Here is a 56,325-nt window from a genome sequence, read left to right as displayed (position 1 = left end):
TAAAGGGATGTCAAGATTCTTCCTTTCAGCTATCCTGAAAAGGAAATACCCCTGGAGCAACCATTTGACGAGCCCGAATGCGGCTATGAATATCAGTAAAATTATACCGATTGCAACAAGACCTGCAAACACACCAAAAATTTCGATATAAACCACTCCTTTAGATCAATTGTAACACGAATAAAGTGGATAAAAAATTTACAGGTACCGGAAAATGGGTCGCTCTTTCAGGATTATAAATGTTTTTGTATAAATATACTTGAAAAGGAATTATTATAATGATATTATGTATATCATTACGATTCAAATCAAATGACAGAGGTGCTTAATATATGAGTGAAAAAGTGGTATTGGCTTATTCAGGCGGATTGGATACAAGTGTTACGATCAAGTGGTTCATCGATAAAGGATTCGAAGTGGTTGCATTATGCCTGGACGTCGGCGAAGGGAAGGACCTGGATCACATCAAGCAGAAGGCATTCGATATGGGTGCATCCGAATGCTATGTGCTCGATACTAAAGAAGAGTTTGCAAATGAATTCGTCAGTTATGCAATTTACGGTAATTCCATGTATGAGGGTAAATATCCATTGGTGTCGGCCCTCAGCAGACCTTTGATTTCAAAGAAGCTGGTTGAAGTGGCACATGATGCGGATGCAGACTATGTGGCGCACGGCTGTACCGGCAAAGGGAATGATCAGGTACGTTTTGAAGTGGCAATCAAATCGCTGGATCCTACGATCAAAGTGCTCGCGCCTGTAAGGGAGTGGACATGGAGCCGTGAAGAGGAAATTGCATATGCAAAAGAAAACGATGTGCCGATCCCGGTGGATCTGGACTCCCCGTATTCAATCGATCAGAACTTATGGGGCAGAAGCAACGAGTGCGGTGTGCTTGAAAATCCCTGGAATCAGCCGCCGGAAGATGCATATGACTTAACCGTCCATCCTACAGCTGCGAAAGATGAAGCGGAAGAAATTTTACTGACGTTTGAAGCAGGTCTTCCGACCAAAATAAATGGTGTGAGCTATCAGCTGGATGACCTCATCCTCAAGCTGAATGATATTGCCGGTGCACACGGCATCGGGCGCATCGACCATGTTGAAAACAGGCTGGTGGGCATCAAATCGAGAGAGATTTATGAAACACCCGGCGCTGAAGTCATCCTTACTGCAAAACATGACCTTGAAACGATCACCCTCACAAAAGATATCGCACATTTCAGACCGGTCATCGAGCAGAAATATACAGAACAGGTCTATAATGGCCTATGGTTCTCGCCGCTCAGCGATTCCCTCAGAAAGACATTGAAGGATATGGCCAAAGATGTGAACGGGGAAGTCCGTCTCGAGCTGTATAAAGGCAACGTGATCATCACAGGCCGTCAGTCCGACAACAGCCTGTACAACGAAAAGCTTGCGACCTACACATCAGAAGATGCGTTCGACCAGGGCGCTTCCGTCGGCTTCATCGAAATCTTCGGCCTGCCGACAAAAGTCAAAGCGATGCTTGATAATGGAGTAAAGATCAATGACTAAGAAGGCCTGGGGCGGCAGATTTTCAGGTGAGGCACTGGACTGGGTGGAAGAATTCAACGCATCGATCCACTTTGATAAAGTGCTTCTCGACCTGGATATAAAGGGCAGCATCGCCCATGCTGACATGCTTGCCGAATGCGGCATCATCACTCAGGAAGACAGGAAAATCATTGTCGACGGCCTCCACAAAGTGAAAGAGGAAGCTGATAAGGGCAACATCGATTGGGATGTCACGCATGAAGACATCCACATGAATATCGAACATGCATTGACGGAAATCGTCGGTCCTGTGGGCGGCAAGCTTCATACCGGACGCAGCAGAAATGACCAGATTGCGACGGATATGCACCTGTATGTTAAAGCACAGGTCGAGGAGATCATCCAATCCATTGAAGCGCTGCAAAAAACAATCATCAAGATCGCCGAAGAGAACCTCCATGTGATCATGCCAGGCTATACGCACCTGCAGAGGGCCCAGCCGATTCTGTTTTCCCATCATATGATGGCTTACTTCTGGATGTTCAACAGGGACAGGGCGCGCATGCAGGATGCACTGAAACGCATCGATGTATCACCGCTCGGCGCAGGGGCGATCAGCGGCACGACTTTCAACATCGACAGGGAAATGACGCAGGATGCACTCGGATTCAGCGACCTGTACCATAACAGTATGGATGCGGTGAGTGACAGGGATTACATCATCGAAACGTTATCCAATATAAACCTTGTGATGATCCACATGTCCAGAATTTCTGAAGAAATCATCTTTTGGATGAGCGAAGAGGCGAAGTTCGTCACTTTGAGCGATACATTCACGACAGGCAGCTCCATGATGCCGCAGAAGAAGAATCCGGATATGGCAGAACTCATCCGCGGAAAGACGGGACGTACGACAGGTGCCTTGATGTCCATGCTGATGCTGGTCAAAGGACTGCCGCTCACATACAATAAAGATATGCAGGAAGACAAAGAGGGGCTTTTTGATGCTGTAACCACAGTGCGCGGTGCCTTGAAGATCATGAATGGCATGATCGATACGATGACCGTGAATGAAGAAAGACTCGAACAGACGATAAACGAAGACTTCTCCAATGCGACCGAACTTGCAGATTACCTCGTGGAAAAAGATGTGCCTTTCAGGGAGGCGCATGAAGTCGTCGGTAAGCTTGTGCTGAAATGCATCAACAGCAACCAGTATTTGAAGGATTTGACCATTGAAGAATTCAAGGAAGCGAACAGTCTGATAGAAGCAGATATCTACGATGTATTATCACCACAGACCGTGGTCGACCGACGGGTCAGCTACGGCGGTACTGCAACCGAAGCGGTGAAGCAGCAAATCGAACTTGCAAAGACACTCATATAATATTCGAACCGGCACATGTGCCGGTTTTTTTATTTTCCGCTCCTCATGGGCCTGTCTTTTACTGCGGTGCCGGCAGGATGGCCGCCAATAAAAAAAGACCGGCTCCCGCCGGTCCATCTTAAAATATATATCAGAATCTGCGATTGTTTCTATCATTGATCTTATTGGCACTTCTATAGGCATCTATGACTGCATACAACCATACGATCGGGAAGAAAATGTACCCGATCAACACCGTCATCAGGAACCCGTTGATTGCCTGGATGATGATCAGCATGATGCCTTTGAAGAATTGTCCATTATATATTTGTCCGAGCCCGTTGATAAAGAAGCTTAAAACAGCTGCGACGCCTGCACTTTTTTGTGATGGCATAAATTATATTCCTCATTTCATCGTTAAAATTCAATTCTTGTAGATATACCCGTTATTCTTCCTCTTTAAACTTTGCGTGCCTCTCTTCGCCGCCCGGCATTTTGAAGGGCCACCAGTTACCGCGTTTGAAAGTGATGATCAGTGCAGGAACGAGCAGCGGCAGGACGACGAATGCATAGAACAGCAGGGCAAAGATGATTATACTGGTCACTTGGACCAGAATGACTATTCCTGAAGGATAAAGTGCTGCGAAAGTCCCCGACAGAATGATCACGGCAGTAATGACGACGGAGCCCATTTTTCTGATTGCGGTTTCTATCGAATCCCGGATGCTGTGCGTCACGACTTCTTCCCTGAACCTGTCGATGATGAATATCGAGTAGTCGATCCCGAGTGCCGCAAATATGATCAGGCTGAAGAACGGTACCGCCCAGTTCAACTGCTCTATGCCGAACCAGCCGAGAATCCACTGCGTCATGCTGACTGAGGCGAAGTAAGTGACGAAAATTGATCCGATCATGATGACAGGCAGGATGAACGACCTGAACAATACAGCAAGTATGACAAATAATGTGATGACAAATATTGTAACGACATAACTGTAGTCGTCTGAAGTGATCTGGTCAAGGTCCCTGTTCATGCTCGTCACGCCTGAGAAGTAACTCTCAACGCCAGTGAGCTCAAGGCGATCCAGTTCACTGTGGACTGTGAACTCCACTTCGTCCAGCACTTCCATCGCACGGTGACTGTAGGGATCCCCGTCCAGTATGACACTCAGGTTGATTGCCGTGTCATCGGCAAAACTGTACTGGTCGATTGCACTTTCGAGATCATCGGATTCCATGAACTGCTGCGGCACGTTGACACCTGTATGGTCCACGGCCTCATTTTCGGTGATTTCGGTGAGGAGGTCCTGGATTTCATTCATTCCGCCCATGATTTCATCCATACCCTCGTTGATTTCGTCAACGGCTGAAGCGATCTCACCGATACCTTCGGACAGTTCGGACATCTGGGCTGCAGCTTCTTCCTGCCGGGTGATCATTTCTTCATTTGCAGCGTCCACCTGCCCGGACATTTCTGCAAGCCCGCCCTGGATTTCTTCAAGCTGGCCGGCAGCACCTTCGGCATCGCCGGTCATCATCAGATATTCATTGACACCTGCGACCCCTTCGCTGAGTTCATCCAGCCCATCCGACAACTCGCTCATGTCCCCGCCGCCCATATCGGCGCCTTCCAGTTCCTCACTGATTTCTGTGAGATTGCCGGAGATTTCATCGAGGCCCCCGGTCGTTTCTTCCAGACCCTCAGTCAGCTCAGTCATGCCGTCTTCGGTTTCGTCAAGCTGATGGCGGACTGAAAGTTCATCTATGACATCGCCTGTCGGTCTCGTGACCGTCTGCACTTCTTTCACGCCATCGACTTTGCTCACGGTATCCGCGACGGATTCGATGCGTGTCAGTGTTTGTGCATTGACCAGGTCCTCTCCGTCGGAAAGGATGACCCGGATGGGGAAGATGACCCCTTCATCAAAACTTTCACTCACTACATTCGTGGCATGGACTGCAGAGTAGGAATCATCCAATTCACTGAGTGAGTCATAGTTCACTTCATCGTTATAGAAGAACGACAGGACGATCAATACGGCGACCACCGAGAAAATGACCCGTGTCGGATGCTTGATCGAAAATGTGCCGAACAGTTTCCAGGTTCTGCTCTCTTTCGTCTCGATGTTCTTTATACTCGGCCAGAAAATATACTTACCGAGCAGTGACATGAGTATCGGCAGCAGGGTGAATAATGACAGGAGCATGAACAGCATCCCGAGGGCCACTCCAACGGCAGAACGGTAAATTTCAAAATTTGCAAAGAACAGCACCCCGAACACGACAGCACCGGAGATGCCGCTGATGAAGACAGTTTTACCTCCTGTTTTAAAAGTGTTCAAGGTCGCTTCATACTTATCATTGATGAGCAGTTCTTCTTTGAACCTGTTGAGCAAAAGGATGCAGTAGTCTGTGCCCACTCCAAACAGTATGACGATCAGGAAGCTCTGGGTCTGCGGTGAAATCGGGAAGCCGAACCATTCGACGAACCACGCGACGAATGACTGGCCGATCAAGTATGAAACCCCGACGACGGCGAGCGGCACGAAAGGCGTGATGACGGAACGGAACATGATCAGCAGTACCGCAAGGACGATGATCACGGTGAAGACCTCCGTCGTCTGAATACCGTTCATTGCATCTTCTTCCAGTGTCCTTTGGATCAGTTCATTGGAGGTGATGGATGTATGGGCTGTTGTCGTATTCAGCTCCTCAATGTCATTCGCGACTTCGAGGATCACATTCTCATCACCTGTGTATTCCATCGGTATCATGATGACACCGGCTTCATCATTGATGTAATTTTCCTGAATGTCGCCGCTGAATTCAAAAGGATTCGTAATATTGTCGACGCCATCCACACTTTCGATTTCATTGATATAGGACTCGATATCCGACCGGTTTTCGGATACTGAGTCATCGAACTCCAGAACCAGGGACATCATTTCGATGTCCTGGTCATGATCTTCCAGGAATTGACGTGCCTGCTCACTCGGCTGATCGTCCGATAACTGGACATCGCCTTTTTCCGTGGCGAGCTGGGTCAGATCCGGAGAAAATATGAATGTCAGGATTGCGAAGGCGATCATAAAAACCGTGACCGGCCATTTAAATTTCAGGATATGTTTCATTCACTCTTCCTCCGTCGATGTATTTAAGTATGATTTCGGTTGCCTGATGCAACTCCTGCAGCTCTTCTTCATTGATATCTTTAATATCTTGATGAATGCTGTCCTTTATATTCGTCAAGAACTCAATCAATAACTTTTCGGCATTGGCATTCAAAGATACCAGCTTTGACCGCCGGTCGTTGGTCAGCTCATTTTCCTTGAAGGTGATCAGATTTTTATTGGAGAGCTTTTTCAACGTATGGGTCACCGCACTTTTAGTCGTATTGAGTGCTTCAGCCAGCTCCTTGGGTGTCGCCTGGGTATGTATGAACAAATACTTGATCACTTCCATCTGGGGTTTGGAGATATGCAGTTTCTGCACAGTATCCGTCACATCGTTGAAGATGGATGCATAACCGTATCCGTATATGTCCCGCAGGTTATTCAAAGTTTCCGGCATCTTTTCCAATCGGTTTTCCCCCTTCATGTAGTTGAGCATGCTGTACTACTTTGCTGCAGAAAGAGTTTATCATGTTTGGACATGCCGTTCAACGAATCCTACCTCTGTCAATTGCGGCAGATATCGCACATATCACTCAGGAATGGTATCCTTATAATAAATCAACACGGGGGAGTGAATTGGGTGTTCCAATACCAGTCATTATTCAGAAGGAATGCAGAAGGGCAGGCGGGAAAGGTCATCGGCTTGACGATACTTGCAGGCATCGTGATGACGGTTTCATTTTTCGCGGTCATGCTGATTGCCCTGGTGCCATTGTTTGCGATAAGTGAAGGCACGTGGGCAATATTGTATGCGTTCATTGTTTTCTTTTTATTATTCCTGTTCGGCGTCTTCGTCATCTATCCTCTGAGCATCGGCATCATCAAGTTTTTCACATCGGCATATGTGGGCGAAAGTTACGGGTTTTCCGATCTGTTCTTCGTCTTCAAAGAGGGCAGGTACGGCAAGGCTGTCAAGCTGACCATCCTTGTGATCATCGCATACCTGGTCATTAATTTCGCGATCAGCATGCTGATGCAGCTTGTACTTACGGCGATCAATCTGCCGTTTTCCGCCGCGTTCGGCGGCATGTCCTATGAGGGGCTCGAAGCATCGGCTGCGATGGTCACGGGACAAATCGGCCTCGTCATACTGATGGTCACCCTCAATCTGCTGGTGGTCTTCCTGATGTATATACCATTTATACTCCTGATGATCTATATGCTCCTATTGTATCTGGTCTATGTGGATCAGCCGCATATCCCGACATTTGATAAGTTTACAATCGCCTTCAAGGTCATGTTCCAGACCGGGCAGAGTCTCATGAAGCTGTTCTTCAGCAACGTCCTGCTGCTGATCGGTGTCACGGTGCTGCAGGTCATAGCAGTGATTTCAGCGGCATTGATCGGCAGTCTCGCCCTGGGTGCGGCTGACAGCGGTGTATTGTTTGTACTGATACTGCTCGCTGCAGGTTTCATCATCCTTGGCGTCTACATTTATGTGATGTATGTGATCGTCGGTTCGGTTGTTGCTTATTATTTTGAAGGTCGCCATGAACTGGACTTGAGGGCGCGGGAAGCCTCCCGCGCCAGTGTGGACAGGGGGAGACTTGAGGAACATCCTGATGAACTGGAACCGCTGGATGGAAGGCATCCATGATTTCGAGAAGGCGCCCGGCGATGAGCCGGGCTTTTTTGGTCGAATCAGTTGAAATTACAGGAGTGATGTTGAATTGAGCAATAGTAAAAAAGGCATATTGTTCGCTTTGGGCGCGTATGTCATCTGGGGTTTCCTGCCGATCTACTGGAAGCAGATCGAAGAGGTCTCCTCATATGAAATCATCGCCCACCGTATATTATGGTCTTTTGTCTTTATGATTCTATTTATACTGGCTGCAGGCAGGTGGCGGTTTTTCAGGGAAGACCTGAAGTTCATCTTCAGCAATAAAAAGAAGGTCGCCGCCTTGTTTCTTGCATCGGCCACGATCACCACGAACTGGCTCATATTCATCATTGCAGTCCAGACCGGGCACATACTTGATGCGAGTCTCGGTTATTACATAAACCCTCTGATAAGTGTCTTACTCGGCTTCATCATCCTGGGTGAAAAGTTTTCCAGAGTGGGGTGGGTGGCGATAATCCTCGTCTCCGTCGGAGTGTTCTATCTGGCTGTGGGGCTCGGGTCTGCACCGTGGATATCTTTTGTCCTTGCCCTCAGTTTCAGTCTGTACGGTCTGATCAAGAAGACGATCAATCTGGATGCGGTGTATGCCATGGCGGTGGAGACGTTTGTCCTGGCCCCGTTCGCGCTGGTCTACATCATATACATCGGTGTTTCGGGCACCGGGGATTTCGGCATCAATACTGCGAGCCTTTGGATGATCGGCTCTGGGATCGCCACTGTCATTCCGCTGCTGCTCTTCAGCCTCGGGGTGCAGAAAATAAGATTGTCCCTCATAGGGTTCCTCCAGTATTTTGCACCCACCCTCATGCTGATCATCGGCGTTTTCATGTATGATGAAACTTTCACCCGTGTGCACCAGATCGCGTATATATTCATCTGGGGCGGTCTGATACTTTACAGCCTCAACAGATATTTTACGATGAGGGATGAGAATAGGAGGGAGGCCCGCAGAAGGGTCGGGAATTAGCATATCATTAGTTAAAAAATATCATGCGTGGTATCATTTTATAGAGATTAGGCTTGAGGGGTTAAATACTGATGATGACTAAAAAATATACTTTAATATCACTATTGCTTTTCTCGGTTGTGACAGCTGCATGCCGGGGTGACGATGGAGAGTCGGCGGATGAACAATCCGGGAATCAGACTATGGAGAGTGAGCATGAGTCACAGGAGACCGGGGACGACCCGGGTGAAGCCGCTGAAGAAACTGCAACAGAAGAGGATGCTTCAGGGGGTGCCGATGAAGAAACGATTGACCGCATTATTGAAAAAGCAGGCGAAGTGGGCAGTTATGAAGCGATTATCGATCTGGAAGGCGCAGTTGACGGATCGCCCTACGCTTTAAATGCCGAAGCGGCTTTCCAGGACGGGGACCCGCCGGATTTACTGCTGAAATCCAATAATGAAGCAAGGACTGTTGCAAAAGACGGGGAAATATATATTTACACCGGCGAGGACTGGGTGGAGACGACAGAATCCATGAACATCGAGAGTTTATTTTTGGTCACATATGAAAGTACGGTCAACTCCCTCGAAAACCTATCCGGAAATCTGAGGCAGGAAGAAAAGGACGGAGCGTATATTTTCACCTATGAAGGCACGAACCAGGCGGTCTTTCAGGAATTTGAAGATCTGCTCGGCTTCGGCTTCGGTACAATGGACACGTCGAATGTCCACAGTGACCTGAGGGTCGCGGTCGATAAAGATGATTATCTGCTGCAGTCCATCGACTATGAAGCATCCGGAGAAGACGAGTATGGCGAATATTCATTATCCGGCGATGTCGCGTTCATGAACTTCAATGAGGTGGATGCGATTGAATTGCCTGAAGGCATTGAAAATTAACAGAAAACCGGACGGATTCATTTGAATCCGTCCGGTTTTCGGCGTTCAATGGAATGAACAGGCGGTTTTATACGATTAATTGATCGGTAAAGAATAAAGCTCAATGAAGTCCCTGTCCTTTTCAAGCTCCGGGGGCAGCGACAATGATTCACCGAGCGCTTCCGGACGTTCATCCACAGTGAACCCGGGCGTGTCGGTTGCAATCTCGATGGTGAGGTTCCCGATGGATTTTATATATATGGATTTGAAATAAAAACGATCGACGATGCCGGAGTTCCGCCATTTTTCAGCGTTCACGATATCGAGGACCTCTTCCAGCGCCGTTTCATCAGGCACGCGGAGGGCAAAGTGGTGCACACTGCCGTATCCTTCCTTCTCTATCGAAGATGACCGGCTCTCGGTGACGAAGATGGAATCGGAGCCGAACCTCACTTCCACTTCCTCTGATTCATCCGACCATCCGCCTTGAACATCTCCCCCGAGCATCTCCAAAAATAAGACCATCGGCTTCAAGTATTGGACGGTGATTTCAACAGCTTTGATCCCGGTGATGGCATATTCCTCAGGTATCCCGCCGCCGGCGAACGGTTCGGATGCAACGTATTGATCATCGACGATCAACGCAAGCCGCTGACCTTCAAGGTCGGAGAAGTTCATATAAGGTCGGCCGGCCCGATCTGTGATGCCGCCGGTATGGACGCCTTTTTCACGCAGCCTCCCTTTGAAGTATTCCAGCGCTTCCCGGGTGGGCACCCTGAAGATGGTCCTTGAAATGGAATTGGTGCCGGGCTGGAATTTTGATGACCCGCTGATTTCGAAGAAGGTGATATCGGTTCCCGGGGTCCCTTCATAGTCACCGTAAAATAAATGATACATGGCTGTGTCATCCTGATTCACGGTCTTTTTGACGAGCCTCAGCCCCAGTATTTGAGTATAAAAATCATGATTATCCAAAACTTCTTTTGTAATCGCAGAGACATGATGTATTCCTTGAACTGGCACGAATATCTCCCCTTCACGTAAAGTATGTTACATTTATTATATATTATGGCTGAAGAGAACTCTAATTTAAGAAGGTGTGGACGATGGAACATCTGTTTATAAAAGGGAAGAATGAAAGCCCCTATACGATCATCCTGCTTCACGGGACGGGGGGGCGTGAGACCGATCTGCTGGATGTTGCGGCAACGGTGGATGCCAACGCCAATGTGTTGAGTTTCCGCGGAAATGTCGACGAAAATGGTCGGACAAGGTTTTTTAAAAGGCTCAGTCCCAAAGAAGTCGATGAAGATAACCTCGCTGAGGAAGGCAGGCGGCTGTATGACAAACTGCTGGAGTGCGAAAAGGATTATGGCTTTGACCTCCGCAAATCAATTTTCATCGGTTATTCCAACGGTGCAAATATGGCGGCGCACCTGCTTTTGAATTATGATTTATATGCCCTCGGCGCCATGCTCCTCCACAGTGGCTACAGAAGTGAGCAGATCAAAAAAGTGGATTTGACGAGAACGAATGTCCTGCTGACCGCAGGGGCGAGGGACATGGTGACCACAGCAGGGGAAGCTTATCAATTGAAAAAGGCATTTGAACTGAAAGGGGCCATCGCCGAAGTGAAGCTGACCGACGGCGGACATGAAATCGTCCCGGATGAGCTGATGGAAGGGCATGTCTGGTTTCTCGGATTGAAACGGGAAGTCGAGGATGAATTTGGGAAACTGGAGGGATGAAAACAAAGGAGCGGGGATATATGGAGGTGATTGACGAGTCCGGGCAGAGGACGGCCATAAAACTTAAAATAAAGGACAGGCACTATGCCTGTCCTTTATTTTAAGTAGGTTTCTTCAAGGTATTTTGCAAGCCCGTCTTCATCACAGCTGAATGCTGTAATATCGTCGGCAGCGGTGATCACCGACTCGACACTGTTCTGCATCGCGGTATTTCTTCCGGCGACTTCGAATAAAGGCAGGTCATTCATCGAGTCGCCGATGGCATGCACGTCCTCTGTGGAAATGCCGTATTCCTTGACCAGCGTTTCAAGTCCGGTGCCCTTATCTTTGCCGCCGAGCATGATTTCGGTGTTATGCCTGCTTGTCTTGTAGAGGGCAAACCCAAGCCGCTCCTTTTCCGCATTCAAGTAGTCGAACCATGCATCTATCTTCTCAACATGCTTCGAGATGAAGAAAATCTTTAATATCTCATCCATATTCAATTCATCGACCCACTGTGAATCATTTTCCAGCGCCTTAAGAAGCAGGGTGTGTTCATAGTCCAGCAATCCTTCCGGTTTCGGTCCACCGATGTCGCGGGCACTGTAGCCATAATCAATTTTCAGCGTTTTCGAGCTGCTTTCCGCAGTATAGGACTCGTAGTAGATCTCCCGCTCACGTGCTGCCGCCAGCACTTCTTCCACGACCGCCCGGTCGAAATGATAACTGGCGATTCTTTTGTACACCTCTCCTTCAAGATTGTATATGCTCATCCCGCTTGCTGCAACGAACCCTGAAAGAGGCACGTCGTCAGGGGTGACCCTTAAGATTGCACCTTTCGTCCTGCCTGTCGCAAAAAAGACCAGAATGCCTTTTTCATGCACTTTCTTTAAAGTTTCGACCAGTCGTGGAGTGAACTCCCCGCGGTTGTTCAATATCGTACCGTCCATATCCAAAGCGATTGCCTTCATAAATATTTCTCCTAAATAATATAGTAAACAAAATTATATGTTAAATAGACTATACCAAATATGTTAAACTGTTTGTTAATTATATCAAGCGGGGTGAGTGGATGAATTGAATATTTACAGAAAGTCTTTGATGGACGGGCTGACGATCGGCCTCGGGTACCTGCCGGTTGCGATGGCTTTTGGAATCACAGCGAAACCGCTGCTCACCGGGCTTGAAACATTCCTTATGAGTTTCATGGTCTTCGGGGGAGCGAGCCAGTTCCTTGCACTCCAGATGTTGTCTGCCTCGAGCAGTGCGGCGGCCATCATCATCGCCGTATTTGTACTCAACTCCAGGCATTTCGTCATGTCTTTTAAGATCAACTACGATTTGCAGCAGGAAGCGCTGTGGAAGAAGCTGCTGATTTCAGCGTACGTCACCGACGAATCATTTGCGCTTTCCGCAGGCATTGGAGAAGATCGTAAAAATTTCAGGAATTACCTCATCATTTTCATTACAGCATACATATTCTGGGTCGCTTTTTCTGTCGTCGGTTATATGGCCGGGGAAATCATGAGTGAGGAATGGGTGGCGGCAAGCGGCATCGCTTTGTACGCCCTGTTCATAGCACTGCTCGTTCCCGCGATCCGTACGCATTATAAATATCTGCTGGTTGCCGTGCTCGGCATGATACTGCATTTTGTCTTCACGGCAATGGAGTTCATACCATCAGGAATAGCCATCATCCTCGCCATGGTGCTTGCGGCGATGTTCGGTCTTGTTCTGGAAAAAAGGGGGGATAAAGTATGATCATGCTCATCTTCGCCTTATTTCTGGCGACGATCATCACACGGATAATGCCCGCATTCCTGGTCGGGGGCCTCAATTTTCCTCAGTGGCTGATCACTCTGCTGAATTATATTCCCTATGCAGCACTCGGGGTCTTGATTTTCCCGGGGCTTCTGAGTGCCGTGGAAACTCCCGTGCAGGGCATTCTAGGCGGACTTTTTGCAATGATCCTGGCCCTCTTCAGAGTCCCGTTGTTCTTTATCGTATCCGGAGCGATCGTCTTTGTGTACTTCCTAATATAAACAGTGAGGAGTAACAGTCATGTCGGAATTCCTATTCGTTTTCAACAATGTGATGCTCCCCATCGCCATCATCGTCGTCATCGGCTATGTAGTTCAGCTGAGGTTCAATCTGGATCGTGTGACACTCGCAAAATTGATGATCAACTATATCATGCCCGTGTTCATCTTCATGAACATATTCGATGCTGACATCGACTTTGCATTGCTGATTTATGTATTACTATTTTTAATATTGTATGCTGCGCTGACTTTCGTCCTTACATATCTTGCCGGAAGGGCGATGGGGCTGGATTATGGACATAAGATACTGTTTACGAACTCCAACCTTTTCTATAACGCAGGGAATTACGGGGTGCCGGTCAATGACCTCGTCTTCAGGAGTGACCCGTACGCGATGAGCATCCAGATCATGATGGTGTTTTTCCAGAACATGTTTGCCTATTCGTACGGCGTCGTTTCACTCAGATCAGCCGAGTCGGGTAAATTGAAAGCGTTGCTGGGATATTTTAAGATGCCGATATTCTACGGATTGATATTGGGTCTGATATTCAACTTTTTCGATATCGGCATACCCGGATCCCTCTACAGCGCGTTTGATTACGTCAGGGATGCGATGATAGGGACAGTCCTGTTCATACTCGGATCCCAGATAGCGGGCATCTCTTTCAGGCGCATCCGGGTGAGCTCAATCATTGCGAGTGCGATGAGGCTCGTTGCAGGCCCCGCCCTGACGATCCTTCTTCTGCTTCTCTTCAGGCTGGATGGAGTGGTTGCCCAGGCGATCCTGATCACCACCGCGATGCCTGCAGCTGTGAACAGCTCAATCATTGCCCAGCAGTACAGTGATGATCCGGAATATGCTGCTGAAATTGTGATGTTCAGCACATTGTTCAGTGTCATCACTGTACCGGTGGTGATCTATATAGCTTTGAATATATTTTGACACTTTGTATATGATAAAATGAAAATATGAAATAGTATGTGGAGGTGAATCTTTCATGACGAATGCAGAAGAAAAGTTAAAGGCATATAACATGAATGATTTGAAGAGATTGGCTAAGACGATATCGGTTAAAAATTATTCTACTTTTAAAAAAGATGATTTGATCAAAGAGATCACAGCAACACAGAAGCAGCCGGAAACGGCACTTTATGCTTATAAATATATTGATGAAGCTTCATTCAGTACATGGAAACAGGCTGCGGAGACGAAAAAGAATGAAGCGGACTATTCGTTGGAAGAGATTTTCGGCCTGTACATCATGGGGTACGCTTTTGAAGATACGGAGAAAGAGGATCATTTCTATCTTACGGATACCGTGGTCGAACTTTACAATGAAGTGGACACGATAGAGAATATGGAAGCGCGCCTCGAAGTTCAGAGGAGACTGAACCTGATCAGGGCGGCGCTTCATCTTTATGGCATAGTAAGTTTCGAGCAGCTGATCCATTTATTCAAAAAATATTATGATGAGGATGTGACTTCGAAAGAGCTGGTCGACTTCCTCGAAGGCTCACCTTATGATATTTCAATAGATGAGGACAAGGCGCAGATCGTCATCGATGATATGAATTATGCCCAGTATGAAATGGTCAGGAAACTACAGGGTGACAGACCGTATTATGAACCCGAATTCGGTAAATTCATCAAGTTCAGCGATCCGAACTATATCGATGAATCTTCAAACCATAAGAATCTGAAGGAATGGATTAAAAAGAACGTGGATGTCCCGAAATCAAAGCATGAAAGCATCTATATCTCGCTTCTGCAACTCATCATGCGCGGCGAGAAACAGGATGAAATCATCAAATATCTGATGTCCCTGAATGTCGAATTCAGTAACGTCAACGACCAACGGGAATTTTTCGACAATGTTGCAGGCATCGTGGAAAACACGCGCCACTTCAAATACCGGGGTCATAAGGAGTCGGAACTCAAGACGAAGACGATCGTCAAAGAAGTGAAGGTCGGCCGCAACGATCCGTGCCCGTGCGGCAGCGGCAAAAAATATAAGAAATGCTGCGGCGCCTAGCAGCAGTCCACCCTGTGTAATGCAGGGTGAATCATTGAGATGAATTTTCAAAATAATATAAATAAGGGGATTTTATGAAACATCACAACTATCCGTACCAGAACAGTCGCTACAGTGTATACGCGAAAAACGGAATGGTGGCCACAACTCATCCGCTGGCGACCGAAGCGGGCACCGAGATGCTGAAACAGGGCGGCAACGCAATGGATGCCGCAGTGGCGACCGCCGCCACCCTCACGGTCGTGGAACCGACGAGCAACGGCATCGGGGGTGATGCTTTCATGATTGCCTGGATGAACGGGGAGCTCCATGGCATGAATGCGAGCGGTCATTCGTCGGAAAAATTATCGATGGCCTCACTGAAAGCACATGGCTTTGATGAAATGCCCACATACGGATGGCTGCCTGTCAACGTGCCGGGGGTTCCGGCTGCATGGGCAGACCTGATTGAGAAGTTCGGCAGACTCACATTGAAAGCGGTGCTCGCACCGGCAATCCGTGCCGCCCGGGAAGGATATGTCATCACACCTACGGTCGCCAGGTTTTGGCAGGCAGCATTTAAAAGATTCGAAAAGGAAGTGGCGGAATTCCCGGAAATCAAACACTGGTTTGAAGTCTTCGGGGAAGTGGAGGCGGGAGATGTGAAAACTTTACCGGCCCACGCGGACACTCTGGAAAAGATTGCACATACGAATGCCCGCTCTTTTTATGAAGGGGAGCTGGCTGAAAAAATAGTGAAATACGCCGAAGAAACCGGCGGACTCATCACACATGATGATCTGAAGTCATATGAAGTGGAGTATGTAAAGCCAATCAGCATCAACTACAAAGGGCATGACATCCATGAAATTCCGCCAAACGGCCAGGGTATTGCCGCATTGATGGCGCTCGGCATGCTGAAGGGTGATGGATTCTCTGAAAGGGACGGCCTGTATTACCATCATCAGATTGAAGCAATGAAGCTTGCGTTCAGTGACACCACGACATATGTTTCAGATCCGGAGCATATGGAAGTGTCTGCAGATGATCTGCTGGATGACGCATACCTGAAAGCGCGCCGTGCGGAAATCGAAGCGCATGCAGAAGAAAGGGCGCATGGTGAATTGCCGAAAGGCGGTACGGTCTACCTGGCCACTGCGGATCAAGACGGCAACATGGTGTCATATATCCAGAGCAACTATATGGGATTCGGGTCGGGCGTCGTTGTGCCGGGGACGGGCATCGCACTTCAGAACAGGGGGCACAATTTCTCGATGGATGGGGCGCACCCGAACTTCATCGGCGCACGCAAGAAATCATTCCATACGATCATCCCGGGCTTCATCACAAAAGACGGGCAGCCTGTCGGGCCGTTCGGTGTGATGGGTGGATTCATGCAGCCGCAGGGCCACCTGCAGGTCGCGATGAACCTGATTGATCATGGCATGAACCCGCAAAGTGCCCTGGATGCACCGAGGTGGCAGTTCATTTCGGGCATGCGGGTCGATGTTGAAGACCGCTTCCCGATGGATGTTGCACGTGAACTGAACAGAAGAGGTCACCAGGTGAACATCAGCCTTGAGCCGAATCATTTCGGCCGTGGGCAGGCGATCATCAGACAGGCCAACGGTTCTTATGTCGGCGGCACCGAGTCAAGAACCGATGGATCCATTTCAATCTATTAGAAGAAGTGATTATAAATGCAGTTGAAGATATTTTGGATATTTTTCAAGGTGGGGATGCTGGGCTATGGCGGCGGGCCGGCCTCCATCCCTTTAATCAAGGCAGAAGTCGTGGACATTCATAAATGGATGACGGACGAGGAATTCCAGGACATGCTGGCGATCGGCAACACTCTGCCCGGCCCGATCGCGACAAAACTGGCAGGCTATATCGGTTACATAAAAAGCGGCTGGCTGGGCCTCGTCAATGCCGTACTTGCGACGATCGTCCCGACGATATTCCTGATGATCATACTGTTGACGCTGTTTGTGGAATTCAAAGACCTGGCGTGGGTGCAGGGGATGAGCAGGGGCGTCCTGCCGGTCGTCGGCGTGATGATGGCGATGCTGACTTATGATTTCCTGAGCAAAGCCAAAGCGAAAACCACCTGGCCGTTCCTCATCCTCTTCACCATCGCGGCCCTGATATTGCTGGTGCCGCTCGATATCCATCCGGCGATCATCATTGCAGCGATCATCATCTTCAGCCTGTTCAGGAAAGAGGGGAGGAAAATATGATATACTTCCAAATATTTTTGGCATTCTTCATCCCCGGCATACTCGGCTACGGCGGCGGACCTGCCTCCATCCCGCTGGTGGAACAGGAAGTCGTGCAGAACTACGGGTGGATGGACTCGCAGGAGTTTGCCGAAGTGCTGGCGCTCGGCAACGCCCTGCCCGGACCGATCATCACCAAGATGGCCGGATACATCGGGTTCATGGTCGGCGGTGTACCCGGTGCCATCATTGCGGTGACCGCTGCCGTACTGCCGTCCCTGCTGCTGATGGTATTTCTTGCGGGGGTGTTGTACAAGCTGAAAGGCACTAAAAAATTTGAAACATTGACGCTGTTCGTCAGGCCGGTCGTGGCCATCCTGCTCGGTGTCATCGCATACGATTTCTTCAGCGGTGCTTTCATCCAGTCCGGTGCCGTCCATACAATCGTGCTGATCATTGCGAGCTTCCTGATGCTCACAAAATTCAAGGTCCACCCGGCACTGGTGATTTTATTCGGGCTGATTTACGGCGCGTTGTTGTTATAAATATAAGAGGTGATTAGATATGGCAAAATCGATACAGGATGTTTATACGCTTGCGAATGGTGTCGAAATCCCCGTGATGGGACTCGGCGTCTATAAGAACGTCGATGAAACGGAACTTGAAACAGCTGTTACAAGTGCACTTGAATTCGGATACCGTCATATTGATACCGCAAAGGTCTATAAAAATGAAAAAGGTGTCGGCAAGGCGATTAAGAAATCCGGTGTGCCAAGGGAAGATATCTTCGTCACCACAAAGGTGTGGAATACCGACCAGGGTTACGAAAAAACATTGAAGGCATTTGATGAAAGCCTAGAGGCGCTCGATATGGATTACGTCGATCTTTATCTGATCCACTGGCCAATGCCGGGGACGTATGTGGAGACATGGAAAGCACTGGAAAAGATATATGAAGAGGGAAGGGCCCGTGCAATCGGTGTGAGCAACTTCAATCCCCACCATCTTCAGGATATTTTCAATGAGTGCGATATCAAGCCGATGCTGAATCAGGTCGAGTACCATCCGCATCTTGCCCAGCCTGAATTGAAAAAGTTCTGTGAGGCGCATGACATACTGCTCGAAGCATGGTCGCCGTTGAAGCGCGGCCGCATGTTCGATGAACCGCTGATCCTCAGTTTGTCGGAGAAGTACGGCAGGACGCCGGCCCAGATCATCTTGAGATGGGATGTCCAGACCGGCGTTTCGACCATACCCAAATCGGTGAGCCGTGACAGGGTCAGGGAAAACGGGAGTATATTCGATTTCACCCTGACAGAAGAAGAAGTCGGGGAAATCACCGCACTCAACCGGCATGAACGTGTGGGCAAAGATCCGGATAAAGTCACACTTGAGACATTTGGAGACTGAATTGAAAACCCCGCCCGACTTAAAAAGTCCGGCGGGGTTTCTTCTGTACGTCGTCCATCAGCTGAACCGCAGGAAGAGCAGCGGCAGTACGAGGAAGATGAATGCGACCGACAGCTGGAGTGTGATGAATACCAGAATCCACTGTATCGCCCTTTTGTTTTCCTCTTTAATCAAGTATTTTCCAAAGATGAATATCGCAAAGGCCAGGTAGGCGAACATCACCAATATGATTGACGGGATGGTCACCACAAATGCGATGGAAGCATCTCCGGGTATCAGGTGCAGCACAAGAATGAATGCTGCAATGAGGACGAGGAGGGACTGTGTCAGCAAAGCCAGCACGCCATAGTCGTGCAGCAGTTTAAGCAGGCTTTTCGGCTGCTTCAGCATTTTTTTATTCATGAAATGAAATACAAGGAAGCCTGCAGCATAAAATGCCCAGAGGTATATTAAAGCAATGACTCCGGACGTAATGATGAAGGTGCCGTCGCCGAATCCTGCTTCAAAAACTGTATAAAACGGAAACAGCCCAAGTATAAGGAATAAGATCACAGGCAGTGTGCTGATCAGCACGCTCACCTGCGGTGATGCGGCCTTCTTGTGGTTCAAGGCACGGTTCGGGAATATTAAACTCAAATAAAAGTAACTCAGAGGGTTCAGTTTTTCAGTATTGTCAATCAATTATAAATCTCCTGTCTTAACCGTTATATCTTTCCTGAATTTTGTGAGCAGCCGGATGATGTAATACACGGTGAGGAATCCGATGAGTGTGCCGGCTAAGTTTACAGTAACATACATTGCCTCGCTCATCTCATGGAAAAACGGACGGTTGTTGATGAAAAAATAATTGCCGCCCACCACAGGGTTCAGAAAATATACGAAAAAGAAGTAGACGGCGAATATGAGGTATGCCTGGAAAACGCCTTTCAGGCTCGGCACAAATCCGGCGGCATAATACATTGCGAAAGGGAAGAGCACATTTGAAGCATGAAGAATGAAGAAAGCCCATCCCGCCATATGCCACACAGGGTGGATGCCGATCGGATAAAGGAAAGCTGCATACGCAAACAGGCCGATATAAAAGATGGCCTGGTTTAAAAAGTCTTTTCTGACAAAGTACTGGATGATGATCAGCCAGATGACCACCCGGCATATTTGAAAGGGCAGTGAATAGGCGAGTGAATAGTCGTCATTGATCAGATACCAGGTGTTGATCAGGACCCTCTGGAATATCGAGATGATCAGAAAAACAAACAGGACTTTGTACGTCTTCCCTGAAATCCTGAATCTCATCCGGTATATCACATAAAAACAAAATGCCAGTAAAGCGAGATATGAAAAGTAGCTGAGATCGCCGGGTACTACAAACGGCTCGGCAGGATTTATCACTCTGTCCATAAAGAGACCTCATTTCCCATGAAGTATGTTAATTAAAGAATAAATGATTCGGGGGTGACTTTACAATTAATCAGAGGGGGAGGACCATTCAGGGAATAAGATGAAAAGATGAAAGGATGCATCTCAGCTGAAATGCATCCTTTCATCTTCAGTTATAACCTCTTTCATACTGACGCGGCACAAATTTCTTATCGGGATCATTGTTCAGCACCCAGTGAGGGTCACGCAGGAGTACACGGCCGAGTGCCACGAGGTCCGCATCATATTCTGTTATTGCACGTTCGGCGTTTTCAAGCGCATCGAGCAGGCCGACAGCGATGACCGGGATGCCGGCTTCTTCTTTGATGCGTTTTGCGAACGGGAGCATATAACCCGGATAGGCGCCTTCGAACCGGTCTTTTGAAGGTGTGCCTTCACCGCCGGCGGATACATGGATCATATCAACGCCGGCTTCTTTGAACTTTCTGGCCAGATGGACGCCGTGATCCAGGTCGTATCCGCCTTCTGCGAACTCTTTGGAAGAAATCCTCATCAGGAGCGGCATATCTTCAGGCAGCTCTTTTTTGACTGCCTGGATGACCCTGACACCGAATAAACTAAACGCCTGCCCGTATTCATCATTCCTCTGATTCGTACGGGGGGAGGCGAACTGGTGGATCAGATAGCCATGGGCACCGTGGATTTCTATCGTGTCGAACCCTGCTTCGACGGCACGTCTCGCGCCCTGACGGTAATTTTCAATGACTGATTCAGCTTCCTCTTCCGTCAATTCATGCGGCACTTTATATTCATCACTGTATGCGACCGGGCTGGATGAAACCGGTTCTTCGGCATCTTCCGCTTTCCTGCCTGCATGCGCAATCTGTATGCCGATTTTTGCACCATTCCTATGTACGGCATCCACAAGGCGTTTATAATGGGGTACATGACCATCTGACCAGATGCCGAGGCAGTTGTCCGTAATACGGCCGTCAGGCTCGACGTTCGTCATTTCCACCATGACCAGGCCGACACCGCCGACGGCACGGGAGACGTAGTGCGTAGTATGCCAATAGTTCGGTATACCGTCTTTGGCACTGTATTGGCACATGGGGGCCATGACGATTTTATTTTTCAATTCGAGGTTTTTGATCTTATAAGGTTCAAAAACTGACATTTAAAAATTCCTCCAAATCATACTTGATGTTTTTATTGTGGACGAGTCTAATTTTAATGTCCACTTTTTTGCAATGGAAGATCCAAACACTTAAATTGTAAAAAATTATTCACATGATAAAATTGATATGATAGTACAATAGTATAGGGGCGTAGGCAATGGATTACATTATCAGAAAACCTGAACTTGAAGATGCGGAACAGATTATCGAACACAAAGAAATTGTCACTGAAAAATACCCGGACACACTCGCCACTCCAATTGAAGATAAAGGCATTCCTTTGGAAAAGCAGGAGGATAACATCGCTTCTTTGAAAAAGGAGGATCTGGGACTTGTTGTAGAGGTGGAAGGCCGTATAGTGGGCATCCTGAATTTGAGGCAGCTCGACCGTAAAAAGTTCGGACATGTCTGTCAGTTCGGTGTCAGTCTCCAGCCTGAGTATGCCGGCCATGGCATCGGCACTGAATTGATTGAACACGCAATCAGGCACGCAGAAGAAAGTCCTGTCCTTGAGAAGATCATATTGGATGTATTTGCCAATAACGAAGGTGCAATACGGTTTTATGAGAGGCTTGGCTTCGTTCAGGAAGGCAGGCAGAAAGACCAGGTCAAATTGAAGGATGGCTATACAGATTTGATTCAAATGGCCAGGTTCGTCAGGCAGGATACTTGAGAAAGATTTAAAAAAAGTTTTAAGGATGAGTGCTATGAAACCAATTTTATTGATCGGCGGCGGAGTGTTGCTGGGATTCCTACTCATTTTCACAGGGATAGGGTTCTTCCCCGACAGCTTTGCATTCAATTTTGCTGCAAGCGTCATATTGATCATTTCTTTGGTCGCCCTGTTCGGATGGCTATATCTGAACTTTATAAGGCCGTCCGGTAGGGGCAGAGATGAAAATGGTTGAAGAGTGAAAAAGGCACCAATCCTCCGGAGGATTGGTGCCTTTTCTTCATTAAACTTCTACGGGTTCTTCTTTTTCCAAAGTGTTCATATATTCTTTGAGACGTCTCGGGATCATGACGACTTCATTTTTCAGGTTCTTCGGACGGTATGCCTTATCGATGCATTTGTTCCAATATTCGATATGCCTGCGGTCCACACAGTCGGCAGCCCGGGAATTCGTTTCGCCGTCATCGGCTTGAATTGAATACCAGTAAAGATACTCACGATCACCTATGGTATCCCGCATGATCGTTTCCACGAACATTTTTTCACCGTCCAGTGAAAGCAGTGCATCCTGCATATTTTGTTTCAGGAACTCCATCCACTCATCCACTAATTCGCTTTTGTCCCGTTTTATACGGAACTTCGTCAACTCCACCTGCATTTTCAAGCCTCCCTTTCCCATTTCACTTTCCCCATCATACATCATATAAAAGCTTTGTCAATTCCCTTTTTGATATTACATTGTTATATTTGACATGTAAAATTATTTTAGAAAATAAAAGTCAGGAAAGGTGATCGGATGAACTCTTGGAAAGCGCTTAACACCCGTGCACAGGCAAATACGAAACGGATACAGGAAATGGTCCCCGAAACGATGAGGGAATATAAAAAACTGCAGAATTCAGCATATGCTGAAGGTGCACTGGATAAAAAGACGAAAGAAATTGTCGCTTTGACATATGCGATCGCGGATAAGTGCGAAGGATGCATCGGGAACCATATCAATAAACTGGTGGCACTCGGGGCCACGAGGCAGGAGATCGCGGAAGTCGCGGAAGTTGCCATCGTCATGGGCGGCGGCCCCGGGATGGTATACGGCGGTAAAGCGTTGGAAGCATTTGATGAGGCAACGGCTGAAGGAAAGTAGGAAAAGTGCATTTTTTTGAATACTTAATCATAAAATCAGGGCATAATAGTTTTGCAGATGACACATTAGGATATGTGATTAATATATAATTCAAAGGAGTGTTTTGACTTGGCTGAGAAAAATATTTACGGTAACACCCCGCCGATGCTCGGTGCAAAAAATCTGACTGATGCTGGTGAGTACGATACGGATGTCATTTTCTACGGCATACCATGGGAGGCTTCGAGTACATGGGGAGATTACACGGGTGTGGAGCTCGGCCCGAAACAGATGCGCCTCTCTTCGGCGAGATACAGCACTTATCTTCCTGAACTCGATCATATCAACGTTGAAGACCATCTGACATTCGGGGATGTGGGCGATGTCGCAGTCAACCCGCATAACGTACCGGAAACGGTGGACAACATTGAGGGATTTGCAGACGACCTTTGGAGCAGCGGTAAATTCCTGGTCGGTCTGGGCGGTGACCACAGCGTCACTTATCCGATCCTTAAATCACTGACGAAGACGGGTAAGAAGGTGGGCATCATCCACCTGGATTCCCACTACGACAATAATGAGGAATTCGAAGGGGACAAGTATGCACGCAGCACGCCGTTCAAGCGCCTTTACGAAACAGAGGGCATCAGGAACGAAAGCATGATCCATACGGGTATCAAAGGCCCGCGCAACAAACCTGAAAACGGGAAAGCGGCTGAAGAGGCGGGTGCGGTCACATTAACGATCAACGATATACGTGCGCAGGATGATTTGAGAGCGTACGCAAACGAAATATATGATATGGCGGCAAAGGATGTGGATGTCGTTTATCTGACAATCTGCAGCGACGTGCTTGATTTTGCATTCAACCCGGGGGGGCCGGTGGACGGCAACGGACTGAATTCATATGAACTGCTCACGATGATATATGAATTCGGCAAACGCGGCCTATGCGGCATGGATTACGTGGAAGTGTATCCGATGCAGGATGCGAACCAGAATTCCGCACATTTCGTATCCACTGCGGTGCTTTATGTCCTCGCCGGTCACGTTCAGGGAGATCACCACAATAAATAGGAGGTGATCTCCTATTTATTATTAAAAAGAGAGGTATGAGAGTATGGCAAAATCAACGATCATGGATAAATTGAGGTCCATCGGGCCTGCAGCGATCATCACGGCATCATTCATCGGGCCGGGCACCGTCACCACAGCGACAAGGGCCGGTGCAGGGTTCGGCTTCGCACTGTTATGGACGATTGTTTTTGCGATTGTGGCGACAATCATACTTCAGGAAATGGTCGCAAGGATCGGCATCGTCACGAAACAGGGACTTGGCGAAAACATAAGGGAGCTGTTCACCAATAAACTCCTGAAATTCGTCTCGGTATACATCATCATGATTGCAGTGGCGGTGGGTTGTGCAGCCTATATCACCGGTGATCTGCTCGGCACCTCACTCGGAGTTTCATACTTATTCAATATTCCGGAAAACATCGTTGCACCGGTTCTTGGGGCCATCATATTGATATTGGCTCTGACAGGCGGCTATAAAATCATAGAAAAGATGATGGTATTCTTCATCGTCATCATGAGCATCACATTCATCACGACGATGTTCGTCGCCGGTCCGGATGTTTTAGAAATGCTGCAGGGTGCTTTCATCCCGACTATTCCAAGTGGGTCCACCCTGATGGTGATCGCCCTGATCGGGACCACGGTCGTACCCTACAACTTCTTCATACATGCACAGACTGCAAGTGAAAAATGGCAGGATACCAGCCAGCTGGGTGAAGCAAGGTTCGATACCATCCTGTCCATCACCGTCGGCGGTCTGATCACCGGTGCGATCTTGATTACAGCAGGTGCCCTCATCCAGGGCACGGAAGTGACAAGCATCGTTGAACTTGCTGCACCGCTTGAGCCGCTGATGGGCGAATGGGCACCCATATTCATCAGCGTCGGCCTGTTCGCTGCAGGCTTCTCTTCAGCCACCGCTTCACCGATGGGGGCAGCGGCGACAGTCAGCAGTTTCATGGGCTGGAAGGGCAGTTTCCAGAACAGGAAATATAAAATGGTCTTCAGTCTTGTAATCATCATCGGCATCATCACTTCGGCACTCGGATTCGAGCCGTTGGAAGTATTATTGATTGCCCAGGCGCTGAATGGAATGATCCTGCCGCTCATCGCAATATTCATAATGATCGTAATCAATAAGAAAGGTCTGATGGGCGATTTTAAAAACTCGACAGCTTTGAATGTCGCAGGATGGATCGTCACGGCGGTTGTGACATTTTTAGGTCTATACAGTTTCATTGATGCAGTGACGAGTTTTTTCCAGTAATATGATGTATGACTAATATAAAGTGGAGGAATCAAAATGAAGGTCAATGCAAAATGGCAGGGTGATATCTCATTTGAATCGACGGCGGACGTCTCCGGACATACCGTCAAAATGGATGCAAGAAAAGAAGCGGGTGGCTCCGGCAGCGCCCCGTCACCGATGGAAATGGTCCTGCACGGGGTCGCCGGCTGCATGGGGATTGATATGTGCGTCATCATGAGGCATCATATGGACAAAGTGGAGAATTTGGAGCTGGAGCTGGACGGCACGCGTGCAGAGATTGAACCTAAGCGCTTCACGGATGTGGTGATCACTGTAAGTGTGGATGGCGATGTACCGGCGAAAATCCTGAACCGTACAGTCAGGTTATCGCATGAGAAGTACTGTTCCGCAGTGAACTCACTGAATGCGGATTTTACTGTAAAAGCGGTTTTGAACGGCGAAGAAATATAAAAGATGCAGCTCATATTGAGCTGCATCTTTTAGTCTTCAGAGAGTGATGTATCCTGGAAATCCTCATTATGCAGAAGCAGTGCTTCGATATAGTCTTCATGGTCATAAGGCATCATGATGTAGTAACCGTTGTCGGGATCGCTGTCATAAAGCATCCTGAAGTTCCCCACATCATCTTCAGTCGGCCAGCCGTAATTTTCCACGGCATCCATCTTGGTGAACTCTTCCGGAAAAATGAGGATGCCGTCCACGTGCAGTTCCGCAGTGTCCGCATCTTCCGCATCAGCCGGGAAATTGAATCCGATATGTTCATAATGATAATATACACCATCAGTCAGATCCCCGCTGCCTTCGGGCTCACCCAGAGTGGCCACCATATAGTCATAGCTTGACCCGAGTGAGATTGTACGGTACTCATAACTGGCTGTAAAAAAGTTGGAGATGAAAGACTCTGAAGTGACGTCCACCGGATTCACTTCCGGAGGCTCCTGTTCTTCCTCTTCTGTCTCACCCGTATCCTCAACTTCCTCAGTTTCTTCTCCGGCAGGCGTGTCTTCCTCGCCATCACCGGGTTCCGTTCCGGTCAGCATACTCAGACATGAGACGAATAGAACAGGCATGATCAACAATAATAGTAAAAGCTTCATCCAACCCCTCCCGATATCTCTTCTAACATCTATTTTAAAGCACCTGACCGATAAAAACCATCATGACCTCAGCTCAGCAATACACCGAGTGCTCCGGAAAATTCGCCATTTTCAATGAAGTGCGGCTTCATGCCCTTCAATGATACATAGTGGTTTATGATATCAATCATCACATCATTGTCCAGCAGGGTGGAACCGATGAAAATGATATCCTCTGTATCAAAGCCGGCAGCCAGATTGATGCCTATCGTGCTGACGGTCTCAGCGACAAGTCCGATGACCGCCTGCAGTTCATCGGCATGCCGGGCTTTTTCCCTGTCCCCCGGCTGTACGTTGCCGAAGTTGCTTGCCGTGAGGTCTCCGGGTATGGGAGAGGCGTCACCCGCATATATATGATGGACTTTCAGGTCGATTGCATCACGGTTGCCTTCTTTGGCCAGTGAAATGATACTCTTGAAATCCCGGACACCCGTCAGAAGGTACGACAGCCCCATCAGAGTGCCGCCCCCGACCCCCGTGCCGCCGGCTCTTCTCTGTCCGTCGGCGTCGGCCTGGTGGAAGGAGGTGCCGGTGCCGACATTCAGATAGACGAACCTATCAATATGTATACCCTGTTCTTTCATCAAGTGCTTAAGCCCTGTATAAGTCGCATCAAACTCGATGGAGTGCCTCACCTCGTGATTCAGTTTGCGGCTCATGTACCCGGCTTTGCCGCCGGTGATGCGTATATCCGCTTTTGGATGTTCACGGTTCAGTTCCTCTATGAAATCGTCTATGTGTAAAGAGGATACCTTTCTGTAAACCGTTTCCTCTTCACTGATATATACGATTTTCAACAGAGTGCCCCCGGCATCGATCCCTATCTTCATACATTTGCCCCCAAAAAAATGTCATTGGCAATAGTATACCAATGACATTTATTATTTTGTATAATTATTTAAGTTTTGTCTTTTTTGGACGTCTCTTCATTGCATCATTGGTTTCCCGTCTCAAAGCTTTCGATACCGAGAATATCATCAATATCAAAATGATCGTGAACGGCAGGCCGGCGAGCAGTGAAGCTGCCTGTAAACTGCTGAGTCCGCCTGCAAGGATCAATGAAATCGTCAGGAAACCGAGAAGCAGTCCCCATAATACTTTTAATCTGAGAATTGGATTTTCAGTGTTTCCGGATGTCATGCCTGCAACGACGAATGTTGCCGAATCCGCAGAAGTCACAAGGAAAGTGAAAATCAGGATGATTGCAATGGCCGACGTGATTGCTGTCATCGGCAGCTGATCGAACATGGTGAAGAGTGCTGCCGTCTGATTATCCAGGACGATCTCCCCGATGTTCGTACCATTGAATAAGTCGGAATACATTGCAGTCCCGCCGAGCGCCGCAATCCACAGGAATGAAAGCACCGGCGGAACGATCAGTATGCCCAGGACATATTCACGGATTGTACGTCCTTTGGACACCCTGGCGACGAATGAACCGATGAACGGGCTCCATGCGATGACCCATGCCCAGTAGAAGACTGTCCAGTCCTGAACCCATGAATCTCCCGAATAAGGTTGTGTCCTCAGGGAATATCCCACATAGTTCCTCAGGTAATCTCCAATGCCGAGCACGAAGGTTTCCATTATGAAAGTGAAAGGACCCATGAATAAAACGAACAGCGTCAACATCAGCGCAAGCGCCATGTTCAGGTTGCTCAGCCATTTGATGCCCCTTTTAAGTCCGGTGATGGTCGAGAAAAGGAACAGAATGATTATCAAAACGGTCAGGGTGATCTGAGTGGCCGGTCCTGATGGCAGTCCGAATGCAAAATTCAGCCCGCCGTCCATCTGAAGTATCCCGAGACCTATTGAGGTCGACATCCCAGTGATTGTCGCTATGACAGCGAGAATATCGATCAGCCTTCTGGAAGGCTGATTGTAATTTTTTCCAAATAATGGTTCAAGGGAAGTCGATACCATACCGTTTTTGTTTTTACGGTACTGGCTGTAGCCGATGGCAAGACCTGCTACACCGAATATGGACCACTGGGAGATACCCCAGTGGAAAAATGTATAGCCCATGGCCATCCTTGCCGCTTCATAAGTTTCCACCTCTCCGCCCGGGAAGGGCGCGATCATGAAATGTTCCATAGGTTCAGCAACCCCGTAGAATACAAGACCGACGCCCAGCCCGCTTGAAAAGAGCATTCCTATCCACGAACGGAATGAAAACTCAGGCTTTGAATCATCAGATCCCAGCTTCACGCGGCCGTATGGTGAAATCGCAAGGAATAATAGAAACATGCCAAAACCGAATACACTGATTAGGAACAACCAGTTGAAGTTGCGCGCAATTGTGTCGTAAACCTCATAAGATGCATTTTCCACTGTTTCCGGAAAAATTATGGCCATCAGGGCTGCAAGTGCAATGACTCCGCCTGCCCCCCAGAATACGGTGCCCAGCTTGTTGCCGTCTCCGGCCGATGGTTTACGGTGGGCCGGATCCTTAGTATTTTCCTGATCATTTCCTTTGCTCATTAAGAAGACCTCCATAAGATTTTTTCAGCTTTCCATGGATTGCGAGTACTGCCGAGTTGCTCTGCGGTGATTCCAAAAAAAATGCCGCTGGTACTCTGTACCAACGACATTTCGCTGATGGTGAGATAATTGCTGCTCATTATTGTCAACTGAATTACTTTGATGAATATAATTCAGCAGGAAACGCTTCAACAGTATAATATATGGGGATTATATACCAAACTGTTTGTTTGTTCAATTGCATTTCAGGTAATGTTTTATATAGACCATGGTATGACTGGAAAGGTATATTCTGTATCATAACAAATACAGTTCATATGTCAAAAAGGGGACACAATTATGAATAATTTAAAGATACGTCCGTTTAAAGAAGCGGACAGGGCGGCACTGGGGAACTTTAAATTGAGCGGCGCACAGCTTGAATACACCAGTCTGCCGCTTGAAGTGCTGGATGATGCCATAGAGGATGAAGAACGCCTGCCGTGTGTCGTCGAGGGCGGGGAAGATGGAGTCATCGGTTTTTTTGTCCTTCACAAACATTACAGGCATGAAGGATATGATACGGTGAAAGAAGCGGTCTTCGTCCGCTCCCTGTCCATCAACGAAAACGTCCAAGGGAAAGGATATGGGACGGAGGTTGCCATGAACCTGCCGATCTTCGTTCAGGAGCATTTTTCCGATTTCGATCATCTTCACCTCGTAGTGGATGCAAAGAATGCTGCAGCATGGAACTTATACGAAAGGGCGGGCTTCATCCATACAGCGACGAAAGAAGACGGCCCGGTGGGGCCGGAGCGCCTATATTATCTGGACCTGGATCAAAAGTACGTCAGCAATGTCAAACTGAGGAGGAATTCAAAAAGGTCGCTGCCTCATTTGAAAATTGATATAGTGCTTGATAATCACGAAGTTATTGGTTACCTTGAAGGAACAATCGATGAGGGCACACTTCATCTGGATGATCTCTTCGTTGAAGCCAAAGAGAGGAAACGGGGGATAGCTTCCAGTGCCTTGAGGCAGCTCGGCACTTTCGTGAGGAAGAATCTGGACAACGTATCCGTTGTGGCGGTGGAGGCGAGTGCGGATCAGGACATCAACAGGTTGTTCGAACATGTCGGCTTTGCGTGTTTCAAAGATACGGGGAAGCCGCATTTGTACATCAAGTATATCAAATATTAAATACTTCTTGCGCGGGCGTATAAATCACTGTATCATGTCTAAAGATAGGAGCGAACGAAAGGGTGTAAATCAATGAGAATAGATAATTATTCAAAAGAAATGATGGATGAAAATTCCTTTATAGACATGTCTTATATCTACCTTCAGGACAAGGGGGAAGACACTGACCTTTACGACATAGTGGACAAATTCAAAGACGTCGGCGGCTATAATGACGAAGAAATAGAGGACCGCATACTTCAGTTCTATACCGACCTGAACACCGACGGGAGGTTTTTATCGACAGGGGAAAACATCTGGGGGCTCCGTGACTGGTACTCCGTGGATGACATTTCCGATAAAGTGGCGCCGACCATACACAAAATCGAACTTGCTACCGAAGAGGATGAAGTCGTGTTTGAAGAAGAGCAGGACGAGACCCCGGCGGATGCATTCGACCAGGATAAAGATCTCGTTGACAGTGACACTGAAGACCTGCATACACCTTTGAACGAGACGTCGGGCGGCGAGATGGGGGAAACACTGGAGTCTCCAATCGACGAGCCGATGGCGTACGACGATACGGATGACCTCGAAGACAGCTATGAAGACGATGAGAAAACTGTCTGAATCAACTTATAGTTGACAATATCCCTGAAAGTGCTATTATTTTATTTGGGCTCCCTGAAAAAGGGAAGATGAAGAACGGCTCCTTTTCACCTTGTGTGAAAGGGAGCATTTTTATTTTTACAGGAGGAAAAAGAGATGACTAAATATATCTTTGTTACTGGCGGCGTTGTATCTTCACTTGGTAAAGGCATCACAGCGGCTTCACTCGGCCGATTACTTAAAGACCGGGGCTATAAAGTCACCATCCAAAAATTCGATCCCTATTTGAATGTGGATCCGGGGACGATGAGCCCGTATCAGCACGGAGAGGTGTTCGTCACGGATGACGGTGCGGAAACGGACCTTGATCTCGGACATTACGAACGCTTCATCGACATCAGCCTGCATAAATACTCCAACGTGACAGCGGGTAAAGTGTATTCGGAAGTGATCAGGAAAGAGCGCCGCGGGGATTATCTCGGCGCCACAGTACAGGTGATCCCGCATATCACGAATGAAATCAAATCCCGTCTGATCAAAGCGGGTGAAGTATCAAAAGCGGATGTGGTCATCACTGAGATCGGCGGAACGATCGGGGACATCGAATCACTGCCTTTCCTTGAAAGCATCAGACAGCTGCGCAGTGACATCGGTCGGGAAAACGTCATGTACATACACTGTACTCTGCTCCCGTACATCAAAGCCGCAGGGGAAATGAAAACAAAGCCGACCCAGCACAGCGTTAAAGAGCTGCGTGGTCTTGGCATCCAGCCGGATATGATCGTCGTCCGTTCCGAGCATGAAATGGAAGAGGACCTGAGGGATAAGATTGCATTGTTCTGTGACATCGAAAAAGAAAATGTCATTGAAGCCCGTGATGAAGAGACGATATATAACATCGTCATAAGGTTGCAGGAACAGCATGCGGATGATCTGGTCATCGAGAAGCTCAACCTGAAACCTTCCAAGCAGGCGGACCTGGTGGAATGGAAGCATCTGCTCGAGAACCTGGAGAATATAGACAAGACTGTTTCCATCGGCATCGTCGGTAAATATGTGTCCCTGCAGGATGCCTACCTGTCGGTTGCAGAGTCGTTGAGGCATGCGGGATATGAACGCCAGGCGGATATAGATATCAAATGGATCAACTCGGAACTCCTCGCACCTGACAATTATGAAGAGCAATTGGGAACGCTTGACGGCATCGTCGTACCCGGCGGTTTCGGTGAGCGGGGGGTCGAAGGCAAGATCCTGGCTTTGAAATATGCAAGGGAAAATCAAATGCCGGTGCTCGGCATCTGCCTTGGCATGCAGCTGGCGACAGTCGAGTTTGCAAGGAACATCGTGGGGCTGGACCGCGCCCATTCAAGGGAGCTCGATCCGAACACGCCACACCCGATCATCGACCTGATGCCTGAGCAGAAAGATGTCATCGACCTTGGCGGCACGCTGCGCCTCGGCAGTTTCCCTTGTGAACTCAAAGGCGGAACGATGGCAAAAGAGCTGTACAATAAAGAGTTGATCAGTGAGAGGCACCGGCACAGATATGAGTTCAACAATGCTTATAAGGAACAGTTGGAAGCGCACGGCATGGTGTTTTCCGGTACGAGTCCCGATGGGCGTCTTGTGGAGATGATCGAATTGAAGGACCACCCGTATTTCATGGCGGTCCAGTTCCACCCGGAATTTTTATCGAGGCCGACAAGACCGCATCCGTTGTTCCAGGGACTGATTGATGCGAGCCTGAAATGAAAAAATCCCCTTCCGGGGATTTTTTAATACTCATCATTCGTCATCTCGTCAATCAGGACATAGAGATGGTAATAGAGGTAAGTGAACGCATTGATGTAAGGATTGACTATTTTGTCGAAATCGGGCGTCGGTATCAGTTCTCTCGGCGAGGACAGATCGATATAATGATGATATCCGTCGATCGTCTCCGCCTCATGTCTGTTGTAATTGCAGATCAGCACGAATTCAACAGCGCCTGCGGACAATGTCTCCGTGAATGCCTTGACTTCCTCGTCAAAAGACTTGGCGATCACAAGCACCCTGTCCGGGGTGTCCAATGATTCGACGGAGGAGAAAAGGGAAGGGCTCCCGAGCTTCAGTTCCCCTTCGATGAGCAGCGGTTCAATTTTAGTGAAGTCATGAAAGGTCTTCATCACCACCCGGCCTTCACCGTGGACTGCCTGAGAGAGCAGTCTGGCGGCGATTTCCACCTCTTCTTCCTGGGCGTTTAACTGATTATAAATATTGTTCAGTTGAGTTTGTAATATTTTATCCAAGGTACTCACCTCTAAAAAGTAGTCAGTGCTTATTATTTTACCACTAAAATGAATAATTATTTAATCATTATTTGAAATATCCGTTGCCGGAGTGTGAAAAAACGGTATTATGAAAGGATAGGCATCATCTACATCGTTTTCTTTGCCGGTACAAACAGGATTCTTATATAATGGACTAAAGAATATAATGGAGGATTTTAAATCATGAAATATTTTATAGATACAGCAAATATGGATGAAATCAAGGAAATACATGAATGGGGCGTACTGAGCGGGGTCACCACGAACCCTTCACTCGTCGCAAAGGAGAAGGACATTTCCTTCCACGAGCGCCTGGTTGAAATCTGTGAACTTGTGGAAGGGCCGGTCAGCGGTGAAGTGATCTCCCTTGATGCGGAAGGCATGATCGAGGAAGGCAGGGAACTTGCCAAACTCCACGAACATATCATCGTCAAGATTCCGATGACGGGTGAAGGCATGAAAGCCGTGAATGTGCTCGCATCCGAAGGCATCAAGACGAATGTCACACTCGTGTTCAATACAGTCCAGGCATTGACAGCCGCCCGTGCAGGTGCAACTTATGTATCACCATTCATCGGCCGCCTGGATGATATCGGCCTTGAAGGTCTCCAGCTGATCGAAGACATCAGTGTCATTTTTGCATTGCACGGCATCGAGACTGAAATCATTGCTGCCTCAATAAGGAATGAAGGGCATGTCCACGGCGCTGCCCTGAAAGGTGCGCATATCGCGACGCTCCCATATAAAGTCCTGAAGAAACTGACGGACCACCCGCTGACGGATAAAGGCATCGACCAGTTTTTGAATGATTGGAACAAGGACAAATAAATCGTCCGATTTTCAAGATAGGAGTTGGCATATGAGTAAAGAAGTGATAAAAGTACGCGGCGGGAAAATGTTGACGGGAGAAGTGGACATCAGCGGCGCAAAAAACAGTGCAGTCGCACTGATCCCCGCCTCATTGATGGCCTCCGAAGGGGAAGTGCTCCTGGAAGGACTGCCTGAAATTTCAGATGTCACCACATTGATGAGCCTTTTGAATGATTTGAACATCAGCACCGACCTGGACGGGACGAACCTCCGGATCGGTGCGGAAGAGGCGGAGAACATGCCGCTGCCCAACACAAAAGTCCAATCTCTGAGGGCGTCATATTATATGATGGGCGCGATGCTGGCACGCTTCAGGAAATGCGTCATCGGCCTGCCGGGCGGGTGCCCTCTCGGACCGAGGCCGATCGACCAGCATATCAAGGGTTTCGAAGCACTCGGGGCGAAAGTGACGAACGAATATGGGGCGATGTACCTGGAGGCGGAGAAGCTGACAGGTGCCAAAATATTTTTTGATGTGGTCAGTGTCGGTGCAACGATCAACCTGATGATGGCAGCGAGCTGTGCCGAGGGCAGGACCATCCTTGAAAATGTGGCAAAAGAACCTGAAATTGTGGATGTCGCTTCACTGCTCAACAATATGGGGGCGGACATCAAGGGTGCAGGCACCGACACCATCAAGATCAACGGGGTTGAAAAACTTCACGGCACCCGTCACAGCATCATTCCGGACCGGATTGAAGCGGGAACGTACATGATTGCAGGTGCAATCGCAGGGAGAAACTATCGGGTGAACAACATCATCCCGCTGCACATGGAATCGCTCACCTCAAAACTTGAGGAGGCAGGGGTTAAAATTGAAACAGGGGATGATTACATGGTGATCACCCGCCCTGAAAAGTATAAACCCATCTCATTGAAGACGCAGGTCTATCCCGGCTTTGCCACAGATCTGCAGCAGCCGATCACCCCCATGTTATTTTTGGCGGAGGGGGTAAGCAAAATCACAGAAACGATTTATCCCGCACGGTTCAGGCATGTGGACGAGCTGAGGCGGATGGGTGCACAAATCGATAAGAACAGCGGCACTGCATTGATTTATCCATCGATGCTGCAGGGGGCCGAAGTGTATGCGAGCGATCTCCGGGCAGGTGCATGCCTGCTGCTTGCAGGGCTGAGTGCCGACGGCATCACGACCATCCATAATGTCGGTCACATCGACCGTGGTTATACGGATATTGTCAGTAAGCTGCAGTCCCTCGGTGCGGACATATGGAGAGAAAAATTATAATGATTCACAAACCAGTGCTGATGACCCACCAGCACTGGTTTTTTATATGTGTCATACCGTTTTCCAATATGCTATACTATTGATGAAAAAATTACAGGAGGTTCCCTTATGGAGAGAAGTTTATCTATGGAGCTCGTCAGAGTGACTGAAGCGGCTGCCCTGCAGAGCGCCAAATGGGTGGGGAAAGGTTTGAAGGAAGCGGCGGACGATGCAGCGACAGAAGCGATGCGCACCGTTTTCGACACCATACCGATGAATGGTGAAGTCGTGATCGGAGAGGGTGAAATCGATGAAGCACCCATGTTGTACATAGGAGAAAAGCTCGGTACGAAAGAAGGGCCTGACATCGATATCGCGGTCGACCCCCTGGAGGGCACCTCGATAGTGGCGATGGGCGGATGGAATGCACTTACGGTGCTTGCAGTGGCGGATAAGGGCAACCTGCTTCACGCACCGGACATGTATATGGATAAAATCGCCGTCGGTCCGGAATGCCGGGGTGTAGTGGATCTGGATCACACAGTGGCAGAAAATCTTCATGCCGTTGCAAAGGCGAAGGGTAAAGGTATAACGGATGTCACAGTGACGATCATCAACCGGCCCCGCAACCAGGAATATATAGACGCAGCAAGAGCAGCCGGGGCCCGTGTCAAGCTGTTTGAGAACGGGGATGTCGCCGGCGCCATCAATACCTGCTTCGACTGGACGGGTGTCGATCTCATGCTCGGCATCGGCGGCGCACCGGAAGGCGTGATTTCCGCTGTCGGCATAAAATGCCTCGGCGGAGATTTCCAGGGACGCCTGTATCCTGTAAATGAAGACGAAGTGGCGCGCTGTAAAATCATGGGCGTGGATGTAAAGAAAAAATACCTGAGGGACGAGATGGTCAAAGGTGACGATTCGATATTTGCCGCGACTGCCGTGACCGACGGGGAGATGATGAAAGGTGTCCAGTTCAAAGGCAGTTATGCCGAGACATCATCGATGGTCATGAGGGCAAAATCAGGCACGGTCCGTTTCATCAATGGACGGCACAGTCTGAAGAAGAAGCCGAACATGGTGATGGAGAGCTGATCATATAAGGGGCATATCCGTGAAAAGTGATATGCTTCTTTTCTTTCGGTTCAATATACTGTAGAATATCAGTTGTTCATTCAACGCACCTCTTCAATACTTCCTCTGCGATCCCTTTAAAACAATTTGAACGATATCCAAACAATATGAAAGCGAAGTGAATACATGGCTGATCGAAACAAAGAAGGGCTGAAATATGAATCCTTCGATTCGCTGTATAAAAATAATTCAACCAAAGTTCTCACTGAACGTGCAAAAGAACTCAGGCTGACGAACTACAGCAAGCTGAATAAAAAAGAACTTGTACTGGCAGTGATGGAAGCTGAAATGGAGAAAGACGGCAACTACTACATGGAAGGTGTCCTGGATGACATCCAGCAGGATGGCTACGGTTTTCTCAGGACGGTCAACTTCTCAAAAGGAGAAAAAGACATTTATATTTCAGCTTCGCAAATCCGCAGGTTCGAACTGAAAAAAGGTGACAAGGTCACTGGTAAAGTCAGAAAACCCAAAGAGAACGAAAAGTACTACGGCCTGCTGCAGGTTGATTTCATCAACGACCAGAATGCGGAACACATAAAGAAGCGGCCGCATTTCCAGGCGCTCACCCCCCTGTATCCTGAAGAACGCATCCATCTTGAGAACAAATCCGACGATTTATCCACACGGATCATGGATCTCATCACACCGATAGGCTTCGGACAGCGCGGCATGATCGTGGCACCTCCTAAAGCGGGTAAGACCTCATTGCTGAAAGAGATTGCGAATGCCGTCACCAAGAATCATCCGGAGGCAAAACTTTTCATACTTTTGATCGGCGAGAGGCCGGAAGAAGTGACGGATCTGGAGCGTTCGGTTGAAAATGCGGAAGTCGTGCATTCCACTTTCGACGAGCCGCCGCAGCACCACGTCAAAGTGGCGGAGCTGCTGCTTGAAAGATCGAAGCGGATGGTGGAGATGGGGGAGGATGTCATCATCCTCATGGACTCCATCACACGTCTGGCCAGAGCCTATAACCTGGTCATCCCGCCAAGCGGACGTACATTGTCAGGCGGGCTGGATCCTGCCAGCCTGCACAGGCCGAAACACTTTTTCGGTGCAGCACGTAATATAGAAGCGGGGGGCAGCCTGACCATCCTTTCGACAGCACTCGTTGAAACGGGCAGCAGAATGGATGATGTGATATATGAGGAGTTCAAAGGTACGGGCAATATGGAGCTTCATCTTGACCGTGGGCTGAGCGAGAAGCGTATATACCCGGCGATAGACATCCGTCGGTCGAGTACGAGAAAAGAAGAGCTTCTGCTTGATAAGAAAGAGCTTGATATATTATGGCAACTGAGAAAGCTCTTTACAGATTCGCCTGATTTCACAGAGCGTTTCTTAAGGATACTCAAGCAGACGGAATCGAACGAGGCATTCTTTGATGTGCTGAGGGAGCGCATGCTTTCTTCGCAAAAGACCGGAAAACCAGTAATATAATCGGTTGGAATAATGGTTGATTTTTGCACTGTTAGACTGTATAATACACAAGTATTGTATGGCAAAACCACAAAATAACTCTGTTCCAGATGGTTCAGGGCAAGGGAGATGAATATTATGAAGCAAAACACTCATCCGGAATACCATAAAGTCATATTCCTGGATTCTACTACGGATTATAAATTTTTAAGTGGATCTACACGTACTTCCGATGAAACGATGGAGTGGGAAGATGGCAACGAATATCCGGTTATCCGACTGGATATCTCATCAGATTCTCATCCATTCTACACAGGCCGCCAAAAATTCGCATCAGCGGATGGCCGTGTTGAAAAGTTCAACAAGAAATTCGGTTTCAAATCACAAAACGAATAGTCCGAAAGACAATCAAACTGCATTGAAACAGAAGTTTCAATGCAGTTTTTTTGTGCCGGAAATATGATATACTTATTAAGATTAAAGAAGACGGAAAAGGTGAATATATGTTTGATCAATTGGAGATAATCGAGAACCGGTACGAACAGCTCAATGAACTGTTGAGCGACCCGGATATAGTCAGTGATCCCGATAAGCTGAGGGAGTATTCCAAGGAGCAGAGTGACCTGCAGAAGACAGTCGATATTTATCGGGAATATAAAAAGCATAATGAGACGATTGACGAGTCCAAGGGAATGCTGGGAGAAACAGACGATAAGGAAATGCTTGAGATGCTCAAAGAGGAGATCACCGAGTCTGAAAAAGCACTGCCGCGGCTTGAAGAGGAGTTGAAATTCCAACTCATTCCAAAAGACCCGAATGATGACAAGAACGTCATCATGGAAATACGCGGTGCAGCCGGCGGGGACGAGGCGCAGATTTTCGCCGGAGACCTCTTCCGGATGTATTCCCGTTTTGCCGAAGATAACGGATGGAAGACGGAAGTGGTGGAAGCGAACGCAAGTGACCACGGCGGTTACAAAGAAATCAGCTTCATGATACAGGGTAACGGTGCCTATTCGAAACTGAAATACGAGAATGGTGCACACCGTGTTCAAAGGGTCCCGGAGACGGAATCGGGCGGACGCATCCACACATCGACTGCAACCGTGGCGGTTTTGCCTGAAGTCGAAGATGTCGAAATCGACATCAGGAATGAAGATTTGAAAATCGATACGTACCGTTCGAGCGGCGCAGGCGGACAGCACGTCAATACGACCGACTCGGCCGTAAGGATCACACATCTGCCGACAGGGGTCGTTGTGACTTCACAGGATGAAAAATCCCAGATTAAAAACAGGGAGCGTGCGATGAAGGTGCTGAAGGCGAGGATTTATGACCTGATGCAGCAGGAAGCGGAAGCTGAATATGCACAGCAGAGGAAATCCGCTGTCGGCACAGGCGACCGTTCCGAACGCATAAGGACTTATAATTATCCGCAGAGCCGGGTCACAGACCACCGCATCGGGCTGACGCTCCAGAAACTCGATCAGATCATCGAAGGGAAACTTGATGAGATCATTGATGCACTGGTCATTGAAGAACAGACATCAAAACTTGAAGAGCTCAATAATGCCACCTTTTAAGTATGGGGAGGCCATCAGGGAAGGCAGGAGATATCTCGCTGAATGCGGTCAGGAAACGGAAATCGCAAATTTATTGATGGCGGATTTATTTTCCCTGACGACCACTCAGCTGATGGTGAAGGCCCATGATGAAATGCCGGCAGCGGCAAAGGCTTTGTATGGTGAGTCCGTTGAAAGAGTATGCGCCGGGGAACCCTATCAATACGTTGTGGGGTTTTCGTGGTTTTACGGCGAAAAATTCAAAGTGACCAATGATACACTGATTCCAAGAAACGAGACTGAAGAGCTTGTACTGTTTGTCATGGAGCGGGAGAGTGATGATGGCAAAACGATTGTCGATATAGGGACCGGGACGGGAGTCATACCGGTGACACTGCAAAAGGGCTGGACTGAAAACATCGTCCTTGCCACCGATATCTCCCCTGCAGCCCTGGAAGTCGCAAAAGAGAATGCTGAGACGCATGACGTCAGCGTCCACTTCCATGAAGGGGATTTATACGAACCGCTGATCAGGCACGGTATAAAAGCGGATGTGATCATATCAAACCCGCCGTACATTTCCAGGGCGGCCACCGGCATCATGACACCTTCGGTACTCCGCCATGAACCGCATCAGGCGCTCTTTGCCGATGACTCGGGCCTTCAGATTTACAAGAGGCTGATTGACGGTCTGCCTGGTGTCCTGCGCCCGGGCGGGCGTGTCTACTGTGAAATCGGTTTTGATCAAAAGGAGCCGCTTGTGGAGCATTTATTGGAAAAGTGGCCGGGGACGAAACATTACGGTGTGGTCAAAGATATGAATCAGCTGGATAGAATACTTTATTTCACCTGGGAGGGATGAGTCAGTTGAAGACAAAAGTCTGGGAAATATCAGCAGAGGAATTGGACAGCCCGGAAACGGCTGAAAAACTTGAAGAGATCAAGACGGCACTGACATACGGCGAAATCATCGGATTGCCGACCGAGACCGTTTATGGACTGGCCGGGGACGCGAGGAACCCCGAAGCGATCCAGAAAATATTCCAGGCCAAAGGAAGGCCGCAGGACAACCCGCTGATCGTCCATATACATGATATAAATCAGCTTGAAAAATTTGCAGAAATACCTGACGAACGGGTATTAAGGCTGATGGAGGCATTCTGGCCGGGCCCGATTTCCTTCATCCTGCCGTTGAAGGGCGGATATATCACCGCCAAGACAGTTGCAGATTTGAGGTCTGTCGCAGTCAGGATGCCGAGTCATCCGGTGGGTCTGAAAATCCTGGAATATACGGATATCCCGCTTGCCGCCCCGAGTGCGAACATCAGCGGGAAACCTTCGCCCACGGATTACAGGCATGTGGTGGATGATTTGAAAGGGAAGATGTATGGTGTGGTCAACAGCGCTCCTGCAAATTATGGCATTGAAAGCACGGTGCTCGATTGTACGACATTCCCATACCAGATCGCCAGGCCCGGAGAAATTACAAAAGCGGATTTGGAGCGGGTGCTCGATGAAGAAATCAAAGTTCATGAAGGCGATGCAGCGAAGCCGGTTTCACCCGGGATGAAATATAAACACTATGCACCGACACAGCCTCTGATCCTGATAGAAGGTATCGTCATGGGACAGACGCTGAAGGCCGAAAAAGATGAGAGAAAGCTCGGAGTCATCGCGCCTGAATCATTCCGCAGCTCGGTGCCCGACGAAGTGGAATTCATCAGCCTGTGCCGGAAAGAGGATGACTACAGGGAGGCTGCAAAGAACCTTTACGGGGCGCTCAGAAAGATGGATAAATCGGACGTGGATAAGATCTATATCTACAGATTCAGGGAGAATCCCTCCTCGGCGGCATTATTGAACAGGATCTACAAGGCGACGGGTGACGTATTGATAAAAGGGGAGCAGATAAGTGAATAGGCGGATCATTTTCGTATGCACAGGCAACACCTGCAGGAGCCCGCTTGCAGAGAGTTATGCGAAAACAATTTCCAAAGGCAGCACCTTCACTTCCCGCGGGCTGATGGTGACGGAAGACGGGGTGAACCCGGGCACCATGAAAATCGTGGAAGATGAAGGTCTCGTCCGTCCGGAGGGGCCGGCACAGCTGAAGCCGGAAGATGTTGAGGGTTCTGTATTACTTGTTATGACAAGAGATCATGAATCTTTCATCAAAAGCATGTACCCGGAGGCGGAAGTATATTTGTTGAGTGAATACGCAGATGGCACAACCGTGGATATCACGGACCCGATCGGCGGCAGTGACGGGGATTACAGGGCGGTATATTCACAATTGACAAAATTTTTAGGGAAATTGTTTAAATAATTTGTGAAAAGTACTATGATTACTTGGTGACGGTAATTTTATATATAATACGAATGAGGTGAAAATATGAAAATAATAGTGGGGTCAGATCACGGCGGTTTCAACCTGAAACGGGCGATCGTGGATGACTTGAAAGAAAAGGGTCTTGATGTGACGGATTTCGGTCCCGAGACGGCAGACTCCGTCGATTATCCCGACTACGCAAAGCCTCTTGCGGAAAAGGTGGCGGCCGGGGAGTATGATAAAGGCATCCTTGTCTGCGGCACAGGAATCGGCATGAGCATATCAGCCAATAAAGTCAAAGGCATCCGCAGTGCACTGGTGCATGATACATTCTCAGCAAGAGCGACGCGGCAGCACAATGATTCGAACGTCCTTGCCATGGGCGAGAGAGTGGTCGGCGAAGGTCTTGCACTGGATATCGTCGATATTTGGTTAAATACTGAATTTGAGGGTGGTCGACATGAACGAAGAGTTTGTAAAATTGAAGAATGATTTGGAAACGCTTATCGATGAACTCGAAGCTGAAAATTTCTTCTTTGAAGGCCAGAGGCTGATCATCGGTTGTTCGACCTCGGAGGTCATCGGTCAGCATATCGGCAAAAACAGTTCGATGGAAGCAGCGGGAGTCATTTATGACTGCCTTAAGGACATCAAGGAAAAGCATGGCGTCCATCTCATGTTCCAGGGGTGTGAGCATATCAACCGTGCCGTCACGATGGAAAGAAAGACGCTTGAGGCGTCCGGATACGGCGAAGTGAGCGTCGTCCCCCACAGGAGCGCCGGGGGCAGCCTGAGTGAACATGCATACAAACAGATGGACGATGCCGCCGTCGCGGAATTTGTCACTGCGGATGCGGGCATCGATATCGGTCAGACATTGATCGGCATGCATTTGAAACATGTAGCAGTACCTTTCAGGACCGACACGAAGATGGTCGGGCAGGCGATGGTCACCATGGCCAGAACGCGGCCTAAATTGATCGGCGGTCCGAGAGCCAAATATAATAATTAATTAAGATGAATGGAGAGAGTCAGTATGTCACATATCAAATCACAGGATTCAAAATTATTTGAAGCAATAGAATCGGAATTCAACCGTCAGGATAAAAACATTGAATTGATTGCCTCGGAGAACTTTGTTTCAAAGGCTGTGCTGGAAGCGCAGGGTTCAATCCTGACGAATAAATATGCAGAAGGATATCCTAACAAGCGCTACTACGGCGGTTGTGAACACGTTGATGTCGTAGAGGATCTGGCGAGGGAAAGATTGAAGGAAATCTTCGGTGCCGAGTATGTCAACGTCCAGCCACATTCCGGTTCACAGGCGAATATGGGCGTCTATTTCTCGATACTTGAACCGGGCGATAAAGTGCTTGGTATGAACCTGAATCACGGCGGACATCTGACGCACGGCAGCCCGGTGAACTTCAGCGGAACGATGTATGAGTTCAGCGAGTACGGTGTCAAAGAAGAGGACGAGACGATCGACTATGATGTGGTCATGGAAATCGCGAAAAAAGAGCAGCCGAAGCTTATCATTGCAGGTGCGAGCGCCTATTCCAGACAGATCGATTTCGCCAAATTCCGTGAGATCGCAGATGAAGTCGGTGCGTATTTCATGGTGGACATGGCGCATATTGCAGGCCTCGTTGCAGCTGGACTGCATCCGAATCCGGTGCCTCATGCGGACTTCGTCACTTCCACAACACATAAGACTTTAAGAGGGCCGAGGGGCGGAATCATCCTCGCAAAGGAAAAGTATGCAAAATCCCTCAATAAAATCATCTTCCCGGGCATCCAGGGCGGACCATTGATGCACATCATCGCAGCCAAGGCAGTGGCATTCGGAGAAGCACAGCAGGATGGCTTCAAGGCGTACCAGCAGCAGGTGATCAAGAACGCACAGGCGCTGGCCAAAGGACTGACTGAAGGCGGTCTCAGAATCGTTTCCGGCGGCACGGACAACCATATCGTCCTCGTGGATGTGAAAAGCTTCGAACTGACCGGCAAGAAGGCGGAAGAAGCACTTGATGAAATCGGCATCACATGCAATAAGAACACCATACCGTTCGATCAGGAATCACCGTTCGTGACAAGCGGCGTCCGTTTGGGCACACCTGCGATGACGACAAGGGGATTCAAGGAAAAAGAGATGGAAAAAGTGGCTGAATTGATGGTCGAGACGCTGAAGCGCACCAGGGACGGAGAAAGCCTGGAAGGCATCAAGGAGCAGGTCCACGCACTGACTGCCGATTACCCGTTATACGGCGGGCAGTAATCAATATGGAATTTGACGGACAGGAGGACTAATATGTCAAAGGTTCAAGTGATGGAGCACCCCCTTATCCAGCATAAGATGGGTTTTATAAGGGATAAGAACACTCCGACGAAAACTTTCAGGGAACTGGTCGATGAAGTGGGCATGCTGATGGCCTATGAAGTGACCAGGGACCTCGATCTGGAAGAGGTTGAGGTGGAGACGCCGATACAGACGACGACAGCGAAAAGGCTGAGCGGTAAAAAAATCTGTCTTGTGCCGATCTTAAGGGCGGGACTCGGGATGCAGGAGAGCATCCACAAGCTGATACCGTCTGCACGCGTCGGCCATATCGGCCTGTACCGCGACCCGGATACACTGCAGGCCATAGAGTACTATGCAAAGTTCCCGGGGGATATCGAGGAACGTGATATTTTCGTCATCGATCCCATGCTTGCCACGGGGGCATCCGCAGTCGAGGCGATCACCGCAATCAAAAAAAGAGGCGGCAGCAAAATCCGCTTCATCTGCCTGATTGCGGCGCCGGAAGGCGTTGAGACGCTGCAGAAAGCCCACCCTGATGTGGACATCTATATCGCAGCACTCGACGACAGGCTGGATGACCATAGTTATATAGTTCCGGGCCTCGGTGATGCAGGAGACCGCCTGTTCGGGACAAAATGACCGACGGCTCATCGAGCGAAAGCCCTCAAGTTTACAGGTGTGATGAATTGTGTCGATAATATGGCGGGGGTTGGAGTTGGTTAAATAAATCCCTCCATGTTATTGACACAAAAATTGCACTCATATATTATTACAAGGGGAATGTGAAAGTTACTCTAGGAAGCTTTAAACCACTAGGAGATTGTGTTGATAGTGTCATTTTTCAGAAGATTTTACACTCATTTCTTGCGATATTTTTCTTTTCCTCTCATCGGCAGTTTATTCTTTGTCATTCTTACACAGTCATCCATAGCAGCCGGATTGTTTTTAGGCACAGCTGCGTCCACTCTCATGATTTTCAACTGGTACTACAACTTGGAGAACGCACAGGATGAAGAAGGCGGCAAAGTGAGACTCGGGATAATGACGAGGTTCATCATTGTATTTGTGACACTGTTCGTGTGGCTGAGGTTCCCTGAAACATTCAACATTTTTGCGATAGCCATAGGTCTTCTCCTTGGTTATGTATTAATTGTTTTTCATGCTGTCAGAGAATTAACGAAGTGAAAGAGGTGAAATAATGGAACACGGAACTCCAACGTTTACGATTGACTTATTCGGTTTGCCGGTAATGTTCGATCTGTCGACTTCATTGATGATTATCATTACTTGTCTGATTGTGTTCTTCGTGTTTTTCTTCATGACACGTAAACTTGCTGTAAGGCCGACAGGTAAGCCGCAAGTTCTCATGGAAACACTGATGAACTTCGTTAAAGGTATGATTTCAAGCAACATGGCCTGGAAGCAGGGTGGGAAATTCCACTTCATGGCAATTACTCTGATTGCGTTCATCTTTGTGGCCAATATACTCGGTATACCATTTACAATCATTCTTCCGGACGAAGCGCATACGTTATGGTGGAAATCGCCTACTGCGGATCCAACAGTGACGCTGACGCTTGCAGGACTGATGATTGTACTGACACATTATTACGGGGTCCAGATGCAGGGAATGGGGAACTATGTTAAATCGTATTTTCAACCGATGTGGTTCATGGCACCAATCAAGTTCATTGAAGAATTTACATATAATTTAACGTTAGGTCTTCGTCTTTACGGTAACATCTACGCAGGGGAAATCCTGTTGTTGCTGCTGGTCTCCCTGATCACAACCGGTGGTATACTCGGAGCGGTCGGTGGATTCATCCCACTGATGGTATGGCAAGGGTTCAAACTGTTCATCAGTGCGATCCAGGCGTTTATATTCGTTATGTTAGCAATGGTTTATCTCTCACATAAGCTGAGCGATGATCATTAATATAAAAAATAAAATCACATTTATATCTATTTAGGAGGAAATATTTTATGAGTTTACTTGCAGCTGGTATTGCAGCAGGATTGGCAGCACTTGGAGCGAGCTTTGGTATTGGTATGGTAGTTTCGAAGACAGTTGAAGCGGTGGCACGTCAGCCGGAAGCAAGAGGTCCGCTCCAAACGATCATGTTCATCGGTATCGGTGTTGTTGAGGCCGTTCCGATCATGGCGATCGTTATCGCATTCCTACTTATGTTCACGTTCTAAGAATCGTTACTATGGCGAAGTCTTATATCAAGATTTCGCCCTCTTATTATGTTGTTTGAAGAGTGAACGAAACTTTCTTGAAAGGAGTGTACATAAGTGGAATTTCTTATACTAGGGAATACTGGAGATGTTGGTGTGGCAATCGGGAGCAGTCTCGTACTGCTTGTGAGTTTCCTTGTTCTGCTTGGGGCTCTGTCATATTTTGTCTGGAAGCCGTTGAAAAAAGTGATGGATGACAGGGAGAACCTCATACATTCAGAAATTGATGATGCGGAAAACCGCAGGATTGAAGCGCAGCGTCTGCAGAAAGAAAATGAAGAATTGGTCAAGCAGACCCAGGCGGATATTTCCTCAATCATGGAAGATGCGAGAGCCCAGGCGAATAAAGAGCAGGAAACAATCATTCATGATGCGAATACCCGCGCAAATCAGCTTATGGCAAATGCGAAGGCTGATGTTGAAAGAGAAAAAGAAAAAGCGATTGCAGAAATCAATGATCAAGTGGCAGAGTTGTCAATACTCATTGCCGAGAAGATGATTTCAAAAGAAATGGATCATCAGGATCAGCAGCAGCTGGTGAAACAGTACTTACAGGAAGCAGGGGATAAATAATGGCTATTTCAGCGAATAACTATTCCAAAGCCCTCTTCAATGCGATCCATGATGACGATACACTGAACAATGTTAAGAAGGATTTCAGCAAAGTCATAGAATCGGTGCGTAATGTACCGAATTTCTATGCTTTCATATCGAATCCGAAAATATCCAGAGATGATAGAAAAGCGGTCATTGAAAATACGTTCAAAGAAGTTGAAAGCCCGCTCTACAATCTGTTGCGGGTTTTGTCCGACAAAGGCAAGATGACCGGAATTGAAGACATTTATGAAGATTTCATCCAATTGTACAACGCCCATTTCAATCAGGCATATGTACTTGTGGAATCCGTCTATAAATTATCCGGTGAGGAACTGGATGATATCGGCAAAGTTTTCATCAGGAAAACCGGGTTGAAAAAACTGTTGATTGAAAATGAAGTGAACGAAGACTTGATCGGCGGCATCAGGGTCTTCATAGATACTAAAGTCTATGATGCTTCCATCAGAGGTCAGTTGAACACTTTAAAAGGTCAATTCAAGGCACACGCGAATAGTTAATTTGAGGAGTGACATTCATGGCAATCAAAGCTGACGAAATTAGTGCTCTTTTAAAAAGCCAGATAGAAAATTATGAACAGGACATGTCAGTATCTGACACGGGTACGGTCATCCAGGTTGGTGACGGTATTGCACTTGCTCATGGTTTGAACGATGCAATGGCTGGAGAGTTGCTGGAGTTCCCAAGTGGTGTACTGGGACTCGCTCAGAGCTTGGAAGAAAGTAATATCGGTATCGTTATTTTAGGACCTTATGATGACATTAAAGAAGGCGACGAAGTCAAGCGTACGGGCAGGATCATGGAAGTACCCGTAGGTGAAGAGCTCATCGGCCGTGTTGTCAACTCACTGGGCCAGCCTATAGACGGCAAAGGACCGATCGCTGCAACAAAATCAAGACCAATTGAAAGCCCTGCAACCGGTGTAATGGACCGTAAAAGTGTTGATCAACCATTACAGACGGGCATTAAAGCGATCGACGCTTTAGTTCCCATCGGCCGCGGGCAGCGTGAGCTGATCATCGGCGACCGTCAGACAGGTAAAACGACTGTAGCAATCGACACGATCCTGAACCAGAAGGATCAGGATATGATCTGTGTCTATGTTGCAATCGGTCAGAAAGAATCGACTGTAGCCTCTACAGTGGAAACTTTGCGCAAAAATGGTGCGCTTGATTACACAATCGTCGTATCGGCGAGTGCATCACAGCCAGCACCTTTATTATACATCGCACCGTATGCCGGTGTATCCATGGCTGAAGAGTTCATGTTCAACGGAAAGCATGTATTGGTCGTTTATGATGACCTGACAAAGCAGGCAGCTGCTTATCGTGAGTTATCACTGCTGCTGCGTCGTCCGCCGGGCCGTGAAGCTTACCCGGGTGACGTCTTCTACCTGCACAGCCGTCTGCTTGAGCGGGCTGCCAAACTTAATGATGATCTTGGCGGCGGTTCAATCACTGCACTCCCATTCATTGAAACACAGGCAGGGGACATCAGTGCTTACGTACCGACCAACGTGATATCCATCACGGATGGCCAGATCTTCCTGCAGTCCGACCTGTTCTTCTCGGGTGTGAGACCTGCGATCAACGCTGGACTTTCAGTATCCCGTGTAGGTGGATCTGCACAGATCAAAGCGATGAAAAAGGTTGCAGGTACATTGAGGCTTGACCTTGCTTCATTCCGTGAGCTGGAGTCATTCGCCCAGTTCGGTTCAGATCTTGATGAAGCGACAGCTTCAAAACTTGAACGCGGTAAGAGAACTGTTGAAGTCCTGAAGCAGGGAGAAAACAACCCGCTGAAAGTTGAATATCAGGTTGCAATCCTTTATGCACTCGTAAATGGACACCTGGATGATATTTTAGTCGAAGATATTACGCGTTTTGAAGATGAATTCTTAAGTTGGATGGATTCAAATCAGAAAGAACTGCTTAACAGTATCCGTGATACAAAACAGTTGCCGGATGATGAAGTGTTCGTTGAAGCAATAGACAGTTTCAAGAAAATTTTCAATCCTTCAAAATAAGCCTGAGACTAAGATGGATAAGGTGGTGAATTTATGGCTTCACTCAGAGAGATAAAAGGACGCATAGGATCGACGAAGAAGATGAGTCAGATCACCAGTGCAATGCACATGGTGTCGAACTCCAAACTCCGCCGTGCGGAAGAGAACGCAAGCAGATTCCATGCATATCGCGACAAACTGCAGGAAGCGGTACGGGCGATAGCAACCGGAGACTCGGGAGCAGACCACCCGATGCTGGAAGAACGTCCTGTCAAACGTACGGGTTATGTAGTGATCACTGCAGACAGCGGTCTTGCAGGTCCTTATAACGCAAACGTACTTAAAAAGCTGACTGGTGAAATAAAAGAGCGTCATAATGATGACCCGGAATTTTACGATATTCTTGTCATCGGTAAGATGGGTTATGAATTTTTGACCTCCCGCGGCTACAACGTCGCAAATTACCGCACCGGTCTGGCAGATCAACCTGATTTCAGCAGTGTGAAAGAGATTACTCATGAAGCTGTATCCAGTTTTATAGAGGAAGATATTGATGAACTCTTCATCATTTATAATGAATTCATCAATGTGCTTGAGCAGAAAGTGAAGGCTGACAAGCTGCTGCCTCTTACAGGTTCTGAAATCGAAGAGGGGCAGGCAAAGGATTCTACACTCACAAATTACGAATTCGAACCGGATAAAGAATCTTTGCTGTCGGTGATATTGCCGCAGTATGCAGAGAGTCTCATCTACGGATCTTTATTGGAAGCGAAAGCGAGTGAGCACGCAGCGAGAATGACTGCTATGAAAGCTGCCACTGATAATGCCAAAGAACTCATTGATGATTTATCATTGGAATACAACCGTGCAAGGCAAGCGGCAATCACACAGGAAATCACAGAAATTGTTGGTGGCGCAGCCGCACTTGAATAAGATTTGCTAGGAGGAAAACGAATGGCTTTAGGTCATGTAGTACAAGTCATGGGTCCTGTCGTTGATGTCCGTTTTAATGAGGGCGAACTGCCTGAATTGAATAACGCATTGACTGTCGACATCCACAAAGGTGATGAAACGACTTCCCTTACTCTGGAAGTTGCACTCCACCAGGGTGACAACGTCGTCAGAACAATTGCTATGGCATCAACGGATGCACTGCGACGCGGTGCTGAAGTCACCGATACAGGCAGTTCGATCACAGTACCTGTCGGTGAAGCGACTCTTGGTCGTGTGTTTAACGTATTAGGAGAACATATTGATTTAGGTGACTCCATTCCAGAGTCCGAGAGAAGAGACCCGATTCACAGACAAGCTCCGACATTTGATGAGCTGACGACAAACGTAGAAATTTTAGAAACTGGAATTAAAGTTGTAGACTTGCTTGCCCCGTATACAAAGGGCGGTAAGATCGGCCTGTTCGGCGGTGCCGGAGTAGGTAAGACAGTATTGATCCAGGAACTGATCAACAACGTCGCCCAGGAACACGGTGGTATTTCAGTATTCGCCGGAGTCGGGGAACGTACGCGTGAAGGTAACGACCTTTATTATGAAATGAGCGATTCAGGTGTTATCGAGAAAACGGCAATGGTATTCGGTCAGATGAACGAGCCGCCCGGTGCGCGTATGCGTGTTGCACTTTCCGGCCTTACGATGGCTGAGTACTTCAGGGATGAACAGGGACAGGACGTTCTCTTATTCATCGATAACATTTTCCGTTTCACGCAGGCCGGTTCAGAGGTATCAGCGCTGCTCGGCCGTATGCCGTCAGCCGTTGGTTACCAGCCGACACTTGCAACCGAGATGGGTCAACTTCAGGAGAGGATCACTACGACAAGCACCGGATCAGTAACGTCCATACAGGCAGTATTCGTACCAGCCGATGACTACACCGACCCGGCGCCTGCCCAGACGTTCGCGCACTTGGATGCGACGACAAACCTGGAACGTAAACTTTCAGAGATGGGTATTTACCCGGCAGTAGACCCGCTGGCATCAACGTCCCGTGCACTCTCACCTGCAGTTGTCGGTGAGGAACACTATGACGTGGCCAGAGAAGTTCAGGCGACAATCCAGAAATACCGCGAATTGCAGGATATCATCGCAATTCTTGGTATGGATGAGTTATCCGATGAAGATAAAGTGACGGTCTCACGTGCACGCCGTATCCAGTTCTTCTTAAGTCAGAACTTCCACGTGGCAGAACAATTCACCGGTCAGAAAGGTTCATATGTACCGGTTGAAGAGACTGTCAGAGGATTCAAGGAAATCCTGACAGGTGACTACGACCATATTCCTGAGGATGCCTTCCGACTTGTCGGCAGCATTGAAGATGTACTTGAAAAAGCACGCGGCATGGGTGTAGAAGTATAAAATCGGGAGGTAAAATCACATGACAATTTCACTCGACATAGTGACTCCTAATGGATCCGTCTTCTTCGAGGAAGACTGTGAAATCATCATACTTCAGTCCAAGCAAGGTGAACTGGGTGTTATGGCCGGACATATCCCGACTGTCGCTGCACTTAAAATAGGTAGTCTGCGGGCAAAGATAAATGGTCAGTTTGAATATTTTGCTGTAACTGAAGGTTTTGCAGAAATCAATCCTTCAAAAGTCACTGTACTTGTTCAAGCAGGTGAGTTTGCTGAAGATATAGATACTGAACGGGCTGAAGCAGCACGTCAGCGTGCAGAAGAGTTACTGCAGCAGTCACAAGACGAAAAGATAGACAGATACCGTGCAGAGCTGGCACTGCGACGGGCAATGAACCGTATAGAAGTTGCAAGACACAGATAAAGCCTGGGGGCTCCCCCGGGCTTTTTTTAAGGGTGATATTCATGTTATTTTCACAAATGGCTTTAATGCATATAATACTCCATATTCTGAGTGTGATATTCTGCTTCTGGCTACTGCAGGGATTGAATATACAAAGGCTCTTTTTAAAAGGCGAGACCGGCAGGATCATTCTGCTGCTGATTGTAATATCTGTATTATTGGGCAGTGCTTTAAGCAACTTCATCATGGATTTCTTCTATCTTGTCCAGGACGCTTCATTAATATTCAATTAGAATACGGTGAAAAACTTTACAACATGTTTAGACAGCTATAATATAGACTATAGTTAAATAGGACGTATTTTAACTACTTAATGGAGTGTGGATAATGGATAAGATAATAGTCAAGGGTGGTCAGAAATTAACGGGTTCCGTCACCATTGAAGGATCTAAAAATGCCGTTTTGCCCATCTTGGTGGCGTCTCTGCTGCCTGAAAAAGGGAAATCAGATATAACCAACGTGCCGGAGTTATCCGACGTGGAAAATTTAACATCACTGTTGAAGCTGTTGGGCGCAGAAGTGGAGACCGGCAATGGAATGGTCTCGGTGGATGCCTCCAAGGGCCTCAACCATAACGCCCCCTATGACCTGGTGAGTAAAATGCGGGCAAGTATGCTTGTAATGGGGCCGCTGCTCGGCCGTTACGGCAAGTGTACGATTGCGATGCCGGGTGGTTGTGCGATTGGCAGCCGGCCGATTGAACAGCACATTAAAGGACTCGAGAAGATGGGCGCTTCTTTTTCAAATGTCGACGGGAATATCGAAGGATATACAGACGGCAGGCTGAAAGGCGCGAGAATCAATCTTGATTTTCCAAGTGTCGGTGCGACGCAGAACCTGATTATGGCAGCGAGTCTCGCAGAAGGTGTCACCCGTCTTGAAAATGTGGCGATGGAGCCGGAAATCGAGGACCTGGCAAAGTACATCAACAGCATGGGTGGTAATGTCAAAGGCGCCGGAACAAGTCATATCGTAATAGAAGGTGTGGAAGAACTGAAGGGTGCCCCTCATGAGGTCATTCCCGACAGAATAGAAGCAGGGACATTCATGATTGCCGGAGCAATCACGAAGAGTGAAATCACATTGAAGAATGTCGTCCTCGATCATCTCACGGCCCTCGTATCGAAGCTTGAAGACATGGGCGTTAAATTCGTGGAGGATGAAAATGAAGTCACGATCATACCTGCTGATAACATGAAACCCACCAATGTCAAAACGATGCCCCATCCAGGATTTCCAACCGACATGCAGAGTCAGATGATGGCGCTTCTGACGACGGTCAAAGGTACAAGCACCATCACTGAGACCATATTTGAGAACCGCTTCATGCATGTAGCGGAATTTACGGGGATGAATGCCGATATTTCGCTCGAAGAGAACACCGCATTGATAAAAGGCGTGGACAATCTTCAGGGTGCCCGGGTTAAAGCCACTGATCTCCGTGCAGCCGCTGCACTGATACTGGCAGGATTGGCAGCCGATGGGTATACTGTAGTGACAGAGTTAAGACATTTGGATCGCGGGTATGTTGATTTTCATGAAAAATTAAGCCGGTTGGGTGCAGATATTGAAAGAGTCAGTGACCAGGATAAGACCAAAGCGCCGGTGACTAACTAGAATGAGGTTTTAAAATGGAAGGAACACCTAAAAAATTAGTTCACAGACGTTTTCCGTTAGTTGTTCGCATTCTACTATTCCTGTACGTGGCGATCATCGTTTTCTTTGCAGGGCTGATGATCGGTTACGGCATTTTGGATAACCCTTTTGAAGTATTCAGATTGGAAACTTGGGAACACATCATTAACTTGACAGAGGTATAAATTATGCTTACTTATGATCAGATCAAAGCAATCATTCCACACAGACCCCCCTTTTTATTGATTGACCGTGTGACAGAAATTGAACCCGGCGTCAGCTGTACCGGGATAAAACAGGTTTCTGGAAATGAACCTTACTTTGCGGGACATTTTCCGGAGTATGCTGTGATGCCGGGGGTGCTGATAGTTGAAGCACTTGCACAGGTCGGCGGTGTCGCATTATTGCAGCAGCCGGAATTTAAAGGAAAGCTTGCATTCTTTGCAGGCATAGATAAGTGTAAGTTCAGACGCCAGGTCACACCGGGTGATACACTGGAACTGACTGTAGAAATCACCAAAATAAAAGGGCCGATCGGCAAAGGCAAAGCAGTGGCCCTTGTCGATGGGGAAGTGGCATGTCAGTGTGAAATCACTTTTGCCATACAGGACAAAACATCCGACTGATTGATCAGTCGGATGTTTTTATATCTTCTTTCGACTCCATGCGGGTTTTGAATTCATTGAGCAATGCTTCGCCTTCATAATTTTCCTGCATGAGCTTTTCAAGCAATTCTTCTGCATAGTGCGGTCCCTGCTGTATGATGTCTCCAATGAATATGAGGGACAGGCCGACGCTGATATTGTTCATCTCCATTAATTTACCATGGAACAGCGCCGGAGTATTGGAGGCTCTGGTGATTCGTATGAGGAGCGTCACCTCGGTTCCTATGAACTCCTCCAATATATCTTTGAAATCCTCGGAAGTGGCGACTTCAACAATCCACGAGTCCTTGCTGACTTCATTATTAATGATGACGCCGTCTATCAAATCAAGAATGATGTAGTTATTTTCATTCTGCATTTTTATTTCTACAATTTTAAATGATTTCATGAAATCCCCCCTTAAAGTTTAAAAACTACAGATTTCGTATTTCTGCAGCCGGTTTTTTGATTCCTGTTCATTTTTGAGTACAGTTATATATTTATTGTATTATATTTACCTCAAAATTTAAATTGTTGTCATTTGCAGAAAATTCAACTCCAATTTAAGCTGATAGCAGGAAGGAGGTGGAATAATGTTGAATAAAGTGGTGCTTGTCGGAGAGCTGGTCAGAAATATTTCAGTAAAGCAGGGCAATAACACACAAGTGAATTCATTCATACTGGCGACAATCAGAATACCTAAAGATCATAAACGTGATCATGAAGTGCATTTCATATATTGTAAAGGGTTTGGAAAAGCGATACCAAACTTACTGGACAGTGTCAGTGAAGGCCAGATTATATGTGTGAGCGGACAACTCGCCACGACCATGCATACGATGGAAAATGGCACGAAAGAATATCGGATGGAGGTCTGGGCGGAAAGTGTAAAGCTGATGCCGGAAAAACTGAACAACAGCCAGAACATTAAAAATCCGAGTGAGTTGATCAATGAAGCGATCAAAAACTACAATCGCTACGATTTCGTTGGAGAGGAGCGCATACTGACACTGACGAAGAATGACTTTAACAAAAGTGCTCATGAAGAATTAGTCAAAGTACCCATTGAAGATAAGAATGTCGAGGTTTTGGAAAACTTGATCAAAGAAGCTGAGGAAATTGAGATTGATGAATCCGGGGAAAACAAAGAAGGAACCGGTGAGGAAAAAGTCCTTGCATAAATGACTCAGAAGCACTCCCACACACTTTTTATTGTTCTGCACCTGACTACTCACACTCACAATTGACATTATCCGGTATTTTATCTGCGTAAAAATGCCGGAGATGTCTTTTTTATGAAATGTAAAGAAAATCTTCAATAAATTTTATTACAATGTGATTTAATTTATTACGGTTGTCAGACTATATTGTCAATTATAGAAATAGAGGGCGAAATTTAATTATCGCTTTCAGCATTGATATGACAGCGTTTTTCAAAAGGTCATCTTAACATAAATGTGTAAAAAGTTAATAAATACATAATAATTCCTCCTGATGAAATAATTAAAATGTTGAAGAAATCTTTTTGTAACACTGCTGTAAAAGAAGCCTTAACATTTTATCTCCCTGTAACCTATGAAATATTTATATCTGTTATAGTACTACTAGTGATTAGGAAGACATTAAACGAACGATACATTACAAAAACTTTCTAAATATATACAGGTTAAAACAGGAGGAAATTTCAAATGAAAAAATTATTATCCGTAGGAACAGTAATCGCTGTTTCATCAGTATTTGCAGCCAACGCAGAAGCTTCCGAAAAAGGACACGAAGTACAATCAGGTGACACTTTATCCGAAATCGCAGCTGCGAACTCCACATCAGTGGCAGCATTGAAAGAAGCAAACGATCTTTCATCAGATTTAATCTTCCCTGGACAGGTGCTTCAAGTAGCTGGAGAAGCTGAAGCTGAAGTAGTGGCTGAAGAAGGCATCTATGTAATCCAGCCTGGAGATACACTGTTTGAGATCGCATCGGAATTCAATTTGACTGTTAAAGAATTGATGGATATGAATAATTTGACTTCAGATTTAATTTTTCCTGGTAATAAGTTGACTGTATCTGCAGATGCAGCAACTGAGGTTGCTCCTGTACAAGCGCCGGAAGTAGTGGAAGAGCCGGGAGTGGAAACAGTGGAAGAGCCTGTAGTATATGAAGAGCCGGCAGTGGAAACAGTGGAAGAGCCTGTAGTATATGAAGAGCC

66 protein-coding genes (1 of these 66 only partly in view) are annotated in these 56,325 nt (G+C 47.7%); 51 read left to right on the top strand and 15 right to left on the bottom strand.

The genetic code is table 11. The features are described from left to right. Positions 1-156, bottom strand: the 5' portion of a protein-coding gene (locus BUA12_RS10310; RefSeq protein WP_143146131.1) for a hypothetical protein. Its footprint begins 414 nt before the window's first position; 156 of the gene's 570 nt are visible here — the first part of the coding sequence; it begins with the start codon at positions 154-156; its stop codon lies beyond the left edge, outside the window. Positions 157-332: 176 nt separating this feature from the next. Between BUA12_RS10310 and BUA12_RS10305 the strand changes: the two genes are divergently transcribed. Together BUA12_RS10305 and argH are read left to right on the top strand one after the other, a co-directional pair. Beyond that, positions 333-1,538, top strand: coding sequence for an argininosuccinate synthase (locus tag BUA12_RS10305; protein WP_072710531.1), 1,206 nt, complete (start codon positions 333-335; stop codon positions 1,536-1,538). Continuing rightward, the gene (gene argH / locus BUA12_RS10300; RefSeq protein ID WP_072710530.1) at positions 1,531-2,904 is read left to right on the top strand and encodes an argininosuccinate lyase; all 1,374 of its coding nucleotides are present in this window, start codon (positions 1,531-1,533) and stop codon (positions 2,902-2,904) included. Before BUA12_RS10305 ends, argH begins: the two co-directional genes overlap by 8 nt. Before the next feature lie 130 nt (positions 2,905-3,034). Here argH and BUA12_RS10295 read toward each other — a convergent pair whose 3' ends face one another. Genes BUA12_RS10295 through BUA12_RS10285 form a run of 3 tightly spaced genes read right to left on the bottom strand, consistent with a single transcriptional unit; the run spans position 3,035 to position 6,453 of the window. Continuing rightward, positions 3,035-3,277 (bottom strand): hypothetical protein, encoded by a 243-nt coding sequence (locus BUA12_RS10295; RefSeq protein WP_072710529.1) that lies wholly within the window; start codon positions 3,275-3,277, stop codon positions 3,035-3,037. 52 nt (positions 3,278-3,329) lie between these two features. Further along, on the bottom strand, positions 3,330-6,014 hold the full coding sequence (locus tag BUA12_RS10290; RefSeq protein ID WP_072710528.1) for an MMPL family transporter: 2,685 nt from the start codon (positions 6,012-6,014) through the stop codon (positions 3,330-3,332). Continuing rightward, entirely contained in the window at positions 5,992-6,453 is a 462-nt protein-coding gene (locus tag BUA12_RS10285; RefSeq protein ID WP_245772808.1) for a MarR family winged helix-turn-helix transcriptional regulator, read from the bottom strand. The genes BUA12_RS10290 and BUA12_RS10285 overlap by 23 nt, the downstream gene beginning before the upstream one ends. A gap of 183 nt (positions 6,454-6,636) precedes the next feature. Between BUA12_RS10285 and BUA12_RS10280 the strand changes: the two genes are divergently transcribed. From BUA12_RS10280 to BUA12_RS10270, 3 genes are all read left to right on the top strand, one after another. Further along, positions 6,637-7,653, top strand: coding sequence for a hypothetical protein (locus BUA12_RS10280; RefSeq protein WP_072710526.1), 1,017 nt, complete (start codon positions 6,637-6,639; stop codon positions 7,651-7,653). Positions 7,654-7,726: 73 nt separating this feature from the next. Continuing rightward, positions 7,727-8,644 carry an EamA family transporter RarD gene (gene rarD, locus BUA12_RS10275; protein WP_072710525.1) on the top strand — a complete coding sequence of 306 codons (918 nt, stop codon included), beginning with the start codon at positions 7,727-7,729 and terminating at the stop codon, positions 8,642-8,644. A gap of 71 nt (positions 8,645-8,715) precedes the next feature. Beyond that, positions 8,716-9,525, top strand: coding sequence for a DUF6612 family protein (locus BUA12_RS10270; RefSeq protein WP_072710524.1), 810 nt, complete (start codon positions 8,716-8,718; stop codon positions 9,523-9,525). 75 nt (positions 9,526-9,600) lie between these two features. Here the strand turns inward: BUA12_RS10270 and BUA12_RS10265 are convergent, their stop codons facing one another. Further along, complete coding sequence (locus BUA12_RS10265) at positions 9,601-10,527, bottom strand: VOC family protein (protein ID WP_072710523.1); 927 nt, start codon at positions 10,525-10,527, stop codon at positions 9,601-9,603. Positions 10,528-10,610: 83 nt separating this feature from the next. Here BUA12_RS10265 and BUA12_RS10260 point away from each other — a divergent pair, with 83 nt between their 5' ends. After that, on the top strand, positions 10,611-11,252 hold the full coding sequence (locus tag BUA12_RS10260; RefSeq protein WP_072710522.1) for an alpha/beta hydrolase: 642 nt from the start codon (positions 10,611-10,613) through the stop codon (positions 11,250-11,252). Positions 11,253-11,347: 95 nt separating this feature from the next. Here the strand turns inward: BUA12_RS10260 and BUA12_RS10255 are convergent, their stop codons facing one another. Then, positions 11,348-12,202: a Cof-type HAD-IIB family hydrolase gene (locus tag BUA12_RS10255; RefSeq protein WP_072710521.1), complete on the bottom strand. Its 855-nt coding sequence runs from the start codon at positions 12,200-12,202 to the stop codon at positions 11,348-11,350. Between the two features lie 106 nt (positions 12,203-12,308). Here BUA12_RS10255 and BUA12_RS10250 point away from each other — a divergent pair, with 106 nt between their 5' ends. The 8 genes from BUA12_RS10250 to BUA12_RS10215 all read left to right on the top strand — a co-directional run bounded on the left by BUA12_RS10250 (position 12,309) and on the right by BUA12_RS10215 (position 18,914). After that, the gene (locus BUA12_RS10250) at positions 12,309-12,992 is read left to right on the top strand and encodes an AzlC family ABC transporter permease (RefSeq protein ID WP_143146130.1); all 684 of its coding nucleotides are present in this window, start codon (positions 12,309-12,311) and stop codon (positions 12,990-12,992) included. Continuing rightward, entirely contained in the window at positions 12,989-13,273 is a 285-nt protein-coding gene (locus tag BUA12_RS10245) for an AzlD domain-containing protein (RefSeq protein WP_072710519.1), read from the top strand. Before BUA12_RS10250 ends, BUA12_RS10245 begins: the two co-directional genes overlap by 4 nt. A gap of 19 nt (positions 13,274-13,292) precedes the next feature. Continuing rightward, complete coding sequence (locus BUA12_RS10240; RefSeq protein WP_072710518.1) at positions 13,293-14,216, top strand: AEC family transporter; 924 nt, start codon at positions 13,293-13,295, stop codon at positions 14,214-14,216. A 55-nt stretch (positions 14,217-14,271) separates the two neighbouring features. Next, on the top strand, positions 14,272-15,306 hold the full coding sequence (locus BUA12_RS10235; protein WP_072710517.1) for an SEC-C metal-binding domain-containing protein: 1,035 nt from the start codon (positions 14,272-14,274) through the stop codon (positions 15,304-15,306). A gap of 74 nt (positions 15,307-15,380) precedes the next feature. After that, the gene (locus tag BUA12_RS10230) at positions 15,381-16,970 is read left to right on the top strand and encodes a gamma-glutamyltransferase family protein (RefSeq protein ID WP_072710516.1); all 1,590 of its coding nucleotides are present in this window, start codon (positions 15,381-15,383) and stop codon (positions 16,968-16,970) included. A 15-nt stretch (positions 16,971-16,985) separates the two neighbouring features. Beyond that, positions 16,986-17,525 (top strand): chromate transporter, encoded by a 540-nt coding sequence (locus tag BUA12_RS10225; RefSeq protein WP_072710515.1) that lies wholly within the window; start codon positions 16,986-16,988, stop codon positions 17,523-17,525. After that, positions 17,522-18,049, top strand: a complete 528-nt coding sequence (locus tag BUA12_RS10220) for a chromate transporter (RefSeq protein WP_072710514.1) — start codon at positions 17,522-17,524, stop codon at positions 18,047-18,049. Before BUA12_RS10225 ends, BUA12_RS10220 begins: the two co-directional genes overlap by 4 nt. Before the next feature lie 19 nt (positions 18,050-18,068). After that, entirely contained in the window at positions 18,069-18,914 is an 846-nt protein-coding gene (locus tag BUA12_RS10215; RefSeq protein WP_072710513.1) for an aldo/keto reductase, read from the top strand. A 57-nt stretch (positions 18,915-18,971) separates the two neighbouring features. Here the strand turns inward: BUA12_RS10215 and BUA12_RS10210 are convergent, their stop codons facing one another. From BUA12_RS10210 to BUA12_RS10200, 3 genes are all read right to left on the bottom strand, one after another. Beyond that, positions 18,972-19,595 (bottom strand): hypothetical protein, encoded by a 624-nt coding sequence (locus BUA12_RS10210; RefSeq protein ID WP_072710512.1) that lies wholly within the window; start codon positions 19,593-19,595, stop codon positions 18,972-18,974. Next, positions 19,596-20,312, bottom strand: coding sequence for a TMEM164-related integral membrane acyltransferase (locus BUA12_RS10205; protein ID WP_072710511.1), 717 nt, complete (start codon positions 20,310-20,312; stop codon positions 19,596-19,598). Positions 20,313-20,460: 148 nt separating this feature from the next. Beyond that, complete coding sequence (locus tag BUA12_RS10200; RefSeq protein ID WP_072710510.1) at positions 20,461-21,468, bottom strand: NADH:flavin oxidoreductase/NADH oxidase; 1,008 nt, start codon at positions 21,466-21,468, stop codon at positions 20,461-20,463. 158 nt (positions 21,469-21,626) lie between these two features. On the opposite strand from BUA12_RS10200, the gene BUA12_RS10195 reads away from it, so the two are divergent. Beyond that, positions 21,627-22,142, top strand: a complete 516-nt coding sequence (locus BUA12_RS10195; protein ID WP_072710509.1) for a GNAT family N-acetyltransferase — start codon at positions 21,627-21,629, stop codon at positions 22,140-22,142. A 34-nt stretch (positions 22,143-22,176) separates the two neighbouring features. Next, entirely contained in the window at positions 22,177-22,377 is a 201-nt protein-coding gene (locus BUA12_RS10190; protein ID WP_072710508.1) for a hypothetical protein, read from the top strand. 48 nt (positions 22,378-22,425) lie between these two features. Here the strand turns inward: BUA12_RS10190 and BUA12_RS10185 are convergent, their stop codons facing one another. After that, on the bottom strand, positions 22,426-22,800 hold the full coding sequence (locus BUA12_RS10185; RefSeq protein ID WP_072710507.1) for a DUF6176 family protein: 375 nt from the start codon (positions 22,798-22,800) through the stop codon (positions 22,426-22,428). A gap of 138 nt (positions 22,801-22,938) precedes the next feature. Between BUA12_RS10185 and BUA12_RS10180 the strand changes: the two genes are divergently transcribed. From BUA12_RS10180 to BUA12_RS10165, 4 genes are all read left to right on the top strand, one after another. Continuing rightward, positions 22,939-23,286: a carboxymuconolactone decarboxylase family protein gene (locus BUA12_RS10180; RefSeq protein ID WP_072710506.1), complete on the top strand. Its 348-nt coding sequence runs from the start codon at positions 22,939-22,941 to the stop codon at positions 23,284-23,286. A gap of 144 nt (positions 23,287-23,430) precedes the next feature. Next, a complete protein-coding gene (locus tag BUA12_RS10175; RefSeq protein ID WP_072710553.1) occupies positions 23,431-24,342 on the top strand; it encodes an agmatinase family protein in 912 nt (303 codons plus the stop codon). A 43-nt stretch (positions 24,343-24,385) separates the two neighbouring features. Further along, positions 24,386-25,609, top strand: a complete 1,224-nt coding sequence (locus BUA12_RS10170) for an Nramp family divalent metal transporter (protein WP_072710505.1) — start codon at positions 24,386-24,388, stop codon at positions 25,607-25,609. 36 nt (positions 25,610-25,645) lie between these two features. Further along, positions 25,646-26,062, top strand: a complete 417-nt coding sequence (locus BUA12_RS10165) for an OsmC family protein (protein ID WP_072710504.1) — start codon at positions 25,646-25,648, stop codon at positions 26,060-26,062. A gap of 29 nt (positions 26,063-26,091) precedes the next feature. Here the strand turns inward: BUA12_RS10165 and BUA12_RS10160 are convergent, their stop codons facing one another. From BUA12_RS10160 to BUA12_RS10150, 3 genes are all read right to left on the bottom strand, one after another. Continuing rightward, the gene (locus BUA12_RS10160) at positions 26,092-26,709 is read right to left on the bottom strand and encodes a hypothetical protein (RefSeq protein ID WP_072710503.1); all 618 of its coding nucleotides are present in this window, start codon (positions 26,707-26,709) and stop codon (positions 26,092-26,094) included. A 68-nt stretch (positions 26,710-26,777) separates the two neighbouring features. After that, complete coding sequence (coaW, locus tag BUA12_RS10155) at positions 26,778-27,578, bottom strand: type II pantothenate kinase (RefSeq protein WP_072710502.1); 801 nt, start codon at positions 27,576-27,578, stop codon at positions 26,778-26,780. A 64-nt stretch (positions 27,579-27,642) separates the two neighbouring features. Then, positions 27,643-29,229, bottom strand: coding sequence for a BCCT family transporter (locus tag BUA12_RS10150; RefSeq protein ID WP_072710501.1), 1,587 nt, complete (start codon positions 29,227-29,229; stop codon positions 27,643-27,645). A gap of 339 nt (positions 29,230-29,568) precedes the next feature. Between BUA12_RS10150 and BUA12_RS10145 the strand changes: the two genes are divergently transcribed. From BUA12_RS10145 to pyrG, 3 genes are all read left to right on the top strand, one after another. After that, positions 29,569-30,408: a GNAT family N-acetyltransferase gene (locus BUA12_RS10145; protein WP_072710500.1), complete on the top strand. Its 840-nt coding sequence runs from the start codon at positions 29,569-29,571 to the stop codon at positions 30,406-30,408. A gap of 72 nt (positions 30,409-30,480) precedes the next feature. Continuing rightward, the gene (gene rpoE / locus BUA12_RS10140) at positions 30,481-31,017 is read left to right on the top strand and encodes a DNA-directed RNA polymerase subunit delta (protein WP_072710499.1); all 537 of its coding nucleotides are present in this window, start codon (positions 30,481-30,483) and stop codon (positions 31,015-31,017) included. 135 nt (positions 31,018-31,152) lie between these two features. Further along, entirely contained in the window at positions 31,153-32,748 is a 1,596-nt protein-coding gene (gene pyrG, locus BUA12_RS10135) for a CTP synthase (protein ID WP_072710498.1), read from the top strand. A gap of 23 nt (positions 32,749-32,771) precedes the next feature. Here the strand turns inward: pyrG and BUA12_RS10130 are convergent, their stop codons facing one another. After that, complete coding sequence (locus BUA12_RS10130) at positions 32,772-33,293, bottom strand: DUF2529 family protein (protein WP_245772806.1); 522 nt, start codon at positions 33,291-33,293, stop codon at positions 32,772-32,774. 195 nt (positions 33,294-33,488) lie between these two features. Here BUA12_RS10130 and fsa point away from each other — a divergent pair, with 195 nt between their 5' ends. From fsa to fabZ, 26 genes are all read left to right on the top strand, one after another. Then, positions 33,489-34,133, top strand: a complete 645-nt coding sequence (fsa, locus tag BUA12_RS10125) for a fructose-6-phosphate aldolase (RefSeq protein ID WP_072710496.1) — start codon at positions 33,489-33,491, stop codon at positions 34,131-34,133. Positions 34,134-34,164: 31 nt separating this feature from the next. Continuing rightward, a complete protein-coding gene (murA, locus tag BUA12_RS10120) occupies positions 34,165-35,424 on the top strand; it encodes a UDP-N-acetylglucosamine 1-carboxyvinyltransferase (RefSeq protein WP_072710495.1) in 1,260 nt (419 codons plus the stop codon). Between the two features lie 108 nt (positions 35,425-35,532). Next, positions 35,533-36,498 (top strand): class II fructose-bisphosphatase, encoded by a 966-nt coding sequence (glpX, locus tag BUA12_RS10115; protein WP_072710494.1) that lies wholly within the window; start codon positions 35,533-35,535, stop codon positions 36,496-36,498. A 165-nt stretch (positions 36,499-36,663) separates the two neighbouring features. Beyond that, complete coding sequence (gene rho / locus BUA12_RS10110) at positions 36,664-37,980, top strand: transcription termination factor Rho (protein ID WP_072710493.1); 1,317 nt, start codon at positions 36,664-36,666, stop codon at positions 37,978-37,980. Between the two features lie 117 nt (positions 37,981-38,097). Then, positions 38,098-38,355 (top strand): type B 50S ribosomal protein L31, encoded by a 258-nt coding sequence (locus tag BUA12_RS10105; RefSeq protein ID WP_072710492.1) that lies wholly within the window; start codon positions 38,098-38,100, stop codon positions 38,353-38,355. A 107-nt stretch (positions 38,356-38,462) separates the two neighbouring features. Next, entirely contained in the window at positions 38,463-39,542 is a 1,080-nt protein-coding gene (gene prfA / locus BUA12_RS10100) for a peptide chain release factor 1 (protein ID WP_072710491.1), read from the top strand. Further along, positions 39,529-40,383: a peptide chain release factor N(5)-glutamine methyltransferase gene (gene prmC / locus BUA12_RS10095; RefSeq protein WP_072710490.1), complete on the top strand. Its 855-nt coding sequence runs from the start codon at positions 39,529-39,531 to the stop codon at positions 40,381-40,383. The genes prfA and prmC overlap by 14 nt, the downstream gene beginning before the upstream one ends. Positions 40,384-40,388: 5 nt before the next feature. After that, positions 40,389-41,441, top strand: coding sequence for an L-threonylcarbamoyladenylate synthase (locus BUA12_RS10090; RefSeq protein ID WP_072710552.1), 1,053 nt, complete (start codon positions 40,389-40,391; stop codon positions 41,439-41,441). Beyond that, the gene (locus BUA12_RS10085; RefSeq protein WP_072710489.1) at positions 41,434-41,847 is read left to right on the top strand and encodes an arsenate reductase/protein-tyrosine-phosphatase family protein; all 414 of its coding nucleotides are present in this window, start codon (positions 41,434-41,436) and stop codon (positions 41,845-41,847) included. The genes BUA12_RS10090 and BUA12_RS10085 overlap by 8 nt, the downstream gene beginning before the upstream one ends. Before the next feature lie 66 nt (positions 41,848-41,913). Then, a complete protein-coding gene (gene rpiB / locus BUA12_RS10080) occupies positions 41,914-42,342 on the top strand; it encodes a ribose 5-phosphate isomerase B (RefSeq protein WP_072710488.1) in 429 nt (142 codons plus the stop codon). Further along, positions 42,311-42,862 carry a TIGR01440 family protein gene (locus tag BUA12_RS10075; protein WP_072710487.1) on the top strand — a complete coding sequence of 184 codons (552 nt, stop codon included), beginning with the start codon at positions 42,311-42,313 and terminating at the stop codon, positions 42,860-42,862. Before rpiB ends, BUA12_RS10075 begins: the two co-directional genes overlap by 32 nt. A gap of 24 nt (positions 42,863-42,886) precedes the next feature. Beyond that, a complete protein-coding gene (gene glyA / locus BUA12_RS10070) occupies positions 42,887-44,128 on the top strand; it encodes a serine hydroxymethyltransferase (RefSeq protein WP_072710486.1) in 1,242 nt (413 codons plus the stop codon). Between the two features lie 33 nt (positions 44,129-44,161). Next, positions 44,162-44,791: a uracil phosphoribosyltransferase gene (gene upp / locus BUA12_RS10065; RefSeq protein ID WP_072710485.1), complete on the top strand. Its 630-nt coding sequence runs from the start codon at positions 44,162-44,164 to the stop codon at positions 44,789-44,791. A 183-nt stretch (positions 44,792-44,974) separates the two neighbouring features. Then, positions 44,975-45,337 carry an ATP synthase subunit I gene (locus tag BUA12_RS10060; protein ID WP_331463076.1) on the top strand — a complete coding sequence of 121 codons (363 nt, stop codon included), beginning with the start codon at positions 44,975-44,977 and terminating at the stop codon, positions 45,335-45,337. A gap of 13 nt (positions 45,338-45,350) precedes the next feature. Further along, positions 45,351-46,088, top strand: coding sequence for a F0F1 ATP synthase subunit A (atpB, locus tag BUA12_RS10055; RefSeq protein WP_072710483.1), 738 nt, complete (start codon positions 45,351-45,353; stop codon positions 46,086-46,088). A 47-nt stretch (positions 46,089-46,135) separates the two neighbouring features. Beyond that, on the top strand, positions 46,136-46,351 hold the full coding sequence (gene atpE, locus BUA12_RS10050) for a F0F1 ATP synthase subunit C (protein WP_072710482.1): 216 nt from the start codon (positions 46,136-46,138) through the stop codon (positions 46,349-46,351). A 96-nt stretch (positions 46,352-46,447) separates the two neighbouring features. Then, positions 46,448-46,963 carry a F0F1 ATP synthase subunit B gene (locus BUA12_RS10045; protein ID WP_072710481.1) on the top strand — a complete coding sequence of 172 codons (516 nt, stop codon included), beginning with the start codon at positions 46,448-46,450 and terminating at the stop codon, positions 46,961-46,963. Then, complete coding sequence (atpH, locus tag BUA12_RS10040; protein ID WP_072710480.1) at positions 46,963-47,505, top strand: ATP synthase F1 subunit delta; 543 nt, start codon at positions 46,963-46,965, stop codon at positions 47,503-47,505. The genes BUA12_RS10045 and atpH overlap by 1 nt, the downstream gene beginning before the upstream one ends. A gap of 17 nt (positions 47,506-47,522) precedes the next feature. Continuing rightward, positions 47,523-49,031, top strand: a complete 1,509-nt coding sequence (gene atpA / locus BUA12_RS10035) for a F0F1 ATP synthase subunit alpha (protein WP_072710479.1) — start codon at positions 47,523-47,525, stop codon at positions 49,029-49,031. A gap of 33 nt (positions 49,032-49,064) precedes the next feature. Beyond that, entirely contained in the window at positions 49,065-49,943 is an 879-nt protein-coding gene (gene atpG, locus BUA12_RS10030) for an ATP synthase F1 subunit gamma (protein WP_072710478.1), read from the top strand. Between the two features lie 21 nt (positions 49,944-49,964). Next, on the top strand, positions 49,965-51,377 hold the full coding sequence (atpD, locus tag BUA12_RS10025) for a F0F1 ATP synthase subunit beta (protein ID WP_072710477.1): 1,413 nt from the start codon (positions 49,965-49,967) through the stop codon (positions 51,375-51,377). A gap of 19 nt (positions 51,378-51,396) precedes the next feature. Continuing rightward, on the top strand, positions 51,397-51,801 hold the full coding sequence (locus BUA12_RS10020; RefSeq protein ID WP_072710476.1) for a F0F1 ATP synthase subunit epsilon: 405 nt from the start codon (positions 51,397-51,399) through the stop codon (positions 51,799-51,801). A gap of 41 nt (positions 51,802-51,842) precedes the next feature. After that, the gene (locus BUA12_RS10015) at positions 51,843-52,073 is read left to right on the top strand and encodes a DUF1146 family protein (RefSeq protein WP_072710475.1); all 231 of its coding nucleotides are present in this window, start codon (positions 51,843-51,845) and stop codon (positions 52,071-52,073) included. Positions 52,074-52,167: 94 nt separating this feature from the next. Next, positions 52,168-53,457, top strand: a complete 1,290-nt coding sequence (gene murA / locus BUA12_RS10010) for a UDP-N-acetylglucosamine 1-carboxyvinyltransferase (RefSeq protein WP_072710474.1) — start codon at positions 52,168-52,170, stop codon at positions 53,455-53,457. Positions 53,458-53,471: 14 nt separating this feature from the next. Continuing rightward, positions 53,472-53,660, top strand: a complete 189-nt coding sequence (locus tag BUA12_RS10005) for a DNA-directed RNA polymerase subunit beta (protein WP_072710473.1) — start codon at positions 53,472-53,474, stop codon at positions 53,658-53,660. A gap of 3 nt (positions 53,661-53,663) precedes the next feature. Then, positions 53,664-54,101 carry a 3-hydroxyacyl-ACP dehydratase FabZ gene (gene fabZ / locus BUA12_RS10000; RefSeq protein ID WP_072710472.1) on the top strand — a complete coding sequence of 146 codons (438 nt, stop codon included), beginning with the start codon at positions 53,664-53,666 and terminating at the stop codon, positions 54,099-54,101. A 4-nt stretch (positions 54,102-54,105) separates the two neighbouring features. Here fabZ and BUA12_RS09995 read toward each other — a convergent pair whose 3' ends face one another. Continuing rightward, the gene (locus BUA12_RS09995; RefSeq protein WP_072710471.1) at positions 54,106-54,528 is read right to left on the bottom strand and encodes a YwpF family protein; all 423 of its coding nucleotides are present in this window, start codon (positions 54,526-54,528) and stop codon (positions 54,106-54,108) included. A 184-nt stretch (positions 54,529-54,712) separates the two neighbouring features. On the opposite strand from BUA12_RS09995, the gene BUA12_RS09990 reads away from it, so the two are divergent. Together BUA12_RS09990 and BUA12_RS09985 are read left to right on the top strand one after the other, a co-directional pair. Then, positions 54,713-55,300 (top strand): single-stranded DNA-binding protein, encoded by a 588-nt coding sequence (locus tag BUA12_RS09990; protein ID WP_072710470.1) that lies wholly within the window; start codon positions 54,713-54,715, stop codon positions 55,298-55,300. 507 nt (positions 55,301-55,807) lie between these two features. Beyond that, the coding region (locus BUA12_RS09985; RefSeq protein WP_143146129.1) for a LysM peptidoglycan-binding domain-containing protein at positions 55,808-56,325 on the top strand (518 nt) is incomplete at its 3' end.

It is taken from the genome of Lacicoccus alkaliphilus DSM 16010 (assembly GCF_900142805.1).
Lineage (GTDB): Bacteria > Bacillota > Bacilli > Staphylococcales > Salinicoccaceae > Lacicoccus > Lacicoccus alkaliphilus.
The sequence above is the reverse complement of the archived record's forward strand: the minus strand, read 5'-3'. Positions and strand labels throughout refer to the sequence as shown.

Bases quoted from the DNA above. Each gene is read 5' to 3' on its own strand.
- BUA12_RS10305 (WP_072710531.1), top strand. From the start codon at position 333: ATGAGTGAAAAAGTGGTATTGGCTTATTCAGGCGGATTGGATACAAGT.
- argH (WP_072710530.1), top strand. From the start codon at position 1,531: ATGACTAAGAAGGCCTGGGGCGGCAGATTTTCAGGTGAGGCACTGGAC.
- BUA12_RS10295 (WP_072710529.1), bottom strand. From the start codon at position 3,277: ATGCCATCACAAAAAAGTGCAGGCGTCGCAGCTGTTTTAAGCTTCTTT.
- BUA12_RS10290 (WP_072710528.1), bottom strand. From the start codon at position 6,014: ATGAAACATATCCTGAAATTTAAATGGCCGGTCACGGTTTTTATGATC.
- BUA12_RS10285 (WP_245772808.1), bottom strand. From the start codon at position 6,453: ATGCCGGAAACTTTGAATAACCTGCGGGACATATACGGATACGGTTAT.
- BUA12_RS10270 (WP_072710524.1), top strand. From the start codon at position 8,716: ATGATGACTAAAAAATATACTTTAATATCACTATTGCTTTTCTCGGTT.
- BUA12_RS10260 (WP_072710522.1), top strand. From the start codon at position 10,611: ATGGAACATCTGTTTATAAAAGGGAAGAATGAAAGCCCCTATACGATC.
- BUA12_RS10255 (WP_072710521.1), bottom strand. From the start codon at position 12,202: ATGAAGGCAATCGCTTTGGATATGGACGGTACGATATTGAACAACCGC.
- BUA12_RS10245 (WP_072710519.1), top strand. From the start codon at position 12,989: ATGATCATGCTCATCTTCGCCTTATTTCTGGCGACGATCATCACACGG.
- BUA12_RS10240 (WP_072710518.1), top strand. From the start codon at position 13,293: ATGTCGGAATTCCTATTCGTTTTCAACAATGTGATGCTCCCCATCGCC.
- BUA12_RS10235 (WP_072710517.1), top strand. From the start codon at position 14,272: ATGACGAATGCAGAAGAAAAGTTAAAGGCATATAACATGAATGATTTG.
- BUA12_RS10230 (WP_072710516.1), top strand. From the start codon at position 15,381: ATGAAACATCACAACTATCCGTACCAGAACAGTCGCTACAGTGTATAC.
- BUA12_RS10225 (WP_072710515.1), top strand. From the start codon at position 16,986: ATGCAGTTGAAGATATTTTGGATATTTTTCAAGGTGGGGATGCTGGGC.
- BUA12_RS10220 (WP_072710514.1), top strand. From the start codon at position 17,522: ATGATATACTTCCAAATATTTTTGGCATTCTTCATCCCCGGCATACTC.
- BUA12_RS10215 (WP_072710513.1), top strand. From the start codon at position 18,069: ATGGCAAAATCGATACAGGATGTTTATACGCTTGCGAATGGTGTCGAA.
- BUA12_RS10205 (WP_072710511.1), bottom strand. From the start codon at position 20,312: ATGGACAGAGTGATAAATCCTGCCGAGCCGTTTGTAGTACCCGGCGAT.
- BUA12_RS10200 (WP_072710510.1), bottom strand. From the start codon at position 21,468: ATGTCAGTTTTTGAACCTTATAAGATCAAAAACCTCGAATTGAAAAAT.
- BUA12_RS10195 (WP_072710509.1), top strand. From the start codon at position 21,627: ATGGATTACATTATCAGAAAACCTGAACTTGAAGATGCGGAACAGATT.
- BUA12_RS10190 (WP_072710508.1), top strand. From the start codon at position 22,177: ATGAAACCAATTTTATTGATCGGCGGCGGAGTGTTGCTGGGATTCCTA.
- BUA12_RS10185 (WP_072710507.1), bottom strand. From the start codon at position 22,800: ATGCAGGTGGAGTTGACGAAGTTCCGTATAAAACGGGACAAAAGCGAA.
- BUA12_RS10180 (WP_072710506.1), top strand. From the start codon at position 22,939: ATGAACTCTTGGAAAGCGCTTAACACCCGTGCACAGGCAAATACGAAA.
- BUA12_RS10175 (WP_072710553.1), top strand. From the start codon at position 23,431: ATGCTCGGTGCAAAAAATCTGACTGATGCTGGTGAGTACGATACGGAT.
- BUA12_RS10170 (WP_072710505.1), top strand. From the start codon at position 24,386: ATGGCAAAATCAACGATCATGGATAAATTGAGGTCCATCGGGCCTGCA.
- BUA12_RS10165 (WP_072710504.1), top strand. From the start codon at position 25,646: ATGAAGGTCAATGCAAAATGGCAGGGTGATATCTCATTTGAATCGACG.
- BUA12_RS10160 (WP_072710503.1), bottom strand. From the start codon at position 26,709: ATGAAGCTTTTACTATTATTGTTGATCATGCCTGTTCTATTCGTCTCA.
- coaW (WP_072710502.1), bottom strand. From the start codon at position 27,578: ATGAAGATAGGGATCGATGCCGGGGGCACTCTGTTGAAAATCGTATAT.
- BUA12_RS10150 (WP_072710501.1), bottom strand. From the start codon at position 29,229: ATGAGCAAAGGAAATGATCAGGAAAATACTAAGGATCCGGCCCACCGT.
- BUA12_RS10145 (WP_072710500.1), top strand. From the start codon at position 29,569: ATGAATAATTTAAAGATACGTCCGTTTAAAGAAGCGGACAGGGCGGCA.
- rpoE (WP_072710499.1), top strand. From the start codon at position 30,481: ATGAGAATAGATAATTATTCAAAAGAAATGATGGATGAAAATTCCTTT.
- pyrG (WP_072710498.1), top strand. From the start codon at position 31,153: ATGACTAAATATATCTTTGTTACTGGCGGCGTTGTATCTTCACTTGGT.
- fsa (WP_072710496.1), top strand. From the start codon at position 33,489: ATGAAATATTTTATAGATACAGCAAATATGGATGAAATCAAGGAAATA.
- murA (WP_072710495.1), top strand. From the start codon at position 34,165: ATGAGTAAAGAAGTGATAAAAGTACGCGGCGGGAAAATGTTGACGGGA.
- glpX (WP_072710494.1), top strand. From the start codon at position 35,533: ATGGAGAGAAGTTTATCTATGGAGCTCGTCAGAGTGACTGAAGCGGCT.
- rho (WP_072710493.1), top strand. From the start codon at position 36,664: ATGGCTGATCGAAACAAAGAAGGGCTGAAATATGAATCCTTCGATTCG.
- BUA12_RS10105 (WP_072710492.1), top strand. From the start codon at position 38,098: ATGAAGCAAAACACTCATCCGGAATACCATAAAGTCATATTCCTGGAT.
- prfA (WP_072710491.1), top strand. From the start codon at position 38,463: ATGTTTGATCAATTGGAGATAATCGAGAACCGGTACGAACAGCTCAAT.
- prmC (WP_072710490.1), top strand. From the start codon at position 39,529: ATGCCACCTTTTAAGTATGGGGAGGCCATCAGGGAAGGCAGGAGATAT.
- rpiB (WP_072710488.1), top strand. From the start codon at position 41,914: ATGAAAATAATAGTGGGGTCAGATCACGGCGGTTTCAACCTGAAACGG.
- BUA12_RS10075 (WP_072710487.1), top strand. From the start codon at position 42,311: ATGAACGAAGAGTTTGTAAAATTGAAGAATGATTTGGAAACGCTTATC.
- glyA (WP_072710486.1), top strand. From the start codon at position 42,887: ATGTCACATATCAAATCACAGGATTCAAAATTATTTGAAGCAATAGAA.
- upp (WP_072710485.1), top strand. From the start codon at position 44,162: ATGTCAAAGGTTCAAGTGATGGAGCACCCCCTTATCCAGCATAAGATG.
- atpB (WP_072710483.1), top strand. From the start codon at position 45,351: ATGGAACACGGAACTCCAACGTTTACGATTGACTTATTCGGTTTGCCG.
- atpE (WP_072710482.1), top strand. From the start codon at position 46,136: ATGAGTTTACTTGCAGCTGGTATTGCAGCAGGATTGGCAGCACTTGGA.
- atpH (WP_072710480.1), top strand. From the start codon at position 46,963: ATGGCTATTTCAGCGAATAACTATTCCAAAGCCCTCTTCAATGCGATC.
- atpA (WP_072710479.1), top strand. From the start codon at position 47,523: ATGGCAATCAAAGCTGACGAAATTAGTGCTCTTTTAAAAAGCCAGATA.
- atpG (WP_072710478.1), top strand. From the start codon at position 49,065: ATGGCTTCACTCAGAGAGATAAAAGGACGCATAGGATCGACGAAGAAG.
- atpD (WP_072710477.1), top strand. From the start codon at position 49,965: ATGGCTTTAGGTCATGTAGTACAAGTCATGGGTCCTGTCGTTGATGTC.
- BUA12_RS10020 (WP_072710476.1), top strand. From the start codon at position 51,397: ATGACAATTTCACTCGACATAGTGACTCCTAATGGATCCGTCTTCTTC.
- BUA12_RS10015 (WP_072710475.1), top strand. From the start codon at position 51,843: ATGTTATTTTCACAAATGGCTTTAATGCATATAATACTCCATATTCTG.
- murA (WP_072710474.1), top strand. From the start codon at position 52,168: ATGGATAAGATAATAGTCAAGGGTGGTCAGAAATTAACGGGTTCCGTC.
- BUA12_RS10005 (WP_072710473.1), top strand. From the start codon at position 53,472: ATGGAAGGAACACCTAAAAAATTAGTTCACAGACGTTTTCCGTTAGTT.
- fabZ (WP_072710472.1), top strand. From the start codon at position 53,664: ATGCTTACTTATGATCAGATCAAAGCAATCATTCCACACAGACCCCCC.
- BUA12_RS09995 (WP_072710471.1), bottom strand. From the start codon at position 54,528: ATGAAATCATTTAAAATTGTAGAAATAAAAATGCAGAATGAAAATAAC.
- BUA12_RS09990 (WP_072710470.1), top strand. From the start codon at position 54,713: ATGTTGAATAAAGTGGTGCTTGTCGGAGAGCTGGTCAGAAATATTTCA.